Origin of the sequence: Pantoea sp. EKM21T (assembly GCF_011800405.1) — a bacterium.
GTDB lineage: Bacteria > Pseudomonadota > Gammaproteobacteria > Enterobacterales > Enterobacteriaceae > Pantoea > Pantoea agglomerans.
This window is the reverse complement of the sequence record NZ_JAALFV010000013.1, coordinates 1-56623: the sequence shown is the minus strand read 5'-3', so window position 1 is coordinate 56623 and position 56623 is coordinate 1. Positions and strand designations below refer to the sequence as shown.

59 protein-coding genes (1 of these 59 cut by a window edge) are annotated in these 56623 nt (G+C 53.8%); 9 read left to right on the top strand and 50 right to left on the bottom strand.

Annotated elements, in window-relative coordinates:
- The 5 genes from HFD87_RS20725 to HFD87_RS20705 all read right to left on the bottom strand — a co-directional run.
- On the bottom strand, positions 1-2291 hold the 5' portion of the coding sequence (locus tag HFD87_RS20725; RefSeq protein ID WP_167423881.1) for an MFS transporter. 829 nt of this gene lie to the left of the window's left edge; only the first 2291 of its 3120 coding nucleotides appear in the window; it begins with the start codon at positions 2289-2291; the stop codon falls past the left edge of the window.
- Between the two features lie 152 nt (positions 2292-2443).
- Positions 2444-2737 (bottom strand): DUF1493 family protein, encoded by a 294-nt coding sequence (locus HFD87_RS20720; protein ID WP_167423880.1) that lies wholly within the window; start codon positions 2735-2737, stop codon positions 2444-2446.
- Positions 2731-3189: an STM2901 family protein gene (locus HFD87_RS20715; protein ID WP_167423905.1), complete on the bottom strand. Its 459-nt coding sequence runs from the start codon at positions 3187-3189 to the stop codon at positions 2731-2733. Before HFD87_RS20715 ends, HFD87_RS20720 begins: the two co-directional genes overlap by 7 nt.
- A gap of 147 nt (positions 3190-3336) precedes the next feature.
- The gene (locus HFD87_RS20710) at positions 3337-4641 is read right to left on the bottom strand and encodes a DUF1173 family protein (RefSeq protein WP_167423879.1); all 1305 of its coding nucleotides are present in this window, start codon (positions 4639-4641) and stop codon (positions 3337-3339) included.
- Positions 4642-4678: 37 nt separating this feature from the next.
- Positions 4679-5191 (bottom strand): phospholipase D family protein, encoded by a 513-nt coding sequence (locus HFD87_RS20705; RefSeq protein WP_167423878.1) that lies wholly within the window; start codon positions 5189-5191, stop codon positions 4679-4681.
- 126 nt (positions 5192-5317) lie between these two features.
- On the opposite strand from HFD87_RS20705, the gene HFD87_RS20700 reads away from it, so the two are divergent.
- Both HFD87_RS20700 and HFD87_RS20695 read left to right on the top strand, forming a co-directional pair.
- On the top strand, positions 5318-5566 hold the full coding sequence (locus tag HFD87_RS20700) for an Hha/YmoA family nucleoid-associated regulatory protein (RefSeq protein WP_371742464.1): 249 nt from the start codon (positions 5318-5320) through the stop codon (positions 5564-5566).
- A gap of 323 nt (positions 5567-5889) precedes the next feature.
- Complete coding sequence (locus HFD87_RS20695) at positions 5890-6765, top strand: RepB family plasmid replication initiator protein (protein ID WP_243207494.1); 876 nt, start codon at positions 5890-5892, stop codon at positions 6763-6765.
- A gap of 63 nt (positions 6766-6828) precedes the next feature.
- Here HFD87_RS20695 and HFD87_RS20690 read toward each other — a convergent pair whose 3' ends face one another.
- The gene (locus HFD87_RS20690) at positions 6829-7071 is read right to left on the bottom strand and encodes a DNA polymerase III subunit theta (protein WP_167423876.1); all 243 of its coding nucleotides are present in this window, start codon (positions 7069-7071) and stop codon (positions 6829-6831) included.
- A gap of 283 nt (positions 7072-7354) precedes the next feature.
- Between HFD87_RS20690 and HFD87_RS20685 the strand changes: the two genes are divergently transcribed.
- Positions 7355-8425, top strand: coding sequence for a DUF262 domain-containing protein (locus HFD87_RS20685; protein WP_207712413.1), 1071 nt, complete (start codon positions 7355-7357; stop codon positions 8423-8425).
- Positions 8426-9373, top strand: coding sequence for a HEPN domain-containing protein (locus tag HFD87_RS20680; RefSeq protein WP_167423875.1), 948 nt, complete (start codon positions 8426-8428; stop codon positions 9371-9373).
- Between the two features lie 1480 nt (positions 9374-10853).
- Here HFD87_RS20680 and repA read toward each other — a convergent pair.
- The 38 genes from repA to HFD87_RS20490 form a co-directional block, all read right to left on the bottom strand.
- Positions 10854-11789 carry a plasmid replication initiator RepA gene (gene repA, locus HFD87_RS20675; protein ID WP_061704448.1) on the bottom strand — a complete coding sequence of 312 codons (936 nt, stop codon included), beginning with the start codon at positions 11787-11789 and terminating at the stop codon, positions 10854-10856.
- A gap of 691 nt (positions 11790-12480) precedes the next feature.
- A complete protein-coding gene (locus HFD87_RS20670; protein ID WP_167423874.1) occupies positions 12481-13278 on the bottom strand; it encodes a thioredoxin domain-containing protein in 798 nt (265 codons plus the stop codon).
- Between the two features lie 72 nt (positions 13279-13350).
- Complete coding sequence (gene mobF / locus HFD87_RS20665) at positions 13351-18984, bottom strand: MobF family relaxase (RefSeq protein ID WP_167423873.1); 5634 nt, start codon at positions 18982-18984, stop codon at positions 13351-13353.
- Entirely contained in the window at positions 18981-21512 is a 2532-nt protein-coding gene (traD, locus tag HFD87_RS20660) for a type IV conjugative transfer system coupling protein TraD (protein ID WP_167423872.1), read from the bottom strand. The genes mobF and traD overlap by 4 nt, the downstream gene beginning before the upstream one ends.
- Before the next feature lie 168 nt (positions 21513-21680).
- On the bottom strand, positions 21681-21980 hold the full coding sequence (locus tag HFD87_RS20655) for a hypothetical protein (RefSeq protein ID WP_243207493.1): 300 nt from the start codon (positions 21978-21980) through the stop codon (positions 21681-21683).
- Positions 21981-22324: 344 nt separating this feature from the next.
- Positions 22325-22576 (bottom strand): hypothetical protein, encoded by a 252-nt coding sequence (locus HFD87_RS20650; RefSeq protein ID WP_167423871.1) that lies wholly within the window; start codon positions 22574-22576, stop codon positions 22325-22327.
- A gap of 79 nt (positions 22577-22655) precedes the next feature.
- Entirely contained in the window at positions 22656-23387 is a 732-nt protein-coding gene (gene traT, locus HFD87_RS20645) for a complement resistance protein TraT (RefSeq protein WP_167423870.1), read from the bottom strand.
- A gap of 131 nt (positions 23388-23518) precedes the next feature.
- Positions 23519-24088: a hypothetical protein gene (locus tag HFD87_RS20640; protein WP_137230252.1), complete on the bottom strand. Its 570-nt coding sequence runs from the start codon at positions 24086-24088 to the stop codon at positions 23519-23521.
- Positions 24089-24110: 22 nt separating this feature from the next.
- A complete protein-coding gene (gene traG, locus HFD87_RS20635) occupies positions 24111-27170 on the bottom strand; it encodes a conjugal transfer mating-pair stabilization protein TraG (RefSeq protein WP_167423869.1) in 3060 nt (1019 codons plus the stop codon).
- Positions 27163-28530: a conjugal transfer pilus assembly protein TraH gene (traH, locus tag HFD87_RS20630; RefSeq protein ID WP_033774268.1), complete on the bottom strand. Its 1368-nt coding sequence runs from the start codon at positions 28528-28530 to the stop codon at positions 27163-27165. Before traH ends, traG begins: the two co-directional genes overlap by 8 nt.
- Before the next feature lie 34 nt (positions 28531-28564).
- Positions 28565-28843: a hypothetical protein gene (locus tag HFD87_RS20625; RefSeq protein ID WP_033781222.1), complete on the bottom strand. Its 279-nt coding sequence runs from the start codon at positions 28841-28843 to the stop codon at positions 28565-28567.
- Between the two features lie 31 nt (positions 28844-28874).
- The gene (gene trbB, locus HFD87_RS20620) at positions 28875-29498 is read right to left on the bottom strand and encodes an F-type conjugal transfer protein TrbB (protein ID WP_033774272.1); all 624 of its coding nucleotides are present in this window, start codon (positions 29496-29498) and stop codon (positions 28875-28877) included.
- On the bottom strand, positions 29488-29700 hold the full coding sequence (locus tag HFD87_RS20615) for a hypothetical protein (RefSeq protein WP_033774274.1): 213 nt from the start codon (positions 29698-29700) through the stop codon (positions 29488-29490). The genes trbB and HFD87_RS20615 overlap by 11 nt, the downstream gene beginning before the upstream one ends.
- Positions 29697-30164, bottom strand: coding sequence for a hypothetical protein (locus HFD87_RS20610; protein WP_167423868.1), 468 nt, complete (start codon positions 30162-30164; stop codon positions 29697-29699). The genes HFD87_RS20615 and HFD87_RS20610 overlap by 4 nt, the downstream gene beginning before the upstream one ends.
- Before the next feature lie 10 nt (positions 30165-30174).
- Complete coding sequence (gene traF, locus HFD87_RS20605) at positions 30175-30972, bottom strand: type-F conjugative transfer system pilin assembly protein TraF (protein WP_167423867.1); 798 nt, start codon at positions 30970-30972, stop codon at positions 30175-30177.
- The gene (gene traN, locus HFD87_RS20600) at positions 30969-32816 is read right to left on the bottom strand and encodes a type-F conjugative transfer system mating-pair stabilization protein TraN (protein WP_167423866.1); all 1848 of its coding nucleotides are present in this window, start codon (positions 32814-32816) and stop codon (positions 30969-30971) included. Before traN ends, traF begins: the two co-directional genes overlap by 4 nt.
- Positions 32813-33442 carry a type-F conjugative transfer system pilin assembly protein TrbC gene (gene trbC, locus HFD87_RS20595; protein ID WP_167423865.1) on the bottom strand — a complete coding sequence of 210 codons (630 nt, stop codon included), beginning with the start codon at positions 33440-33442 and terminating at the stop codon, positions 32813-32815. Before trbC ends, traN begins: the two co-directional genes overlap by 4 nt.
- Before the next feature lie 9 nt (positions 33443-33451).
- Positions 33452-34444, bottom strand: a complete 993-nt coding sequence (gene traU, locus HFD87_RS20590; protein ID WP_109654180.1) for a conjugal transfer pilus assembly protein TraU — start codon at positions 34442-34444, stop codon at positions 33452-33454.
- Positions 34444-34782, bottom strand: a complete 339-nt coding sequence (locus HFD87_RS20585) for a hypothetical protein (RefSeq protein WP_132500206.1) — start codon at positions 34780-34782, stop codon at positions 34444-34446. The genes traU and HFD87_RS20585 overlap by 1 nt, the downstream gene beginning before the upstream one ends.
- Positions 34783-34948: 166 nt before the next feature.
- Positions 34949-35329, bottom strand: a complete 381-nt coding sequence (locus tag HFD87_RS20580; RefSeq protein ID WP_167423864.1) for a hypothetical protein — start codon at positions 35327-35329, stop codon at positions 34949-34951.
- Positions 35330-35387: 58 nt separating this feature from the next.
- Positions 35388-35813, bottom strand: coding sequence for a hypothetical protein (locus tag HFD87_RS20575; RefSeq protein ID WP_167423863.1), 426 nt, complete (start codon positions 35811-35813; stop codon positions 35388-35390).
- 263 nt (positions 35814-36076) lie between these two features.
- Positions 36077-36700, bottom strand: coding sequence for a type-F conjugative transfer system protein TraW (gene traW / locus HFD87_RS20570; protein ID WP_167423862.1), 624 nt, complete (start codon positions 36698-36700; stop codon positions 36077-36079).
- Entirely contained in the window at positions 36697-37143 is a 447-nt protein-coding gene (trbI, locus tag HFD87_RS20565) for a type-F conjugative transfer system protein TrbI (RefSeq protein WP_132500202.1), read from the bottom strand. Before trbI ends, traW begins: the two co-directional genes overlap by 4 nt.
- 14 nt (positions 37144-37157) lie before the next feature.
- Positions 37158-39803: a type IV secretion system protein TraC gene (traC, locus tag HFD87_RS20560; RefSeq protein ID WP_167423861.1), complete on the bottom strand. Its 2646-nt coding sequence runs from the start codon at positions 39801-39803 to the stop codon at positions 37158-37160.
- Positions 39804-40019: 216 nt separating this feature from the next.
- Positions 40020-40562 carry a type IV conjugative transfer system lipoprotein TraV gene (gene traV / locus HFD87_RS20555; RefSeq protein WP_167423860.1) on the bottom strand — a complete coding sequence of 181 codons (543 nt, stop codon included), beginning with the start codon at positions 40560-40562 and terminating at the stop codon, positions 40020-40022.
- Between the two features lie 107 nt (positions 40563-40669).
- Entirely contained in the window at positions 40670-41050 is a 381-nt protein-coding gene (locus HFD87_RS20550; RefSeq protein WP_033774287.1) for a hypothetical protein, read from the bottom strand.
- A gap of 180 nt (positions 41051-41230) precedes the next feature.
- Entirely contained in the window at positions 41231-41959 is a 729-nt protein-coding gene (locus tag HFD87_RS20545) for a hypothetical protein (protein WP_167423859.1), read from the bottom strand.
- Positions 41956-42651 carry a hypothetical protein gene (locus HFD87_RS20540; RefSeq protein WP_167423858.1) on the bottom strand — a complete coding sequence of 232 codons (696 nt, stop codon included), beginning with the start codon at positions 42649-42651 and terminating at the stop codon, positions 41956-41958. The genes HFD87_RS20545 and HFD87_RS20540 overlap by 4 nt, the downstream gene beginning before the upstream one ends.
- A gap of 98 nt (positions 42652-42749) precedes the next feature.
- The gene (locus HFD87_RS20535; protein WP_033774290.1) at positions 42750-42929 is read right to left on the bottom strand and encodes a hypothetical protein; all 180 of its coding nucleotides are present in this window, start codon (positions 42927-42929) and stop codon (positions 42750-42752) included.
- Positions 42922-43386, bottom strand: a complete 465-nt coding sequence (locus HFD87_RS20530) for a hypothetical protein (protein ID WP_167423857.1) — start codon at positions 43384-43386, stop codon at positions 42922-42924. The genes HFD87_RS20535 and HFD87_RS20530 overlap by 8 nt, the downstream gene beginning before the upstream one ends.
- A 15-nt stretch (positions 43387-43401) precedes the next feature.
- The gene (locus tag HFD87_RS20525; protein WP_033774294.1) at positions 43402-43809 is read right to left on the bottom strand and encodes a hypothetical protein; all 408 of its coding nucleotides are present in this window, start codon (positions 43807-43809) and stop codon (positions 43402-43404) included.
- Entirely contained in the window at positions 43806-44339 is a 534-nt protein-coding gene (rfaH, locus tag HFD87_RS20520; RefSeq protein ID WP_033774296.1) for a transcription/translation regulatory transformer protein RfaH, read from the bottom strand. Before rfaH ends, HFD87_RS20525 begins: the two co-directional genes overlap by 4 nt.
- A gap of 11 nt (positions 44340-44350) precedes the next feature.
- Positions 44351-45736 (bottom strand): F-type conjugal transfer pilus assembly protein TraB, encoded by a 1386-nt coding sequence (gene traB / locus HFD87_RS20515; protein ID WP_167423856.1) that lies wholly within the window; start codon positions 45734-45736, stop codon positions 44351-44353.
- Positions 45733-46470, bottom strand: coding sequence for an F-type conjugal transfer protein TraK (traK, locus tag HFD87_RS20510; protein WP_167423855.1), 738 nt, complete (start codon positions 46468-46470; stop codon positions 45733-45735). The genes traB and traK overlap by 4 nt, the downstream gene beginning before the upstream one ends.
- A gap of 4 nt (positions 46471-46474) precedes the next feature.
- A complete protein-coding gene (locus HFD87_RS20505; RefSeq protein ID WP_167423854.1) occupies positions 46475-47074 on the bottom strand; it encodes a TraE/TraK family type IV conjugative transfer system protein in 600 nt (199 codons plus the stop codon).
- A gap of 44 nt (positions 47075-47118) precedes the next feature.
- A complete protein-coding gene (gene traL / locus HFD87_RS20500; RefSeq protein WP_167423853.1) occupies positions 47119-47421 on the bottom strand; it encodes a type IV conjugative transfer system protein TraL in 303 nt (100 codons plus the stop codon).
- A gap of 6 nt (positions 47422-47427) precedes the next feature.
- Positions 47428-47847: a type IV conjugative transfer system pilin TraA gene (locus HFD87_RS20495; protein ID WP_235765175.1), complete on the bottom strand. Its 420-nt coding sequence runs from the start codon at positions 47845-47847 to the stop codon at positions 47428-47430.
- Positions 47848-48079: 232 nt separating this feature from the next.
- Positions 48080-48283 carry a TraY domain-containing protein gene (locus HFD87_RS20490; RefSeq protein ID WP_072008799.1) on the bottom strand — a complete coding sequence of 68 codons (204 nt, stop codon included), beginning with the start codon at positions 48281-48283 and terminating at the stop codon, positions 48080-48082.
- Positions 48284-48636: 353 nt separating this feature from the next.
- On the opposite strand from HFD87_RS20490, the gene HFD87_RS20485 reads away from it, so the two are divergent.
- Genes HFD87_RS20485 through HFD87_RS20470 form a run of 4 tightly spaced genes read left to right on the top strand, consistent with a single transcriptional unit; the run spans position 48637 to position 51576 of the window.
- On the top strand, positions 48637-49407 hold the full coding sequence (locus HFD87_RS20485; protein ID WP_167423852.1) for a helix-turn-helix domain-containing protein: 771 nt from the start codon (positions 48637-48639) through the stop codon (positions 49405-49407).
- A gap of 11 nt (positions 49408-49418) precedes the next feature.
- Positions 49419-49853, top strand: coding sequence for an N-acetyltransferase (locus HFD87_RS20480; protein WP_137230278.1), 435 nt, complete (start codon positions 49419-49421; stop codon positions 49851-49853).
- Entirely contained in the window at positions 49850-50302 is a 453-nt protein-coding gene (locus HFD87_RS20475; protein ID WP_137230280.1) for a molybdopterin-dependent oxidoreductase, read from the top strand. The genes HFD87_RS20480 and HFD87_RS20475 overlap by 4 nt, the downstream gene beginning before the upstream one ends.
- Complete coding sequence (locus tag HFD87_RS20470) at positions 50299-51576, top strand: sensor histidine kinase KdpD (RefSeq protein WP_167423851.1); 1278 nt, start codon at positions 50299-50301, stop codon at positions 51574-51576. Before HFD87_RS20475 ends, HFD87_RS20470 begins: the two co-directional genes overlap by 4 nt.
- A gap of 41 nt (positions 51577-51617) precedes the next feature.
- Here the strand turns inward: HFD87_RS20470 and HFD87_RS20465 are convergent, their stop codons facing one another.
- Positions 51618-52016, bottom strand: coding sequence for a relaxosome protein TraM (locus tag HFD87_RS20465; RefSeq protein WP_137230284.1), 399 nt, complete (start codon positions 52014-52016; stop codon positions 51618-51620).
- A 613-nt stretch (positions 52017-52629) separates the two neighbouring features.
- On the opposite strand from HFD87_RS20465, the gene HFD87_RS20460 reads away from it, so the two are divergent.
- On the top strand, positions 52630-53163 hold the full coding sequence (locus HFD87_RS20460) for a lytic transglycosylase domain-containing protein (protein ID WP_167423850.1): 534 nt from the start codon (positions 52630-52632) through the stop codon (positions 53161-53163).
- A gap of 22 nt (positions 53164-53185) precedes the next feature.
- On the opposite strand, the gene HFD87_RS20455 is transcribed toward HFD87_RS20460, so the two are convergent.
- From HFD87_RS20455 to HFD87_RS20435, 5 genes are all read right to left on the bottom strand, one after another.
- Positions 53186-54007, bottom strand: a complete 822-nt coding sequence (locus tag HFD87_RS20455; protein ID WP_167423849.1) for a DUF932 domain-containing protein — start codon at positions 54005-54007, stop codon at positions 53186-53188.
- Between the two features lie 121 nt (positions 54008-54128).
- Positions 54129-54707, bottom strand: coding sequence for a hypothetical protein (locus HFD87_RS20450; protein ID WP_167423848.1), 579 nt, complete (start codon positions 54705-54707; stop codon positions 54129-54131).
- Positions 54708-55397: 690 nt separating this feature from the next.
- On the bottom strand, positions 55398-55967 hold the full coding sequence (locus HFD87_RS20445) for a hypothetical protein (RefSeq protein ID WP_167423847.1): 570 nt from the start codon (positions 55965-55967) through the stop codon (positions 55398-55400).
- Positions 55964-56101: a succinate dehydrogenase flavoprotein subunit gene (locus HFD87_RS20440; protein WP_167423846.1), complete on the bottom strand. Its 138-nt coding sequence runs from the start codon at positions 56099-56101 to the stop codon at positions 55964-55966. Before HFD87_RS20440 ends, HFD87_RS20445 begins: the two co-directional genes overlap by 4 nt.
- 103 nt (positions 56102-56204) lie before the next feature.
- Positions 56205-56594: a hypothetical protein gene (locus tag HFD87_RS20435; protein ID WP_167423845.1), complete on the bottom strand. Its 390-nt coding sequence runs from the start codon at positions 56592-56594 to the stop codon at positions 56205-56207.
- Between the last annotated feature and the right edge of the window lie 29 nt (positions 56595-56623).

Below are 56623 nucleotides of genomic sequence, written 5' to 3'. Positions count from 1 at the left end.
AAGTGGTATATACATTCTTCCTTATCAATCTGGTCTTTTATTCGTGATAAAACACCTATCAGCCTTTGTTTTTCTCGGTAGGATATATAATCCTCAGCAATGGCTTGTTCTAAGTACTGAACATTGCCGCTTTTTTCTGCCGACACCGTTAATAACAACTGCACCCAGGGACTGGTCATTTCAGTGAATCCACTGTCGTAAACCCCTCCATAAATGCGACCGGAAACCATATCCGGTTTGTCATAATCACTTAACCTGCGTGCAAGCCCGTTAAGCCATGCGTCATATGCCATCCTTTCTGACCACGTCCATAGACAAATCCTTACGAGAGCAGTTAAAAGCTGTCCTGGATGGGATATTTCCTCTGACAATGTCTCAAAGCCACCCGTATGATCGGTCAGGCTTCCATTCAACAGCAGCCTGACATAATGTGTTATGAATTCATCAGGTCCGTTCATACGGGATGTCAGATAAAGGCTTACGCAGATACGCATATCAGTCAGTCCGTTCATCATTGCAGTGTTAAACCACATGCTGTCCGTAACACTGTTAAGCTTTCTTTCTTTGAATATTCCCGGACTAAACAACAACCCGTCATAACGGTAATTTTCAGGGGCGTGACTTTCAATTTTCATAGAGTGCTGCCAGCGGTTAAGCAGGTCAACTGCCGCGTCAGCAGTAACTGGATCGCGTGTTTGCATCGCATCAAGGACCATTGCGGGGAGATCCTGAAGTTGCTTAGAACAAAAGTGTTCATACAGGGCAGCATTTTCTGAATCAGCGAACCGATGTCTGACTTTGTCTTGATAACTCTCCCATACAGTTGCGAACGTCCTCGTTAAACGGTCATAACGTGACCGTAGTGTTGCTGTTGACAATGGATAGTTATTAATGCACCAGCCAGTTAATACTGACCAGTGTGAACGGACAATTTCCATAGATATGTCCAGCTCTTCTGAACTCATATATCCGCGACTATTAAAAAGGCGGACATTAGCCCACAGACATAATTCAAAAAATCTTTCTGACTCAGCTATCTTCTCAATAGAAATATTGGATATTTTATATGCTTCGCCTGAAAACGAGTTCTGCAAGCTACGCTCAAGAAAACCAATTTTCAATAAAAGAAAATTATTCACTTTGCCATCATCAGCAAAACTAAAAATATTACACAACGTGGAAAAATCATCATGCAATATAAGCATTGCGTCTTCAAACCCTTTTACATCACCCTGTAAAAGCGAAAGATAGGTATCTGCTGTCATGGCCTCTAAGGTCAGGCTAACACTGTCAGATTCCCGTCTGTCTGTCGTTTTGAAGAAACAAAGCTTTAATGCTCTGGCTGGTATGCTTTTTTCACTGATATTCCTTAACCCAAACAGCACTTTTCCTTCGCTCCGTTCAGGAGCCATCCCGCCGTCCCCTATGATAAGTGAACCCTGAACACCACTTTTTATCAGGTTCCTGTTAATCCGACCAAGTAAAAATGTAAATGGCCGGTGAAAAACGTTTAACTGTTCCAGACGCGGATGCGCACTCGTAACCCAGATGTATTGATCAGAGTGGTCTACCTGAAGAACATTAAGGTTAGAAAACCCTCTAGCTGGATAAACAGGATAAGCCCTGAGTCGCTCTGACATTTTTTCTATTACGTAAGGTTCCACTATTACAAGAGATATATATCGTTTAAGGACATGTTGTCGCTTAGTGTCATCCAGCATTTCCAGACTGACAATAAAAAACCATATTGATAATACAATGTTGATGAATAGCCAGGTCAGACTTATCAGACAGACCAGCCCATAGGCATAATCGCCAGAAACCATTTTTATAATAACACCGAGAAGAATAAAGCCTGACAGAAAAAGGCCGCTCAGCCCCGCGAGCATAAATCCTGAATAGTGCTGATAGGCTTTCTGAGCTATTTTCCTGTCTGCTTTCCTCTGAAATACTACGCTTACCAGCCCGACAACTAGCGGATAAACGATACCAATTATGGTCAGCTGACCGCTTAAGATAGTTGTCTGCCATTCAGTAATGCTGTGGCGGTAAGGAAAGTACTGGGAAACATATTTTTTTATTGGTAATTCTAATGCTAACCCTGCATATAAAAAAATAAATGCAGCAGCGAAAATTATCACAACGGACAGAACCGGATACGTAGCAGCTGTTAGGATGCACCTTTCAGGAATGCTCCATTTTATTTCCTTATAAGAAGGTGTTTTGACCACTCTGCTTCTGACAAACCTTTCAGCCAGTGAAGTCGTTGTATTCAGAATCCTTCCAATCATAAAAATACCTTTCTTAATGAAGTTTGATACCGAAATAATAAATGAAGAAATAGCTGCTACTTACTCCTTATCAGCAGCATATCTTTTATACGTGTTGTTTCACTGTGTGACGGTATTCTTAACGCGGATAACTGACTCTGCCGTCTTATGTATCAGTCATAGCGCCATTGCCCGGCACGGGCTGACTGAATCAGCATCCCGATAGTCAGAGGGATGGCCTCGCGCGGGTTTTCTGGATAGTAGAGGCTGAAAGTCACCTCGTCAGAATCCATTCTAAACGCATCGAAGACATTCTGAAGGCATTCCGCAGCATCCTCCGGGTCCAGCTTCATGTCCAGATTGAGCGACATCTCTGGTGTGAGTGTTTTTTTCCGGAACGTAAGCAGGGAGCGGCCGTTCCACGGCTCAATGAGTGCCATTACGCGTGCCTGGATGTCATCTACCATATCTTATCCTCCCCACGGGCGATGGAATTGTACAGTCTGACCGAATTGAAACTGATATCGGCAACGTCTCTGGCCAGAATCACCCAGCCCACGACGGGTATCGCCCGTCCGACAAAGGTGCTTAGCTTATGCGTAAAAAGAATACGCGCGGTCCGGGGCGGGTATCCCCCTACGATGGTGGGGAGCTTTATGCCGAAGGGAAATTTGGCTTTAGGAAATACTTTGCGTGCAGCCCGTGAGGCATATGAGGTTCCCTTCAGAGCATCGCGCGGTTTAGCGCGGGTAGTCAGGACATTACGTCCGGACAGGATGGCAACGATCGCGCCGAAGTCATCAATCCCCAGCTGTTCGGCGACTTCTTCACAGAAGATCATGAAAAAGAGCTCGCCAGCGGTGAGGTTGGGTCTGCCTGCGTAGAAATAGGTGTTATTGAGTTCTTCCGTCGTGTCCACTGCCAGCTCCTGCAGGTTCAGCTTCATTTATCGTCCTGACGCTTCTTAAACAATACCTTCCGCGTTCAGGCCTGACAACCTGTCAGGCACAGGATAAACAGATACGTTACTTCAGCCATATCTCCCTGCAGTTAAAAGACACCTGTGTCAGACGCAGGGAAATGCAGGCATGTCTGTCTTCGCAGCAGCATTCCAGTACCACCAACGCCCGGGCCCATATTCCGCCTCATAGTGAGAGGTTTTTACCTGCTTGCGCTGCAGGTAGTCTGGTGAGTTCATGCCGAACACTTCCATCGGCAGCGCATCCACGCCAGGAACGTCTTTGAGCACAAAATCCGGAAACACATCTTCCTCACCGTCGTAGCGCAGAGGCTTGATAAAAGCCCGTTTTTCCTGCCACAGTTTTTCTTCCACAGCACACTCATAGCCGGAATCCAGCGGAATAAAGCGTGGGCTGACCGTCATCAGTGCCACATCGATCACGGTACCGCAGCTGGACGGTCGGTTGCGCCCGTCTATGTGTCTGAACGATGTTTCAGGCGGCTCAGTTTCAGCGATAACCATCACTTTCATTCCTCTGCGCCAGTCGCTAAGCTCGCGGCTAAAGCTTCGCTCCAGGCGGTGACGAACGTCTTCAGGCATAACCAGATCAGGAAAGCCAGAAAACAGCCCCAGCGGCAGTATTGCCTGGAGCCGTGCTTCACCGGCTTCACTCCAGCCAGCCAGTATGGAAACCACAATGAGTCGCCTTTTGCTTTTTTCGGCTGCTCTCAGATGCTCCCGGTTGGCAATAACCTGCTGAGTACCTTTCAGGGCCATGAGCAGGAGGGATTCTTCCAGTGGCACGCGACCAATACGAATCCGGGCCGCAGTCTGCTGCAGGTGCCAGCTCACCCAGCCAGGGGTACGTTTCTTTTTATCGAAAGCGGGGTGCCAGACATTAATACCAGACTGCTCCCACAACAGGTGCAGAAGCCCCAGCAGGCTCATCGATGGCCGTCGTTTTCGTTTGACCGGTTCGTCATCAGAGACGTTTTGAGCCGGTTTTACATCAGAAGGTGCCTTTTTCTGGAGGCCCGTGGGCAGTCTGACCACAATGGTGCCATCCGCTGCAGCACGGACCGCTTCTCCCTGATAAATCTCTGCCTGACGTTCATCAGACCACACTGAATAAAACCGGCAGTCAGGTTTATGCTCATTACCCGTAAACGCGTATGAAGATAGCCAGCAGCGTTCGGTATCCCGGGAGTAGTGAACCTTCAGCCGTCTCCTGACAGGATCGTTTTCTGCCGGCAGACATCTGCAGGTCACCACTGTAGTTTTTTTATTATCCCGGGAGTGTTTGAGCCAGCGCTGCCAGGTGGATGTTTCATTCTGCTGGAAAGCCTCAGACGCCTCCTGCTGGCCCCGCTGACCAGTGAAGTGAACCGGATAAACTTTTTTCTTTTTCATATACAGTCCGCTCAGCAGATTATATTTCGCCTGTCGATCATGAATAGTTGCACTGTACGGGCGATGACTCGGTCCAGAGGCGGTTAAATTCATTCTGATATTGCTGAACCAGTTTTGGATTGTCTCTTATAACCAGCGCATTCTCGGCATTACGTTTCTCTGCAGATGAGGTGTAATTAAATGATCCCGTCTGCACGCCATTGTTACCTGTCACAATAAACTTGTTATGCATAATGCTGTACTGTGCATCTGTTCTTACCTGAACACCCGAACAGGCCAGTTTGTTAACCAGTGACCAGCGGTCATGGCTTTTCTTTTCATCTGCAACGATCCTTACGGGCACGCCACTTCGTGCCAGCTGACTGAGCGATTCAGCAATGGGAACGCTGGTAAAGTCGTAGGCGGCTACGTCGGCAGAACCGGCAACTGAGTGGATGAAACTGAGGATCAAAGCCTGGGCTGTCCCCTCTGGTGAAAATCCAACACTGATCTCAGAATCAGCCTGAGAAAAAAAAGGTAAAACAAAAAGAAACAGACAGCATTTTTTCAAAGTTTGTAACCTTTTATAGAGATAACCATAATTTATATTGATTATAATAACTCTACACTATGAAGTGTTGTCATTTTTTTGCATCACTCATAAAAAGTAAATAGTTAATCAATCGGATAACAAAAAATGGAAATTAAAAATTCACTTAATTCAAAAAATAACTGGAATGATATGACTAAAACAGACTGGCTAATGAAGTTCAGGCGTTGCCATACGCTTGAAACCCTCGAGACTGTTTATGAGAATCTAAGCTACAAAATTCCCGACGAAGAAGGATTTTCCATGACACAGGCTTATGATCATCGAAAAGCTGAGTTTGCAGCAGGTAAACTTTTTGATCGTGTACCTATGTATGTATGGAGGTTTGTTAAATAGATATGTGCTTTGGATTAGCTTGTTGGCACTTCACTTGAGGACTCGACAGAGGTTCTTACCATCCAATTTATCCACTGGATAGCCTAAATAAAAGGATCATTAGAGGATCAATAGTAGATCAATAAGGAATAAGATCGCTCTGATACCTTTGATAGCAACGATTTCAGCCTGATTCAATACACTGCACCGGGTAAGTCCATCCACTGTGAAGGGTAAGTTATCCACTATACAGGGTCCAAACTACACTATAGCGGGTAGATTTGATCCACTGCACCGGGTACTATACCATTCTTATACACTCACTTTGATATTTGGAATTGTTAATGGAAAACAATAAGTTATCGCTCTTTATCGAGGAAACATCCAAAGAATCAGGTGAAGTTATTCACCTTCTTCCCACTCTCCGTCAGACAATACAACCTAAAGTTCTGCTGCGACTGGGGGTGTTTGTGCCCACGCTGAAATCAACGGATAAGGGCGGCAGAAAAAGTCATAGTATCGACGCAACAGAGTCACTGTCACGACTGTCCATTGTAGAGGGTGAGGGTTATAACCAGATTCAGATTTACGGCCCGCGTCTCGACATGGATACCGATTTCAAGGTCTGGGTAGGTATTATTTATGCGTTATCGAATAAAAAGCTCGATAACGACGATCAGCTGGAACTCAACTTTGCTGACTTCGCAAAGTACTGCGGTTTCGAAACAAAGCGCATCGACAGGCAGCTGAAGGACAGGTTTGATGCTTCTCTTACCCGAATTGCCCGGACTAACATAAGCTTCGTAAAGAGCGTACCCGGTACAGACGATCGTATCACCATTAACATGCACCTGGTTGAATCGACTTATTACGACAGCCACACAGGCAAAATCATCATCAAGCCTAACTCTAAGCTCAATACACTGTACCGGGTAGATGGTAAAACCAGGTTGTATCTTAAAGCACTCCAGAAGCTTTCCCGTAAGGAGTCTGCGCAGGCACTCTATCTCTACTTGGCTGAGTTACCTCCAACCTTTTATCGGATTGGTTTTGACCGGCTGCGTGAGCGGCTTCAGCTGACATCACACCTGGGCAATCAGAATGCCACTGTGAAGAAGGCTCTTCAGCAGCTGAAAGATATCGGTTTTCTCGAATATTCCGTTGATAAAGAGGGGAGCGACTATGTGCTCAATATCCTCAAACGCAATAACAAACTCTGAATCCCCCGGTACAGTGGATAATCCGAAATGCAGGGCTGACACCCGTCATAGTGGATCTCAGCACTACTCTTTGGCTTCTTTTTGATAAACAGCATCAGTGCCTTTAGGCAGTTGCTGTGACTGCTGCCGGTAATGAACAACTCTTTCACGAAAATATTCACGCAGTGCAGTCGGCTGATGAATTTCGACCTCATGCGGGATCACCGGCATGTTAAGCCGTTCTTTGTAAGCTACGCCAGCAGCTGCAAGGTCAACGCTGACCCTTTCTCTTTCACTCTTATCTTTACTGGCCAAGTTGTGAGACATATAGCTTCCTTCTGAGCTGAGTATAACGTCTTGTATACCTCAATAACGCCTGTAATAATGGATTACATTAGATGTTTTTCGGTCGACTTAAGTATATAGAATTAATCAAAAAGGCAGGGGGATGCGATGAGTAAGGTTAACACGAAAGGAAAATATTTAAGCTTACCTTTTTTAGTTTGGTTAGGTTGATATGAACTTAGTTACTTCTACGCTTGCGATATATTTTTTCGACAATTTGTGATGCTATACTCCAATAGCTTTTTTATCTTTCCATAGGCAGCTCATGACGAACCTAAAAAAAATTGTCCAGAAATTCGAAGCGTCACAGAACGCCCTGGTTCTTCAGACTTCGGACTTGTCGCTGCAGACGATTGCGCAAATGGTGGATAGCGGTGCAATAGACGTTTCTCCCAAATATCAACGGCGGGAGCGATGGAGTCCGCAGGCCCAATCGGAGCTGATGGAGTCGTTTCTGATAAACGTTCCAATTCCACCTGTCTACTTATCCGAGGATGATTTTGGTACTTATTCAGTAATTGACGGTAAGCAACGAATTACAACAATCTATGGATTTCTCTTTGATCAGTTCGCTCTAAACGGTCTTAAAAAGTTTCCAGAAGTCGACGGGTTAAAATTTTCGGGGTTGCCGCCAGAGCTTGCGAATGCCCTTAAAATCCGTCCATATTTGCGTGTTGTTACACTACTGAAGCAGACTGATCCTGAGCTAAAATACGAAGTTTTCACGCGACTGAATACAGGTGGTGAACCGCTCCTGCCTCAAGAGATCCGCAATGCTTTATACCGAGGGCCATTCAATGACTTGCTATTCGAGCTCGGCGAAACTCCGTTTTTACTTCAACAACTTAAAATTGTAAAAAAGACAGAAACGTCCTATAAAGAGATGCAAGATGTAGAAGTGGTGCTGCGCTTCTTTAGTCTTAGTTCGAATTGGGAAAACTTTGACGGCAACATGCGACAGTCTCTCGATACGTTTGCAGCTGCTAATTGCGGTATCAATAAACAAAAAGTTGTGACAGCCAAAAAGAAGTTTGAAACAGCTCTTGCTCGCTGCGAGACTCTATGGGGGGTCGACGCATTTAAACGTTATCAAGGCTCTGCATATCGCGACCAATTCATGTCGGCAATGTTTGACGCGCAGATGATAAGTGCTTCTGAATTAGATGACGCTAGGTATGATGAGCTAACACATAAGGTAGCGACTGTACGAAAGGAGACTCTAAAACTTTTCACAGATGAGCGCTTCGTCGACGCGATCCGAGTATCTACCAACACGCCTAGCAAAATACGTTATCGTATTGCTGAGGTTAAAAATATTTTGAAGAATGTGCGCTAAATGAGTGCCAAGGATTCACTACTCGCTACATTGCAAGTTCTAGAAGATTGCGTTAAGCACAGCGCACTCATTGACACGGCTTTAAAGGTAGAGCACAACCAAAGAGCGAGCATGCTACGCCAAGGGTTAGCCGTATTGGTTTTTGCTACCATGGAGTCCTTCATTAGAGAGCGTACCGCAGAGTTACTTAGCTCCTTTTCCAATCCTCAGCTAACGTTTTCTGATTTACTTCCTGCTTTGCAAAAGGCGGTAACGATCGGGGCGCTGGAGGGCATCCGTTTCCGGCTGAAGTTGCAGTTACCACAAGATAAGATCAGCTGGCTCGTTGGGGCTCTCACTCCGGTTTCGTCAGCGACGGTAAATCTCTTTCAGCTTTCAGAGCACTCGTTTGGACAGGCAGCTTCAAATCTTACAGAGGACGACATTTCGGAAATTTTGAAAGCTTTCGGTATTGATCAACCTTGGCTACAAATTACAGCACTTAGCAGACGTCTTGGCGTTGGAACACTCGACTGCAAAACTGAGTTCGTTACGATCAAGGAGCGCAGACACAATTCAGCACATGCCCTTACCGCTAATGTCTTGCACCCAGAGCTGGAAGGTTCGTTACGTTCCGCACTGGCAATTTGTATAGGATTTGACTTATTGCTTTCCCATGCGCAGCAGCTAACTAATAGCAAGCTCGGTCCTAATAAGGACAATCGTCCCGGGATGAAGCACACAGATGTAAGTTTAGTATTCGTGTTACCGAGGTCCACAACGCCGGGTCATTTCGCGGTTCGTAAGGAACAACTAGCTCCGCCTGCGCCATTGATAAAACGGTCTATCCGAAACTTTCCAGATATTTCTAGCGCGTTGACTTTTGCCAATAGTTTTGCCAGCTCCAAAAAAATTCAAGTGGTTGTGTTAGATAACTCCTCGACGCCCCGCAATTGGACATGTTGGTAATATTCGCAATTGCAATTTAAAGCTGGCAGCTTCTGCTGTTCGACCTTCGCTCATTATTTGAGGTCGGCGATGAAGCCGCTTCTGACTTTGCTCGGGACTATTTGCACATGTTTGGCTCTCAGCTCAAGTAGGAGCGGGAGTCGAGGGAAAACCATGCCAAGAGCTGACTGCTGGCGTAGTTATAAACTGCGGTCGGGGGGCGGGGGCAGCCTTCAGCCAATGACTGCTTCTGGCCGGGAGTTCAAGTCGGCTACATTTTCAGAACTGGATTTGATTCTGCCGCACCGCCAAAGCGGCTTGCCTGCTAACGACAGCGCACAAAGTCGAGCTTTGCACGCTGCCGTCCAGCTTAGAGGAAGTGGTATGAGCACCTCCCACTACTTGAAGCCGAAAATTGTGCAACGGTCAGTTTTGTGCCCAGGCTGTGTGAAAACTGTTTTGGTCGCTTAATCTGCGTAAAGCAGGGTTGAAAACAACGCTCACACGTAAAATTTGGCTCAGGCTAACCTGTCGATTAACTCCAGATTTTGCGTAGATGCGCGCACTTCAGTTCTAGGTCAGAGTTTTCACACACCCTGGGCACATAGCAGACACTCAGGCTGGCCAATCTCTTCTTTCTTAAAGCGGACAAAATGGCGAGTAATGTGCAGCTAGGCCCTGAATGCCGCTTAGCGGCATGGAGGCGCCAGGCGATGTCAGAACAGGGTACAGTGGTCTGATGGCGCCGTACGCCCGGCGCAGCCGGTTACGGCCTGATATATTGCGCTAACCAACCCCTTCCTGCTAAGCCAGACGGCCTCAAAGCGACGATAACGTTTATCTAACCCGAAGCCCCGGTGAGCGGGCTGTACGGCGCAGAGCGACGTACAGGGCGAGATTTCCGGGGTCTTAGTTTTACTGTTCACTATGGACAGTAAAACTTAGAGGATTAGTTACACCATCCATTACAGCCACTCCTGTTCCGGCCCTTCGGGCCGGGGCGGGGGCGGCCTGTCAATGGGCACTCGGAGTTTCAGGACGGCTCGGGTTCTGGATGGGACGGGCTCGGGGTTTCAGGTCTGCTCGGATGCAGTTTTATGAAGTCTTTATGAGTGTTGTAACTATTAGTCTCTGCCATGCCCGCCGAAGGCGGGAGCTACTCCAGATTCTGAGCGGCGCGGACGCCTGCGGCCGCTGCAAGCGAAGGCCTCATTATTTATCCTCTGAACGGTCGGACTGAAAACCTTATTTTCTTTTTGATTATTTTTTTACTGACCGAAGGTCAGGAATGTCTTGCGGGTAACCTCAGACTCACTTGCAGGTAAGGTCAATTTTCCAATTGCGGGTAACTGTGAGTAAAAAAAGACAGCCCCCGAAAAGCTGTATTTATGTCAGTTGCGGGGTCGGAATGGCGCGGCTGCGGGGAGAAAAACAGAGCGTCAGTTACGCGGCACAAACGACTTTACCGCCAGTCAAGGCGGTTAAAATCGTGCGGGAAACGTCAGTGAACGACGTCGGGAGGTGCAGGCTCGTAGCCGAGGCCCAGCTCCAGCTGGTTAAGATGCTGCCACACCAGGCGATCAAAACTGTCTGCGTCGAGATTGATCAGTTCGTGGTTCGGCCGTGTGCGAATGAGCCAGCTGGCCATCGTACTGCGCCGTTCATCGAGGGGGAGCTTGCCCAGCTTATTGCGCCTTTTCCCCCGCACTGCCTTCTCGCGCCGACTCAGCAGCGTCGCTATACGGGCTTTTTCATACCAGCGCCGACGGGCGGCCCTGACGGAGTCACGCGTACCGGGTTCGAGAATACCTTCCTCTTCAGCCTCGATGCGCTGATTTCGCTGCAGAAGCAGCTTATCCATGTTAACGCCGCACAGCTGCCAGAAACGTTCCGTGAGAATGATATGCCGGGGCATCCAGTACTGTTCAATCGGGTCCCATTCCAGATCAGGCATTTCGATAAGACCAAATCGGGCCAGCTCCGGAAACAGACGCGACAGCCGGCAGGGTTCTACCCGGGTTTCGGGGATGACATTGCCTTCACTGTCTTTCGGGCTGAGTTCACTGGCCAGCCGGTTAACATTGGCGGTCACAACCCAGGTGGCCATGTCGGCACGCTGAACAAGCAGAGGGAATAATGCATCAATAAGCGCACGCCGTTCCGGACGGAAATGCCGATCGCGACCTGCAGCTTTACGGTACTGCGTGAAGTAAGGATGAAGTGACGGCCGGAAACGCAGCTTCCATTTACCGCTGCTCTTCTCTTTGACGACCAGACGACGCATGGCGTGGCCAAACTCACCCGGAAGCGGGCGATAGTCATCAGGCGCGAACCACCGGGGTTCAGGGCATTTGCAGGTGACATCATGATCGCCGCGGCGACGTCTGTCATTTTCTGAAGTCGGGCTGTTTATCCCGATTAAAATGCGGTCATTCACCCTGTCCCAAACTTATGGCGGGCAGGGGTTGTCTTATGAATAGCATGCGTTATAATCCTTTACAGGCGCTGCGCCTGCTTTTGGACCCCCTGATTCTGATTCTTCCGCCAAGTTGATCTCAGATTCGGGGGGTTTTTGCATTCAGAGTACGGTAAACCGTAGACTCTATACCCTGGACGTTTTAACGGATACGTCCTATCCGGTTAATTTATTTCCGTGCCGCGCATGACCGGCCACAGGTTTACTGCAAATCCTCATCGTCAACCACCACAGTATTCGATAAGGATCTAAAAAGGATCGCCGCCCGGCGAATTCTGAAAAGAATACCCATCTCACCCGTTTAAATCCAGCACAGTTTGCGCATAGCTCGAATCGTATGGATAAAAAAAGTTCACTAATAAACTTTATTTTGAACGTCTTCGCATCTGCGGCCTGACTTAATCCAAATTACGCGTCTGGCGGGACGGTGTAACCCGGAGGAATATCTGGGAGAGGTATTTCCTGATTTTCAGTAGCAGGCTGTGCCGCAATCATGAACTTTCACTTAATAATACGATGGGCAGGGCGGTCAGGCTGAGGCGTACCGCAGCATCGCGAGGAACGAACAGCCTGAGTGGCGTGGCCGTCATGGGGTAGAGTTTTTGACAGACTGGCAGTTGCTGACTGGTTCTTTTTCACCCGGACCAGGGTTTTATCCCTTCGCTGCCCTGGCGATGGCCTGCTGCATAACCTGTTCGCTGACCACGCCCGGGATAACCGTGGTGTTATCCGGTGTGGCGTTCTCAGCAGGCATCACGATAATGCCCGGCGTCCCCGTAAGGCCCAGCATCTCAGCCAGGTCAGCATTGTTCTCAATAATCTGGTCGGAGGCAGCATTACTATCCTCTGAAGCGTTACCTGCACTGGCAGCAACAGCGGCTTTCTCAATATCTTCTGCCGTCAGTTTCCCTTCGTTATGCCCTGTCTGGTAAATGCCGTTGTGAAACGCCATATACGTGTCTGCGCCGTGTTTCCTGTAAATGCTAAGGCCGCGGCGTGATGCCTGCTCTGATTCCGGATAACGGGCGGCAAAAATGGTCCAGTCCCGTAATGCAAAGCGCACGTCGGCATTTGCAGCCATCACCTTTTCCATCACCGGCGCCATCATGCTGCAGGCGATACATTCATAGTCAAAGAACTCAGTCACGATAACCTTTGAGTCAGCCGGCCCTTTCACGGGAACGCCATCAAGCTGCATCAGCAGCCGGTGTGTTTTCAGCGCTGACTGCACGTAAGTTTGCTGCTGCATTGCCTGTTGCCGCGCCTGTAGCTTTTTGCTCACCTCTATGAGCACGTCCGGGTGCGCGACCAGATAGTCCGCCGCAATTTCGCCGATGCGGGCCTGTTGTTCGGGGCTAAAAGTTTCCGCGCCGGTCGCGCCGGACTGTACTGAAAACAACGAGGTGCTCATGGCCAGCGCAAAGGTGGCCATCTTAAGGGTCTGTTTCATGATTTATCTCATATGCCTGCCCGGAGCAGACTGAAGGTGAGGCGGCCGCAATGAGTGCGGCCACGCTGATTTTTAACGTTCTTTCTGAATGTTCCTTGAGGGTGCATGTGACAGTTCGGGTGGCATTCGTTCCGGAGCATCATGCTGAACCGGCCTGCTGAGACCTGCCGCAATCTCTCTTTCCGTCCGGGCGGCGGCTGAAAGCTCAGTAGCCAGTTCTGTATCGCCCTTGCCCGAATGTACTGGCTGCTCCCGGCTCTCCTCCGGCATCCTGATAATTCCCGGAGAATCCTGCCGGGTATCTTCCAGAACCCGGCCGGCAAGTTTCACCTCGTCCGTTACAGACCTGGCATCTGGGATCTCAGATTTCTCACTGTCTGTCATCTCCTGTGGAACAGCCCGACTGAGGTCTTTGGCAAGCTTTTCCTCTCCTGCCACATCTGCCCGACTGTCACTGGCCATAATCTGCGCCTCCGGGACGACAGGAACGTCAGGCTGATGACTGTCTCTCCTGACAAGGTCTCTGACAGCAGCGTCGCCAATGTCGGCAGGTACCGCTGTTGACACCGTATCTTCCGGAACGGGCGGTCTGTTCTGCACACTATTAACGGCTGCTCTTACCACCGTTTCAGCTACGGGCTCCAGGCCTCCTGAAATCTTTAGCAGCTGTTGTGACGGCGAGTCGTTTCCGGTTTTAAGCAGAATGCCGGACGTGGGATGCTTTCTCGCCGTGCTGAGCGCCTCGTCCAGTGTGTTCACCACCAGGGTTTCACCGTTCCGGCTTTTCTGCAATAGCGCCGCCTGTCCGCCGGTAGTGATAATCCGCCTTTCGGTACCCCGACTTACTTCACCACTGCCGGGACGAAGCGGCACCATCGTCAGGCCCGCCCCTTTACCGTTACCGTCGTACACCGGCAAGGCCAGATGAGGCTCAGGGAATTTTCGCGTCGGTGGGATAATACGGGCAGTAACCGGGCTGCCGCTCAGGCCGTTTGACCGCAGAAACGCGCGACCGATGGCCGTTTTTGACGCGGCCTGCCCCATCGCCCAGATTTGCCTGGCCTGAACGCGCTCCGGCTCCGGCATCAGCGCGTCATGCGCCGTGGACGGCTCGTTTTTTCTGCCCCCGAGCGTCTTTGTCCAGCCATCTCTGTCATCGGTAATTATCTGAACGTGGTCCTTTGCACGCGAGACGTTGATATAAAACGCACGTGCGCCACTCATTTGCTTGCGGGCACCCTCAACGCCTTCGAGCGCAAGTGAGTACCGGGCGCTGGCACCCTGTGCGCCATAGCCGGTGACAGCCCAGCTGTAGTCCACGTGTCGATCTGCAATCGTAGTCGCCGGATCGATGACTTTAACCCCACTGCCGTTACGCAGGACAATTTCACCCGTGTCACGCAGTTCCTCCACGCGATACTGTTCGTGTGCAGCGTGACCGGCCTGCTTCTGTGTTTTACTCAGGCGGACGCTGTCACCCGTGCGCAGCTCGATAGAGCGGGTTTCAAAAACCTCGATTTCAGTAGCGTTAAGTTCCTGTGGGGACCAGAAGTGCGTGCGCCCTGCTTCATCCTTCAGGATGACGTTGCCATTGTCCTGATCAACACCAGTAACGTGCAGATACCGCTGATTTGCCATAACCACCTGCCCGGCTTCCCAGTCGTCAATACGGTTAAAATCGTGCCGCCCGCCATTAATACGGTCCAGGACAGGGACGATGCGATGCGCCTCGCCCAGCTCTTTTGTTATCACCATCGCCTCATGAATACCCTCATTGATGGCTTTGCGGTCTGCGTGCAGCTGTACCATGATCATGGTCTGCTCCCTTGCCTCATCAGTGCGGCTCATAAAGTCAGCCACGATAGTAGAGACCGGGTCTGCTGACTGCACAATTGATCCGGAGGGAAGCACTGTACCCGGCCGCCGGGGAACGACGTCCGGAGAAACTTTTTCAATATTTCTGAGCGCGCCCGCGAAATCATTGCCGATGATGCTGTACACCGCAGACTTCAGATCCGTATCGCGCTGGCGCACGATTTCTTTCATCACCGCCACGTCAATCGGGCTCCGCTCCTGCATCAGCTGGAACGGCGCACCGCTCTCGGGCGACTGCAGCTGCGCGACGTCACCTACTGGTACGGCGCGGCCGTTGCCGGCAGCGATCGCGCGGTAAGCTGCAGCGGTATCCTGGTTACCAATCATGGAGGACTCATCGATAAGGAACAGCATATTGTCATAGCGGACGTCCTCACCGGCCGCGCTACGCATCTGCCAGTCCAGCACAAACGACTTTAGCGTCTGCGCATCAATGCCCGTGCCCGCCATCTCTTTGACCGCCCGGTGAGTCGGCCCCAGGCCCACAATGACCGGGCGCGCGTCGGCCGGCAGGGTATCGATTGCCGCCTTTACCGCATTGAACTGGGTGGTTTTACCGACGCCCGCATACCCCTGCACGGCCGTAAAGCGGTCCGGACTCTGCAGAATAAGTGAGGTAGCCTCTTTCTGGCCCTGAGTCAGGCCTGAAAGCAGAACGGGATCTACCTGTGCCATCAGCGGCACCTGCGTGTTTTTACCCCGTTCGATTTCACCGAGAATGGCTTTTTCCATCTCCCACGTGGAGCGCGCAACGAAGTGAGGCCCGGAACCGGTCTGCACCTCAATGAGATCGCCTTCCTTAACCTGCCGGCCAATTTCAGTTTCAATGAGCTTCAGATTGCCGCTGAACGTCAGCGCCTCCTCCAGCAGCTTCGTCCACGGGAAAGCAACGTCCCGCATCTGCGCCACGCTTCGCGTCACGGCTTTACGGGCATCAGAGAGTAGCTGCCTGTTAAGCGTGTCCACGGCCTCGCTGGCATCCTCTTTTCCGCTGGCCTGCCGGACCAGTGATAACGGCGAGCGCGTTGATCGTATGCGTCCCAGCTTCTCTTCCGCCCGGCTCAGGTCCTCACCCGTGAAAATCTCCGCCTCATGGCCTGACTGCGCCAGCGCATTAATCATGTTCACCGACAGGTCCTGCGCACCCAGGCTTGCCAGCACCGTACCCCGGTCGTTGTCGCGGCTGCCCGGAGCGCTGACGTATCCGTAACTCACATAAAGCGGCCGGGACGCATCCAGCTGCAGCGGCTTTTTCTGCCCTTCGCGCTGCACGACGAGCGTTCCGTTTTCAATAGCCGTAACCGTGAGGCGGTCGCGCGCCTTCAGGCCCGTATGTTTATCGCCGGCGAGCGCAAACAGGCGCTCCCCGGTGGCAACCCCGACGTCATTCTGTGTAAACAGCCGCCAGTCGCCTGAAAGTGCGCTGAGCTTCACCCGTGACAGCACACCGTCCCCGTCAATCAGGGAGAGCATGCGGGTCTCATCATGCACGCGATCAATCACGTAGTGACGCGTCTCGTTTTTCTCCGACCTGTCTTCCAGCACCATACCGGCGCGGTAGGTCTGAGGGAGACGGCGCTCTTTGGCCGTCATAAATACCGGCGTACGCGCCACAATACTGACCGGCTCCTGCCCCAGCCTGCCGGCATTCTGCAGCGCATTCCGGATGACACCGGTCAGCTGAGCCTGCTCGCGCGGGCCCGTCACCACTGCCGTAACGGGTCCGTCCGCCGGGTCCATTCCGGCAAAACGCTCTGCCAGCGCCTGATAGCGATCGCGCTTGTCCTGAATACTGGTCACGCGGACCTCAATTGCGTCAGGCGATGCGCTGAGGCTCTGACGTTTTACGCCTGCCGCGGTCAGTACGGACAGTGCGTTCGCATTTGACTGCCGCCCGGCGCTGTCCAGAAAAAGCAGCTGCGCATTCTGCAACTGCGCCTCACCGGTAAGTACCAGCATTTCTTTCAGGCTGAGCTTTTCTGCGCTTTCCACGATGACCGTACTCTGTGGCGTCAGGCTGAAGGTACCATCGAGCATCCGGCTGCGGTGGAGAAGCCGGTCTTTGAGCTCAGGTGATTTGGCAAAGCTGAGGGCGCGCTCGGCAGAACTGGTCAGCACGCTGACCTCGCGCCCCTGTTCGCGTGACATTGTCACCAGTTCCTCCGTGACTTCACGCAGCCGCCCGACTGAAGCGGGTGCACTGATGATGACGGCAGGCTCCCGGACAATGTTTTTAAGGTGTCCGGGGGGAGGATTGCCGTTGAGTCTGAAATCGACCACCCTGTTCTCTTTGAGAATATCTGCAACCAATGCCTGTACCGACAACTCATCCAGCAGGTGAATGTGCGAGGTAAATACGCCTTTATCGCCGTCAAGAGGCACGAGCAGGTTGTCACGAATTGCCTGGTCCAGCCCTTTGCGCAGGTCCGGAATGCTGTTCTGCAGTTCACCGGCGTTATGAGCGGTCAGCAGTAGATCCCCATAGGTAAATCGCGTTTTACTGTCGCTCAGTACAGAAATAGCGGTGCGGACAGCCTCCATCGCCTGCACGGGCGTTTCCTGCGCTTCGCCGGCTTCAGGCCGTGACTTTTCACGTTCGCGGGCCTCATTCATGACGCCCTGAATATCAAAGCCGGTATCCTCCATCTGTCGCTGCCAGCGCGCCTGAAGCCGTGCGCGGCCATCGGCGGTTTCGGGCTTTGCGATCGGCTCATCTTTCATCTGATCTGACGGCGCTGAGGGTTCCTTATCCGCAGTTGCAGAGGCTTTTCCGGTGTCAGCCACCACATGTTCCGGCACGGGATCAGTCTGCTCGTGCACAGGGGATGGTCCGGGCCGGACAATCGCCACATTTTTATCCTGTGCTGAAGGCGTTGCCGGTTCTTTATCCGCTGTTGCAGCCGCTTTTCCCGTTGCAGCGACCACGTGTTCCGGCACAGGCGTAGCCGGCACGGATACGGCGGAGGGTTCTGTCCGGGTACGTACCGGTACGGTTTCGTCTTCGCCATAGCGGCTGATATCCTGCTTGCGCTGGCGGGTATCAAGTGCGGCCACGTCGCGGCTTTTCAGCGAGGCATCCTCGCCGGCGCGCGCGTGGATTTCCCGGTGACGTGAGGAAAATTCTTCCAGCACATCTTCCGTAAAGCCCTTTATTTCCCACAAATCGTGACGGCCGCCGGTGGGGAGGGTTTCATAACCCATCGCCTCAGCCTTGCCCTTCAGCACGTTGCGGTAGATTTTGCCGTACGTTATCTGGTTGCGGTACGCCGTCTCGATGAAGCCGGCACCGTGAATGATGTCGGTGGCCAGCGCCTTCCACTTGCCGTCCAGCTCCGTAACGTTAGCCATCACCGCGTGGGTATGGATCTGCGGATCGAGGTTGCGCGAAGTGTCGTGCGTGAACAGCGCGGCGACCATTTTACCGCTGGTAACGATGCGCGTGACGCCCTCCTTCGTGTCACGGGCACTTACCGTCTGCTCCATGACAGCCAGCGTCTCTTTTACCGCTTCATGGTGCGCCTCCAGCAGGCGTTTGTCGCCGCCGGCAAGGATCAGCATTGAGACGCTTTTAGGTGCTGAAAAGGTAAAATCATGTCCAGGCCGGTGCACGTGCGCGCCCTGCATTTCCTTACCCAGCGTCACGCCATTGGGCAGATTGCCATGCAGAATGCCCGTGAACGTATCAAGGTCAACCGGCCCCTCAAGGCCGAGCTCGCGCGCGCCCTCGCCCAGCCACTGCGTGGGCATATCGTCCAGAAAATAGTAGTTATCCTTGCTGCTGTAGTAGCCGGCAGCATCGGCGGCCGAAGCCACCGGAGCAACGGTCATCATCGTTCATACCCTCCCGGGTCCAGGCTGTCACTCATCTCCTGATACGCCTCGTAGTCGTCGCGGTGTCGCAGGATGTTCTTTTCGTCGTCGGCCATGCGCGCATTGGCATCCCCATACTTTTTGGCTTCTGCTTCCTCGCGCTTTTCCTGATCCGTTTTTCGCGGGCTGATGTGCCGGACAATGAGGCGCCCGCCGTCATCTTTTTCCATCTGCACGTTTAGCTCTGGAGCCTCCCCACCCGATGTGTCGCTGTCGGTTTCAGTCGTGCCTGCCGTATTGCCGGTCTGCAGCCTCCTGATTCGGTCCAGCGGAGAAAGCCTCGGGGCGGTATCAGGCTGTGGAATTACTGGTGCCGATGGGCCCGGCGTTGTCTCTGTTGTTTGGTCCGATGTGGCTTGCCTGGCAGGCAGCGGCCTGACCTGAGACGCACTCAAGGGTTCAACCGTGGCGCGGCGAGCGAACGGATGGACGTTAGAGGTGGTCAACATTTCGCTGGCAGAAGCGGGGGTTTCTTCTGTCGCTTGCACTTGAGTGGAAACTTCGACGGCAGGATCAGCTTTGCATTCAGCTGACGCTGCTGATCCCTCTGTGAGGTTTTGAGGTATCACCGGGGCTACAGTCGGCGAGGCAGCTGCAGATTCAGGCACAGCAGTGACGGTGGTGTGGCCACCGTCTTCAAGTATTTCTTCGCCGGTCGGAAACGAAATGTTCGCTGCGCGGGAAATCCGTTCGTTGCTCTCGATGATGCGTTCGAGTTCTGGACTCAGCCGGTCACGAAAGTCGCGCTCTATCAGTGCCGGGTGGTATTTTTTCTGTTGGCGGTACTTCAGGTTCAGCTTCACCACCGGGTATTCGCCCGGCAGGCGGATATAAAACTGCAGGTTAGGCATCTTCATTATCTGGTCGTAGTCCACGATGGGCTCGTTGACCTTGTCCTTACTGATGGAGATACCGTCGCGCACCTGGTCAAGGCCGTAGCTGTTCTGTTCGCGCGCCTCGCGCCGGCGCTGATGCCCCAGCTCCTCCTCCACGATTTTTGCCACCTCAGCGCTCGGCGATCGGCCATAGGCGCGGGTGTTAAGCAGGTCAAAGATGGCTTTGGCCATCTCGCGGCCGTAAATGTGGATCAGCTGCGGCATGTTCTGAATGCCAATCACAAAGCAGGCCCCGAACTTTCGCCCCTCGGCCAGCGTTTCGTTGAGCTCCGGTATCTTCTGCAGGCCGGCAATCTCATCGCCGACGACCCATACGCGGCGCTCACTGTCCTCTCCCATGCTCTGCAGCAGCAGCGTGGCCATCGACAGCCACATGGTGATCAGCGGGCGCACCGCCTTGCGGTGGCGGGCCGTGGTGGAGATAAACAGCCAACTGCTGTCGTACTGTGCGTCGGTCATCCACTCGCGGATGCTAAACTCTGGCTTTCCCTCCTTATCCAGTCCCTGCAGGTAGCGCAGGGACTTGGCATAGTTGGTCAGCACCGAGCGGATGGAGATGGCGGTCTTCTCAATTTTCTCCTCGACCAGGTTGGCCGACGGGGTGTTTTTCAGAAACTCGCGCAGGCTTTTCAGATCGATGGACAGGCAGGTCTTCAGGAATGCCTCAATACTGCGGTCCGGACGGGACGCGAACTGCATGGCCGTGTCGCTGAAGATGGTGCGCGATGAAGATACCCAGAACGGGTCGGAGTCACCTTCAACCGGCATCAGCGCGGCCGTCATATTCTCGTAGTCCACCACGTCCTGCGCTTCGCGCCACAACACCCAGTTCTCACAGCGCTTATCATGCGCGCAGAGGATTTTGTCGATGCGCTCGTCGTAGTGGGTCTCAATAAAGGTACCGCCGGAGTCATAAATGATCGCACGGTCGCCGCGCCGGCGGATGTAGTCCAGCAGCCAGCGAATGAGCGTGGACTTGCCCACGTTAACGGTGCCGTGAATGAGGAAGTTCATGATCTCGGCGTTCTTCACCATGTTCAGTCCAGCTATCTGCAGATCGGACTTCTGGCCGGCTTTTTTAAGCAGCCGGTTTACCTCTTTGGGCTTGTCGGTGAGGGTCATGCCAGAGATAAACTCGTCCTCACTCTCCTTTTTACCGATGCGACCCACGTACCAGGCGATGAGGCACCAGAGCAGGCTGGCGGTGATACCACAGGCGCTGGCGATAAAGCGCAGGTTCGCCAGAAACTGGCGGCCCATGTCCTGCATCCACGGATTGGCCAGCAGCTGCGCCGGCGTCAGCTTAATGGTGCATAACTGCGCACCTTCGCCGCAGTGCCAGATAACGTCCCAGGTGGCTTCGGCCGCGCGCGGTGAGAGGCCAAGCAGTGAGTGGCTGGGCCACGCTGCCCAGTACCAGAAGCCGTTGCGCAGCACGTCGTCGGGCGTCGTCAGCCAGAACAGCACGCCGGTGGCCACAACGAAAAGCAGCAGCATCCAGTGGAATATCCAGTTGCTGACCTGAACAAACATGCGCAGTCGGTAGGCCGTCATCTGGCCGCCCTGCGTCAGGTATTTGGGTGTAAAACTCATGGGGAACTCCGGAAAGCACGCAGGCGCAGCCCGCCCGGAAAACCGGGCAGGCTGACGGCAGAAAGAAAAGTGGCAGAGAGGGCCGCTCAGGCCCCTGAGATTATTTCAGCGTGACGGACGTGGGGGTGCGGATAAGCCCCGTACGGCGCAGCAGCCAGAAGCCAGCTATCACAGGGATACCACAGGTGAAGATGGCCAGATTCCAGCAGGCCAGCAGGCCAGCGTGAGCGCTGACAGCACGCAGCCGGCCGTCAGCACCAGCAAAACCAGCAGCAGCGTAATAATGCCCGGGGGCATCATGTCGCCCTGCACCATACGGGTGGTGAGGTCCCAGGCAAACAACTGGCTGTGCGACATGATGGTTTTTACGATATCCGGCCCGAACTGCCACAGCACGATGGCACTCCAGGCGAAAAACAGGGTTAACCAGACAATAAAGGTGCGAGCCGCACCGCTGAGAGTGAGCATAGGTTTTTCCTTAAGAAAGTTAAGAAAGGAGGGTCAGTACAGGTACAGCACATTCCCGGACGTGCGCCACCCGCGCAGAAGCCTGCCAGTGCAGCATGCGGGGGGATATCCGGCGAATCTGAGCCACGCTTCCGCTACCCTGTGCATCAGGGAGACGCGTGTAAATATGAGGTCCCGTAAGGGAGGAGGGCAGCACCCGTGGTGTTGATGCTGCCCTGGTGTCAGCTGCCTGGGGGCGCAGACGGGGGATCGGCAGGCGCCTCGTTGTCAGGAGAGATTTCTTATTTCCCCTTAAGGCGCATGCCGCCGGTTTTGCAACCGGTCATTATTTAATACCAGGAATTTCAGCGGCCTGCAAGTCTCCAGATAAGGCGTAAGATATTCCAGAGCGCCAGTGCAATGGTTATTCCGCAGGATGCTATCGACAAAACATAAAGAAGCACGGCTGCGACGACAAACCGGAAGAAACCATCAGAATTAACCGCAACTGATGTGCCGCTGTATTCATGCATTGCGCTGATAAACCGCCCCGGGAGCCAGTTCTCTGTAACCTTCGCTAACAACAGTGTGCAGATGCCACCGAGCAGTGTGATCATTACATGTGCTGGTAGCCAGGCTGCAACATCCTCGATTCGTCTTCGCACTGTTCGCTCCCGTGATCAGTGACTTTATCCGTTACATGATGCCTGCAACGGATTTGGCCAGCTGCGCTTCAAGCACCGGCTTTGCCTCTTCGAACTTCAGGTTTACTTTGTTGGCATTTGAGACAACGCGGGTCTGGTACTTCATACGATTGCCATCTTCGCTGCTGGTCTGCAGCTTGATGCCCGAGGAGCCCTGACGCAGTGCTGCTACGTTGTCAGTTGTCACTGACGCCTTGCTGCGCTCAGAAATTTGCAGATCGGTCACCATCGTATAGTTTGTGTCTTCAACCAGAGCATCCGCCGCCATTCCGGCAAGGCCCGCCGCCAGACCTACCCCAAGGATTGCCCCGCCGGATGTGCTGTTATAGGCAGTAATGCCTGCACCCAGCGCGGCGCCGGTAGCGGCACCTTCATATCCGGTCGACAGAAATCCCTGTGCCTGACGTAAGTCCATCTTTTCTGCCTTCAGGACATTGGCCTGAATCCAGTAGTAGGCAGAGTCAGGATTTGAAGTCACGGTGTAGCCTTTGGCCCGCAGGTCCTGTGCCAGCATCGGCTCCAGATCGCTCATGTCCTTGTCAGATGTGTTACGCACCTGCAGGTACACGGTTTTCTGGCTGGAAGGCTCCAGCCACACTGTCTGGCTCATCTGCGTTTTGACGTCGAGATTGCGTTTTTTGATGGCAGTGCTCATAGCACTACAGCCGGAAAGCATCAGAGAGGCAGCAGCAATCGCTGCCACGAAGGCATTGCGGTTTTTCATTGACGTATCCTTGTTAAACGGAAAAAACGGGACTGGCGCGCCCCGGGGCACGCTGTATTAATAAGGGGGGTTATTAAGAAAACCCCTTCCGTCAGAGTGCCGGAAGGGGTATCGGCAGACGCCGTGAGAACTTAAATCTTTTTGATAAGATTGCTGATTTTCTCAAGAGCCAGACCGGCTCCGAGTCGGTTAATTTCAGCGGAGACTAATATGCTTGTAATCACAAACAACATTAATAATAAAGCTGGAACTGCTAAGGCAAACCAAACAGAAACCCCGGAAAGTAAGCTACTCAAAATCATTAGTGAACAAAAAATTATGACCGATTTTCTTACTATCTTGCCGATATGACTAATTATCAACGACTCATTTCTAAGGTTTGATGGTAAAGATAGGTAGGTGAGTTGGTTGTTATATGTCATAAGAAAAACAAACAATCCTATACCTGCAGTAATGGCCACTAAGTACCAACCTTCCGAAGCAAAAAAGTTCAAAAAGCCTGCAATAGATGCATCATCTTTATAATAAGAAACATAAAAGATAATGGTACTTAAGACGCTTAACACAGCAGCAAAAAGTGGCAATATTGAACTTCTTTTCGACAAGGAAGCCGCCGAAGGAATTTCTCGATGATTAGCCCCTAAGCAGCCCATCAAAAGATCGACGTCCGCTTCAACTTGTGCTGCAGTTAAGTTTGCCATCTGCGTTCTCCCTTCACATTCATCAAGAGGCTTTTTTCTGCTGCTCCCTAAGCTCTTTTAATTTCTTCTCAAAGGCGTCGGTTTCCGCATGATCAAAGCCTGGTTTAGTTTGCCTAATATCCTCTTCAGTACGGCCTATCTGCTGACTCCTGACCGCACCCTGATGCTCATTTCTGAGTATATCACTGGACGTCTGAACAGTGGTTTTATTTTCGGCGATTTTCCCGTCATTTTCCCTGAGAGTTTCCATAAGGCCAGATCTTTGTGCTGCGACCTGATTAGCAACGTTACTCTGGATGCCGGCCCCTGCGGCCTGCTCGCTCACACGTCTGGACCCGCTGCGGAAATCATCTCTCATTTCCTGTGAAGGTGCACCGGCCTGAGCGCTGAGGTTTCGTTCTCCCTGATGCGCGCTGACTTCAGTTGTGCGGCCATTTGTGATGACAGATTCCGGCGACGCTCCGCGGACTCGTTCATGGCCATGAGCCGAAGGTGAACCCGACAGAGCGTCTCCGGACGACTGCGTCCCGGCATGAAGCGGTGCTCCCCCGCCCGAAGATGTCCCGGCGGCATCCAGCGAACGGGCAGGCTGCAGCGGCTCGCTGTTAACCTGGTCTGTCCTTGCGCCATAGTTACGCATGATTTCCGGCTCAAGCCGCTCGTGCATAAATTCGGTGGCCGCACCCTGAGCGCTTCTGACGTTGGTCAGGATGTTCTGCGCATCACTGCCATATTTCGCCGTCGTCCAGTCCACAAACTCCTGATTGTAGTTAGCATCCAGGCTGGCGCTCTGCGTCTGTGACAGCGTGGCCATGCGGCTGAACTCCTGACTGCGCGTGCTGCTCTCGGTGTACTGATGGTACTGACTCTTCGCATCATTAAGCGTCGCTGCGAACTGCTGAGCATTCGAGCTGGACTGATTATCAGTATGACTCCCCGAATCGCTCAGGCGGGTTGAGGTGACCATGTCCACACCCTCGCGGAAGTCACGGGCTTCCTGACTGCTCTGATCCTTACGGTTATCGCGGCCCTCAGCGTGGCTGTCCTGCGTCCCGTGCGAGCTGCCAGACGTATGGCGCCAGTCCGTATTGACGTTTGCTTCGCCCCCGGCACTGAGGCCGGTCGCCCACTTGCCCAGTTTGCCGGCAAGTTGGTCACCTGAGTCAAATTTCACATAGCCTCTGGCACCCGCACCCACACCACCCTGATTAGTAATGTCCATTAGCTGGTTATACGCCTGCTGTTCAGAAACATTATGCGACTTCGCATAGCTCTCAACAGCCGACTGCATTTTGCTCGCGCCTCTGGAGAAGTTCGTTGCCACGCTGTTGTCGCTGCCCTGCGTCACGCTGTCGCTGTTGCCACTCTGCTGCGTCAGCTGGTTCATCTGCTGGAAACCACTGGTCACGCTGTGGTTATAGCCATCAAGAGAGCTCTGCGCCTGCTGCTGTGCCTGCCGCGCCTGCTCGGAGAACCCGCTGCTGGCAAGGGAGCTGAGGCGCATGCTGACCGGCAGGTTAGATATCGCCTGGCTGGTATCCACTACGGTATGGCCGTCCGCCGTCTGCGTCATCATCGCGTTATTACCGGTTTGGAAGCCCTGAGACCCCGAGCGGCGCAGCATGTTGGTGTCAAACTTGTTGGCGCTGACGTTATCCATCGACATGTTGTTAAACGACCAGTTGCCGTCAGCTGTCGTGGAAGCTTGTCCGCCGGTCGCAAACGCCGCCGAACTCATTACCCCACCTACGGCCTGTGAAGCTACCGATGCCGCGCCTTTAGTCAGGAAAAAGGCCAGCACCGGTATCGACATGCTCAGATAGCCAGCGATGTTGGCCGCGTCCGAGTGCTGCAGGGCGACCAGATCCTGATTTGCCAGCACAAGTGGGGTGGCACCGGTCTTAGTCTGCAGGTAGAAGTTGGCCAGCGAGTTAAGGATGGCAAACATAACCGGCCACATCGTGAAGTAAACGAAACCGCCAGCGTACAACTTCAGCGTTTTAAGCCCGAAGATGTCGTGGTTCACCAGTGCCAGCGCAATCACCAGCGGGAACAGCGCAATCAGTACCAGCATCATCAGTGACTGGAACATCGGCAGTGTCCGCGAGGCTATCACGCCGCCTGCACCCCAGCTGATGCGTTGCTTGGTCATACTGGACTCGGTGGCAAGATTCAGCAGGTTGGCCGTATCCGAAGAGCGGGCAGCAAAACCTTTCCAGCCGTCCCGGATGGCCGCATTAGTGATGTTGTTACGCATGATTTGCGATGCACTCAGGCCGCCTGCATAGAAGAAGTTGTAGCTATCATCCATTGCGTTGCCGAGCAGTGTATCCCCGCTGACGCGGCTGCCGAATACGCGCGTTGCCAGCGCATGCCAGGTCGTACCGCCAATGCGTACGTCAGCTCCGATCAGGTTTTTGACGACGGCAGCCGCCTGCTGGCAGGTGATGAACTGCCGGCCGCTGCCAGTATCCTGGTACAGACCGCGCAGCGGACTCGGGTTATTCGTAATCAGCGTCAGCGGATCGGTGCTGTTCAGCAACTGCGACACGGTGTACTTGTTATTCAGCAGGATATCGCCCACCACGCAATTTTCCACGTAGTCGGTAAGCATTCCGGCCAGTTGCGGATTCTGTGACCGGAAGTCCGTAGACTGCGCAACAATTTGTGAACCGAAAAGCATGCCAGACTTCGTATAGGTCAGCGAGTCCGGCCGCGAGAAGCTGTACTCATAAAGCTGCGCCACCCCGAACTGCACGGACGTGGTCAGGCCGGCGATGAAGGCCAGGCCGGCCGGCACGTTATCGACCTGATAAACTGCCGCCGGGTCTGTAACATCAAGTATCTGTATGCTGCGCTTCGGAACGAGCAGCACCGAGGTGATGACAAAAAAGATGGCCAGCCAGCTGGCAAACACCATCGGATTACGCGATTTGATAAAACTGAAGATCACGCCCAGTACGCCGAAGAGTCCGGCGATACGTTTTAATGTGTCATAAGTGTCGCTGCCGATGACGGTGACGACGCCGTTAAACACCTGCCGCCACATATCACCGCCGTAGATGGTCCAGACCTCAGTCATTGCCCGTTCCCCACTGATAGTTGCCCTGATAGGACGTCGAGATAATGGTCGATACCTGCTGCTGCAGGTACTGCATATTGCGATCGATGCCGTCCAGTGCGTTCTGGTCGGCGGTGCTCTGCAACTTCATCTGTGCCAGCAGCGAGGTAGCAGCCAGCACGTTGTTACGAAGTTCGCCGGCCGCCTGCTCGGGGAAGTTTTTACCAGCCAGTGACTGGCTCGCCTGCTTTACCAGCTCCTGCAGGTACTGAATCATCATGTCCTGCGCAATAAAGTCGGCGACTTGTATCAGGTAGGTAGGGCTCATTCCCATGCTGCGTGAGTTAGTCAGGTATTTCAGCACCGGCACAGAGGTGGTATTAATGAAGCCCTTCTCTCTGTCAGACAGGCCAGTGTCAGCGGTGAGCTTGCTGTCGATGGAAATCATCAGGTTTCTTACCTGCGTTACCAGTGCCACATCACTGCTGATCGTGACGCTGGCCACTGTCGGCCCGAGGCACAGGTCCTGTTCGTCACAGCCGTACATTTTCGCGGTGCCGCCGCGCATCAGCACGGTAATAATGTCGCGATTATCAACGAGAGGAGTCAGAACGGTGACCTGCCCTGCTTTGTTAAAAATGATGGAACCCACCACGCTCATCACCAGTTCCTTCAGCTGGCGGTTACCATCAAACAGATGGTTACGGCCCAGTGCGTCCCAGATGAGGTTCTTATTTTTCAGCACCTGGTCCTTCATGTTGTCGGAAGCCCGGCCAGTGACGCTGTCACCCTGACCGCCCACGGTGCAACCCTGACGCGACGCGGCCCAGTCGGAAAAGATGTTGCTCTCACCCGCAATGTCCTGACAAATTTTCTGGTTCGAAACCTGAGACACCGGCCATAGGCCGCCGATGATACCCTGCGCTGCCTGACAGGAGCTCATGTTGGCGGAGTTCACGTCCGAGGCGAGTTTCTGCAAAAAGTCTTTGGCCTGCTTGAGTTCCGGCACCATCGTCTGCAGTGCTAGATCAAAGGCGTAGCCCGCCGCATTACTCATGATCTGCTTCACGAATCGCTGCAGTTCCGCGCCGTTGATATAGGAAAAAGCCCCCAGATAGGAGTCAATGCCGCCGCAGCCAGCGTTGAGTGACGGTACCTGCATCGAGATTAGCTGCACCTGTTTGACCGGGTTACGCAGATAGATGGAGCCGCCGGTAACGTAGCCTGCAGCCTGACCTTGCCATGCCTGCGCCTTTGAGACGTTGCCGTCAAAGCCGAGGCTGCCAAAGTAGCCGTTCAGGTCGCCCTGCACATCGGCAAAAGCCGGCACGTTCAGTGTAAGGGCAGCCAGAGCGCCTGTGAGGAACTGACGCAGATTCATGGTGTTTTCCCCGTCTGTAAATGTGAACGTTCTGTCATTGAAAACTCCGGTCAGCCATAAATCCGTGCCGACGCAGTGTGATGCTGGTTAGTACGCCGCAACCTAAGCCACCGGCAAGGGAAAGCAGGAACAGCAGCGGATAAAGCTGAAGACCGCTGAGGACCAGCGCATCAGAACCGTAAGTCATGCCGATTATCGGGCCAGCAAGGTCGCAGGCGAGCCAGGCATAAATTCCGGCAGCAGCCAGCAGCGAGGCGCAGACAAGCAGCAGCGCAGTCTCAAGTCGCGAGAGCGTTAAAGGTTTTTCAGTCATGGGTATTCCGTGAGCGGCACAGCCGCCTGAATTATTGTGGGGTCAGTGAGGCGCTGCTGGGTACCGGACCCAGCGTATCCGGCGGGAGGTTGTCGATATCGGCTTCGATCATCTGCGCCAGGCGCTGGCTCATCGTTCCCATATCCGTTTCCCCCTGAAACAGCGGGTAGGCCACGTTGGTGTTCACGTTGACCATAAAGGTGGTCGGCGTGGCGATGGGCAGGCCGTTACCGAAGAACGTCAGAATTTCACCGGCAATGGGCTCATTCGGTCCCGCCTTACGCGGGATAAGCGCCACCGGAAAAGCCGCATCCCCGTAGCCGTCAAGGCTGTAGGGATACACCTTTATTCCCGCCTCATCCGCCCAGGCCTTCAGCAGCGGGTCGAACTTCGCGCTGTACTGACAGCCGCGCTGCATAAAAACCACCACCGCATAGTCGTTCAGGTTTACCTGACGCCCGTCGGTAAGGGTCATCATTCTGGGCGGCTTTGCAGGTGCCGCACGCACCATGCGCGTTCCGGGCAGTCCGAAATCCGGCAGCTGCGCACCGCGCTGCCCCTTCGCCTGCTCCAGCGCAGCAATGTCCGAGGCCACAGACGCCTGTGCGAATACAGGCAGCGTCAGCAGTATCGTCACCAGCACATTAAGCCTCATGATGGCCTCCCCGGCTGCGGCGCGACCTTCGCCAGGCTACCAGCTCCGCGATGAGGCCCAGCGTAACCAGAATCAGACAGGCTACTGAAACGCCGGCAAGCACGTCATAGGTGAAGCTGACTGACCATGCCAGCAGCTGGCGCAGGCAGTTAAAAATGATGCCTGCCATAAACAGGAGGATGATAAGAGGTAAGCGGTTCATAAACGGACTCCCTGAGCGTGGCGGCGCAGGGCCCGCACCGCCACGCCGGCAATAATGGAAAATAGTACGCCGCTAAAGTAAAGGCCGCGCAGCGTACTGTTGGTCTCTGTTGCCCATGCCTCACGGCTCTCTGCCGCCTTCACACACGCGACGGGCGGGGGTGCAGGCTTAATTTCTCTGCTGACCGATGCGGTCTTATCCCGCGACGTATCAGGAACCGACTGCCCGGCCTCCCTCAAAACCCGTGAGGTGCAACTCCACACCTGCCCCGCCGGGGCATCGCGCATCAGCCTTTCGGCCTCGTTCACAAGCATCTGCCCGGCACCACCGGCACCGCGTGCACTGAGCAGGAACAGCAGAAAGAACAGCAGCGCCGGATGGATAACGAGCGTCTGCAGCAGGAGGTTTTGTACCAGCCGCGCAGCGCGCAGCCGCCCGTGCCAGACAGGTGAGAGTGTCAGCATAATCAGGTCCTCAGAAGTTAGGCTTAAAGCCGGTTGCCACGTTAAGAAAGCGCTTCGCCAGGTCGTCCTGCGTCATAAAACCGTAGGCGAGCGGACGGAAGCTTTTTGACTTCGGGTCAACCAGGAACAGCGCCGGATAGTGGCTGATGCCCATGCGCGCGCTCTGACCGGCGTCCGGCCGGCTGTCGGGCACCTGCGGGGACACCGTGCCGTCCACGCTCACCGGTATCAGCGAAATGTGACGCAGGCGGGCGAAGTCCGCCACCACGCCTGCCATCTGCGCATCAATCGGGTCACTGCCGCGGTAGAAGTAGAAAAGGCCGTACTCACCTGAGAGCTTACTTATCGCCGCGGTCTGCTCGGCCTGATCCCGGGCCTGCTGCAGCGGCGCAGTGCTGTTGTAGTGCGGGTGATCAAGGTTGTAGTCGAGGTCCGGATGATCGAGCTGCGCCACGGCGAACGACTGGCTGAACATCGAGGCGCGGTCGGTCCAGAACTTCTGCCAGCGCAGAAAGGTGGCGGTGTTCTCGGCTGACGGATGAAGGATGGCGTTATTCAGCGCCTCCTTTGTATAGCCTTTCAGAACGTCCGCCTGCTCTGACGGTGACAGCCTGCTGAAGTCCGGTACCTGCGGCGCAGGCTGCGGTTTCGGCGCGGGCGTGTCCGGCTTTTTCTTCGGCTCGTTGTACCAGTGCCAGCCGGTAAACGGGTCGGCCGGCGTCACCACCGCGTCAGCGGGCGGCGCATCGTCCGCCACGGCCAGGCCCGTGCACGCCACCATCAGCAGGGCAATCAGCAGTGGTTTCATTTTTTACCTCCTGTCTGCGCGTTAACCTGCGCGGCAATGCGGTCCTTAGCCTGCTGAACCATCGTCGCTGAGTCAGGGATTTTCTGGTTGGCCATCAGGTCGCTGTAGAAATCCTGGAAGTTAATCAGATCAAAATTTATGGCCTGCAGTTCAGGAACCGTGATGCCACGACAGTTCGGTGAGTCTCCGCTGCCAAAGCTGACGTGCAGCTGATCGCGTCGGCCCTGCTCCTGAATGATGCGGGCGAGCTTCCCGCCGAACACGCAGTAAGCCTGCTTCTTCTGCACGCACACCCCGAGCACGGCCTTATTGCAGGCTTCGCCGACCAGTACGGTGACCTTTTTAGCCTTCGCCTTGCCGATGGCCATTTCGTCACTGTTGCAGTTGGCCAGCCCCGAGCTGTTCCCCCATCCGGTATCAACGCAGCAGTTCGAAAAGCCAGCCATCGCCTTGCGGCAGTAGAGCGCCTGTCCGGTAAAGGCCTTGATGTCGATCTGGTCGCCGTTCTTGACGTCATCACCGGCGGAGGCCAGACCGGCAAGTTTGGCCACGGCGGTATCAAAGCCGCTGTCGCCGGCACCGTCTGTCCCGTTGCAGTCGCCGCTCTGACAGAGGTACTCGCCGCCGCACAGCAGGCCCTGAGAGCTGTAGGTGGTCTGGCACTGGTAAGTATCCTGCTCATGTATGCACGTTCCTACCTCCGCTTCGGTACAGCCGCGGGCAGCAATCGTGCAGTTCCTGTCAGACATTAGCTGAGCGCAGTTACCGGTGGAGTTCACCGGCACGATATAGCTGTCCTGGTATTGCCAGCAGCCCTGCGTCTGGGTGTAGGTCTGGCCGTCGGAGGTAACCGAGCGGGAGCCGCCCGGGTCGGTGCAGACGCTGCCGGTGCTGGCGGTGGCCTGTGATTTATCAAAGCTGCAGCTTTCGGACCAGGTCGTGTCGGCCTTTTTATCCGATACGGTTACGTTAAATGTTACGTCGAGGTGGAACAGCGTGGTGCCGTCGTTGATGTATTTAATAAGCGTATTAATGGTGGCATCGAGACGTGACCCTTTAGGTGTAATCACCGCAGAGTAAACCTGACCCGCGTTAACCTGCAGCCCCGCGATACCCAGGCTGTCGGCTCCCTTGCCGTACCGGAGCGTGACGCTGTTGTTCAGTATCGAGGTGACGTAATCGGCTCCCGAGTTGTAGGACGGGGCCGGGGTATAAACCAGTTGCGTGCTGCCGCTGATGAGCGTGGCCGTTTCAGAAAATGTGAAATCCACTATTACCTGGTTGCCCGTTCGGCGCGCGTTTTTAAGCAGCATATTCATTGTCCGGGTTTCCGTATGGCTTGAGCCCGTGACGATAACGCTGCCGGTGCGGGCACAGGTCTGGACCTGCGCCACGTCCCTGTCGCACGTGAAGTTTTCGAATACCGACTTTGAAACAACTTTCGTGGTGCACTGGCTGTTAGTACCGTCCACGATGGAGCCGCTGTTGGCTTCTGCGTTCTTGCCGTTCTGGATAAAGTCAGCGTTGGGATCGATGGTTACAGGTGGGTTCTTCGTTGAAGAATCCGTGACCGCCTGTCCCGCTTCGTTACTTCCGATCTGTGTCTGCCCTTTATCCGCAATGCCACCGTCACCACCCTGCACGCCGCCGTAATAGCCGCCCTGTGGGGGATTGGCTGTGTAGCCCGGAATGACTGACGCCGGGTCAGTCCCTTTAGCGGCAGAGGTTCCCTGTCCCTTATTTGAGCCAGCATACCCTGCACCCGCGTTGTAAGCGTCGCTTACCGCATCTGCGAATGCGCCGGACGCCATCAGACATAAAGAAAGCAGCAGGACTCGCTTCATTTTGCACCTTCCGCATCCTGCAGCAGCTGCGCGGCCGTACTGCCACAGTCGCCGCGCTGCTTAATCTCTTCGAGCGCCTGCTTAACCGGCAGGCTGCCGTAGAGCACGTCAGACTGACTGCCGCAGGTGACGACCAGCGCCGGCACGGCCCTGATGTTGTATTTCTCATACAGGGTCGGGTCGATTTGCACCCCGGCCTGCTTATCTTTTTTAGACAGTTCAAACATCGTCTCCGCGGTCTGACGGAAGTCGTTGTTCAGCAGGCCGCGCAGCGTAGCCGGTATGCCGAAGCGGCGCGCATCCGCCAGCATCGGCAGCAGCCCCTCCTCCGGGATACCCAGACTGACGAAGTAAACGGCTCGCGGCGTGGGGCGCGCAGCGCTATTCTGATCCGCTTGCGCGGCGGCAATTTCGTTCTGCAGCTGCGAGACCCGTCCCTGCTGCGCATCCGGCAGCGTGATATTCATGCCCTTCAGCTGGCTTTTGAACAGTTCCAGGTCGCGCTGCTGCTGTTTCATGTACGCCATGTCATTGCCTGACACGACCGGCTGCTCAGCGGCATTCGCCATTTCTGTGCACAGCAGCGCGGCGCCCGCGAGCAGCGCCGTAATCAGAGGTTGTTTCATGGTGAGTCCTTACAGATAAACGCAGTTACGCTTTCGCCACATGAGGTAGCCGAAGTTCTTTTTCGTAGCCGGTGAGTTGTGTACAGAGCCCCAGAGCTGGGTCGTTGTGCCGAACGGATGACAGTCGTTTGGTTCGGGGTACATATTCACCATCTGATAACGCCAGCGTGATTTCGGGATGATCGGGGACGGATACTGATAGCAGACCGCCACGTCCGCCCCGACCGTCTCCATCACCAGTCCCTCCCGGTGCAGCTTGAAGGCCATGCGCTCGCTGACCAGCAGGGAGGCCTCAAGCGGCGAAAACTCATTACTGGTAAAGCCCGTAAACGGATACATCGACCCCTGTGCGCCGGCGCACCAGAACAGCGGGTCCAGCGGCACGCCCGCCGTGGAGGCAATCGAGTCAGCCGCACAGGCGCCCTGCGCCAGCAGGTTGTTGAAAAGCGCCACTTCCGGATTCAGGATCATGGCCAGCGTGCTGTCGTTCCACAGCGGGTCGACCTCAGACAGATACGCGATGTCCATGTCACCGGTCTGCATGCAACCCGTACTGGTGATGATGTTGAGCCAGTAAATCAGCGGATATTTGTACCAGTGCACGTGATAGAAGCTGCCGGGTGTGGGTGAGTCGCTCTGCCCGCCGCGTCCGGCACCGGTGCGGCCGAGGTTAATTTTGAAGCCGCCCATGTTCACCATGACGCCGGGCTCGCGCGTCACGTCGGTCAGCGCCAGCGGCTCCCAGAAGCCAATGGCCAGACCCAGCCGGTAAAAAATACCGTACGGGCACATCTGAATCGGCGAGGCAGGGTTCGGAGTATCCGGGTGCGCGCCTGATGCCAGCTGGATGCTGCCCAGCGACATCGGGAACAGACACTTCCAGCAAACGTCGCTGATCGGGTTCACCCAGCGTCCGTCGCCGGCGTTACTGGTCGCTGCCATGACAGGCTTCGCCATGACCGCTGCCGTGAGCAGGCACATTATGAGAAGGAAACGTTTCATTAATCTTTGACCTGCATTTTGTTACGGAGCCAGACGCACACCGGACCGTCATCTGTGTCGTGAATGCTGCCAACAAACCATCCCCCGCCTGCGGGCCCGGACGGCTGCCACTGGCTGCAATTACCTGTTTTCCAGAATGTCTTCATCAACCAGCCAGGTACGTCGTTTTCCATCCAGATGAAGGAGGCAGCGAGATTATGTGCGGAAAGCCAGGCCTCAAACTCGCCGGGCTGCGGATATTCATTGCCGTCAGCGGGCACAAAAAATTCAGGATGCGTCCAGCCGCCCCAGCGATCGCGCACGACCGGCTGAGCCGATATTTCAGCAGGGTGTGTCATAGGGTGAGATTCCATAAAGACGGCAGCGGAACTGCCGGGGTCAGACGTTAAACGGGCCTGCCTGCGGGGTGCAGGCTGAGGCGTACCGCAGCAGCGCGAGGAACGAACAGCCTGCGCACTGCGGGCAGAAAAGGCATTCAGGTGGCCGCAGCCACCCGGGGAGGATTTACTTCACCGCGCGGCACAGTCTGCCGGCAACATCGTCGAGTTCGCGGTCATAACTGGCACGTTCAGCCGCACTCAGAAAGCCCTGTTGCTTTACGTAGCCGTCAGCATCTTTTCTGACGCGGCCAGCCTGTTGCCATAGCTGTTCAGACTGCGCTTCCGTAAGGTGACGCGCTTTGCGGGCATTACCGATATCGGCCTGCAGCACGTTAATGCGTACCGATATGTGCGCCTGAAGCGGGTCTTTAATACTGCCGCCGTTTTCCCCCTTCACGTCATGCTGAGCCTTTATATCGCATGACGGCCACTCCTGCGTAAATGACGAAGCGGCTGTGGCATGGCCGGCAGCCAGCAGCAGAAATCCTAACGTCAGCGTTCTCATTGCCTGTGTCCCTTAAAGTGATTATTCACGCGCAGAATTATAGACCAGCCGCTGTCAGCTACAGATCCGTACCATTATCCGCGGTATGACCGCTACGCCTGACAACGTACCAGCCAGCTGCCTCGGCTCCCCGCTGACAGCAATCTGTCCAGCTGCCGGTGTAGTCATCCTCTTCGGCATCCCACAGCATCGCCTCTGCAGCTTCGTCGCTCTGGCGCGGGTTCAGGTAGCGGGAACGCGCTTTTACGATGGCGATACCCACGCGGGTCCGGACTGCATAGGGCAGCAGAACCTTTGACTGCGGCTCAGCACGAAGCGCAAACCCTTCAGCCTCCAGCGCGCCGCCAAATGCCGCCAGCATGAATTGCCAGTAATGGCAGTTCGCCTCAGCAGCTGCAAGTTCGGCCATCTCGCGACTGCCAAACGGTGCCGGAGATGATAAGCCGAAAGCCACGTGCATCGGGTCCGGACTCTCGGGAGTCATTCTCCTGCCAGCCCTGACCATAACGATGGCCAGCGCTATGAGAACAATGAAACCACCCACGGCCGGCAAGCCTGCCGTAAACGCGCTTATGCTCTCGGGTGCCAGTGAGATTTCGGCACGACAGGCAGGCGGGACAGGATCAGTCCATACCGGTTGCATCACCGGCTCCGCGTGCAGCTGAACGGGTGCGGCCTCGGATGACGACGCAGAATGCTGCCAGTCATTTACCAGTCTCTGCACAAGATCATACGGCGTGTTATCACTCATTTCAGTGCCACCTCCTCTACCTGGAGCATCCTGTCCGCGCGCGTGATGCGCACCGGCGTATGCTCAAAGCCGAATTTCGTTGTTAACGTGCCGTACTGGTCGAAGTACACCGGCTCATCCAGCGCGATGCTGCTGTCGTGCACGTTGCCCTTAACCAGGATGACCTTAAAGTTCTGCTGGCCCGTGATCTGCAGCTTCAGCCACGCCATCTGCTGCGGATTGTCACCGTCAACGAAGTAGAGCGTCTCGCTGAAGGCGACCCTGTCCAGCGGATTAACCTTATCGCCCGCCCGGGCGATGACGTTGCCGCGCATGTCGCGGATGGTTTCCCGCACCGTAAAGGTCGGGTCATACAGGAACGCACGGTCCGTCCTCGCCGGCGTCAGCCCGGCCACCGGCGCGGGACGCACGGCGTGGGCTTTCACACGGGCTTCGGCCTCACGCTGCAGGCGGTCCATCTCGCCGCTGTCCTCAATGCCCTTAAGGCGCTGCCCGATAAAGGTCAGCAGGTCCGGCTCGGCGATGGGAAACAGATGCCCGATGGTGCCGAGATCTTTAGCCCGCGCAGAACCGGAAACCACTGTGGCGAGCAGAACAACCACTGTGGCGAGCAGCCTCATTGCGCCCCCTGCATCTGACGGGCAATGTCAGCCTGAATGACCGGGGTAATGTCTGTGACGCCGGCAACCACCGCCCCCTTCACCAGGATGACGCCACCGTGTGCGGCCTGCCAGTCAGAGAGGCTGGCGTCCAGCGCGGCGCCAAACCGCTTTGTCAGTGTCTCCAGCGCCCCCTTTTCCACCGGCTGCTGCGCCGTCTGCTGCCGAAACGTATCGATAGTACCTTTCATATCAAACACCACGTAATCGGGCTGTACGGCCTTAGCAACCAGCGCACTGACGCCAGCGCTGAGCGCAATGACCAGCGCGGCGAACGCCGCCAGCCGGGCACCTCGGCTGCGCATCAGCCGCGCTGACGCGGTCACGCGAGCGCCGTCACTCATCCCTGCGTTATCCTCGTTTTCTATGGCCACCTGCTGAGACGGCTGTCTTTCTTCCTGCATCGTTTAATCCTCTTTTAAGCAGTGGTCAGGCCTGCCCAGCGCTCCAGTTCCTGCATCTCGGCCTGGTACATGTGAGGCTCGCAGGCCAGCAGGTATGCAGCCTCTTCGCTGGTCGCCCCGGCCTTCTGCGCCTCCGTCATGTACTGGTAGTCTTCGCCGCGGGTGCTGAACATGGCGCGCGTGACCGGGTCAACAAAGACGCGATGGAACGAACTGTTTTCACCCGTTGAGATCATCACCGAGCTGAAGCCGGTATCGCGCGCGGGCTGGAAGCCGCGGATAACCTGCGTTTCAACCTCACTGAACTGATCCGGGTTGGAATTGAGGTAGGTTTTGAACGCTTTCGCATCCTGCAGCAGGGTCACTTTGGTGCCCGAACAGTCCCATGCCGCAGCGGCAGCCGGCGGTGCTGCCTGGTCTTTGGTGCCGGTAAAGTCCTTGATGCCCTGCGTAATGGTGATGAATGCCCCGCGGTGGCGGCGCACCGTACGGTACCCGGTTTCGATAAAACGGGCCGCGTGCGGATTAGAGCCGCTGAACAGGCGCCAGGCCTCATCAATAATGGCGACCTTTTTGAGGCTGCGCGGCGAGTGATACATCTTTTCCTGAATTGCCAGGATCAGCGAGTACAGGATTGCAGAGAGCAGGTGAGGCTGGTTCTCCAGGCTCAGCAGCTCCAGTACGGCAAAGCGCGTGTCGCCGTCGAGCGTCGGCTTATCCGAGTTGAAGTAGTCGCCGTTAGCTCCCCACGTACACCAGCGGTCCAGCAGCAGCACCAGTTCGTTGATGCGGTTCATGATGGTCGGCTGCTGGCCATATTCCTCTTTCACCGCCGCCGACTTCATGTACAGCACTACGTCATCAATACGTGCTGTGTTTTGCTTCGCCTCATAAGCCGCCACCACACCTTTGAGCAGGATGGTTTCGCTGACCTTATCCAGCGCTTCATTAGGGCTCGCCAGAACGGTCAGCAGGCCCTGAATACCCTCGGCGGACTCTTTAATGTCCCGCACGTTGGCGAACGGGTTAAAACGCAGCGTCGCACCGTCCAGGTAAGCGCCGCCCGCCTGCCGGCAGAAGTTCTTATAGCTGCCTCCCATGTCGATAACCCAGCCGAAGCCGCCGGCGTTCAGCACCTGTCGCAGGATTTCCTGTATAAAGAAGCTCTTTCCCGCCCCGGTGGTGCCGGTCACCGCGATGTTAAAGTTGGTGGACCCGTTGCTTTCGCTGAACATGTCAAAAAAGGCCAGCGCGTTGCGATAGGTCGGCAGCGGGCTGCCCGATGCTGCCATCTGACGCTCGGCCACGACCGGCATCAGGTTGACGGCGTTAAAACTCTTGCAGCGCAGGGTGGCGTTCATGTGCTTCATGTCGTCCCACAGCCCCTCCTGCATCACGAACGGCAGCGAGGTCATCCAGTTGCGCAGCTGCTGATAGCGGGGTGCGGACATTTCGAGGTCATTTTTTCGGAACACGTTAATAGCGGAGAGTTCACAGCGCTGCTGTTCGCTGTCACTGTCGGGCGTGAACAGCGTCAGGTTGAGGTTAAAGCTGCACATGGCGATTTCGTTGCTGGCAAGCCCCATGCGCAGGTCGCGCCACTCCTCATAGGTGCGCTGCGTGTTGGGGAACAGCTTGCCGTAGGAGGAGTTGGCCTTCTTGCCCATATCCTGCTCTTTGCGGAACGCCTCATTCTGGCTGCTTACCTGATCCTCAACGCAGATGGTCCAGCTCAGCAGGAACGGACAGGGAATGCCCAGGTCAGGAAAGCGCATGTTCTGCAGGTTGTCAGCTGCCTGCCAGAGTGCGAACCGTTTCGGCACCTTAGTCAGCTGCATGTTCACGATGCGCGTGCTGACCACCGCGTTGTCGCTGCTGTCGCTGACCGCCCGGTCACTGTGCTGACGGGCTGTGGTCAGCTTCAGGTGATCCGGATGAACCTCCATTTCGGTACTGGTGTCCACGCACTGGCGGTGCAGCTCCTGCTCCGGGTTCCAGTGCTCGCTGCCGACACTAACCTGCCCCGGCCGGTAGTTCAGCTGCTCGCGGATGACGGACAAAAACTCCGTCGGTCCCACGCGGCGCGTGTCCATGTGGGCGGCCAGCATTGAGACGCGAAGCGTTTCGCGCACCTGCGTCACCGCGTCCATCGACCTGATGCCGCCGGTGCCGGGGTGTGCATACACCAGGAAAACGCGGTAGTTACGCAGATAGAGCGGGTACTCACGCTCGTTGGCCAGCCCTTTCAGCGCCGAGCGCTCCCAGAAGGCTTTGGTAATGGCGTTCAGGCGCGGTGCCATGTCACCCTTCCACATGTCGCGGCTCAGCCCGTTTTCCAGCATGTCGCCCACGCACTTGCTGGCCACCATCAGCACCGTGACCGGCGTTTTACGGGGCAGCTTTTTACGCAGCAGGTCGTCGAGCGCCTGTACCACCTGCTGATTCGCGCCGGCGAGCGGTGCCACCTCCAGAATAAAGCCGACCGAGCGGCTGTTAATGAAGAGTTCGGACTTTTCATCAAACTCACGCCACGGCAGCAGGCTGGTCAGCGACGGGTAGCTGAAGCTCTCCTGCAGCGTCTGGCGCGCCATCCTGGCACCGCCCTCATCCCGGCTGCTGCTGAAGATGCCGGTGAGGTGATCGATAACGTTATTGATCATGCAGACCTCCGGCGCGCTCTCTTTTAAGCGCGGCCTTTATCAGGGTATGGAAGTGCGCGGATTTTCCGGCGCCAGGCGTACTGTGCGTAAAGACGTGTCCATAAGGGGGCACATCCACGAACATCAGTCCGGGCCTGACCCGGTGATGCAGCGCAGCTGCAGACGATGCGGGCGCCCGCTGTTCACAGGCACTGCTGAATGAAAAACGCTTTTTCATTACTCCCCCTCGCTGATTACGCGGAAATCTTCGTCCCAGCGGGACTTCTGCTTCACGAACTCCACCACGGCGGGCTGATGAAAGCTGTCCTGCTCGTCCACCCAGGGCGCAATCCACAGGCGCTGTGTAGCGTCCGGGATGCGGCGGGCATCCACCTGTCCCGGTCCGCTGTAGTCACCCGGGACCACAGGACCTGTGGCACCGGTACGGACCGGTAACGTGGATGCCCGCAGGTTGTCTGTGGTCGCGCTCTGCCCTTTAACCAGACGCACGGTAGTCGTTGCCGTGCTTAACGGGCGGTAAGGGCTGACAGCGGGCTTCGTGTTGCCAGGCGTCGCCAACGCCTCAGCGACAGGCTTTGGGCCGGCCTCCTTAGCTGCCGTCAGGTCGTCCAGGCTCTGATGCTTCGATGCAAGCCTGCTGGCATCGGACATCGACAGGCACTGGTCGGTCGCGGTCTTGTTACAGTCAAAATCAGAGTTCATGCCGGCGCAGCCGGTCAGCGCCGCGCATAGCAGTGCGCACGCAAAGAGTTTCTGCATGGTGGGGTCCTCAGTGGCGGCCGGGCCGCGATAAGTCAGGGAGATAAAAGGTGCGAGCTAATCGGGTGGTGCGGGTTGCCTTGGTGAAGGCACTAAAACAGGTTGGTTCAGCTAGTATGTTTACCTTTCATAAAGGTGTTAACCATCTGCCAGTCCTTAAACTCATCTTCGCTCATGACGCGATCGCGGCAGGCTGCGGTTATGTTTTTTACCGGCGCTTTTGTTTGCGACCAGATATCAGCATGTAGCATGCCGGGTGAAACCTGACGAATGACGTCAGCGATGTATGTCGCAAGCTGCTCAATTGTGATGTCTGTGAATGCGGGTATGTATCCGAAATTCTCTGCCAGCGGGCGTATTGCCGCATCCGGAATCGGTCGGGTGTTAAACCTTTCAAGCCGGAACAGCATATTGCCGCTGGATTGCCGCCCGTCTTTAATCCGGATTAGCAGCGAGTCCGGAACAGGAGTGGTTTCATCGTGGACCATTATTATCCTCGTTAAAAATCAGGTTTTGTTTAGAAAGGTGCGCATGGAGCCGCAGGGTGCCCTGGTGAAGGCGAAAGTATTGTTTGTAGTGTTGTGCGATAGCAGTCCCAGCCGGCAGCATAGGCTCCGAACTGTCTTCTTATTAAAGGTGGACTGTCAGCGGGATACGTGGAAGCTGATTTACCGGGTTTCCACACGCGGCTGGCTGACGGCTAGCAGACGCTGATCCACCCATCCATCTGCCTTGCAGGTCGCTACTGCCGAAACCGTGTGTTCCGGAGTCCAGTTAAGTACGGCAGCGTTATTTTCATGCACACTTTTTATGTCACCAAGTTCACAGTCGGGTAGCAGCACTTTGCCGTGACGAACGGCCGCAATCACAATCTTCGCAGACTGGCCATTTGTAAAGGTTGCCGGAACTGACCACTGAAAACTGACGTCAGACTGCTCAGTAACAGGTTGTGGGTTTTCACTGTTTTCCTCGCGGAGCCTATTGTTAATCCATTCACGATCACTGGATGACAGGTCATGCTGACTCAGTAACCAGATCAGTCCTGCCGTACCCAGCCAGCCTGGTCCGCTGGCTTCCTTTTCCCTGATGATGGTCTGAAGCTGAGGAGAAGGTTGTGGGCCGCTGCGGTTTTGCAAAGACTGAGGTGCTGAAGGTGAAAGTTTTGCTCCAGGTGACCTGCTGTCAGTTCTGCCCGTTGCCGTACTGCTTCCGGCTGCGGGCGTGAAGCTCTTATAAACAGGTGTACTGCCTGTGAAGGAGTTCCGGTAAGCCGGGCTGCGAGCGGCATAACCTGCTGACGATTTAAACGATGATCGGGAAGAGGAACTGCCCGCCATAACCGGCAATGACTGCAAAAAGCAAAGCGCAATAAGCGCTCCTTTCAGAAGATATTTCATTTCGCCTCCCAGCTGGCCTGCCCGTTCACGGTGATAATGCTTCGGTCCTGCGCGAGAGACTGAATGCGTAATATCTGCCTCGGACTTAGTGAAGCAGAATCATCATATGGCGCCTGGCTGCTGTCACAGTCTCCGGTACAGCGAAGCCGCCACAGCAGTGCGCTGGCCTCATCATGCTGCTCACTGTAAAGACGGCTCAGACTGGCTGGCGCCTGTGTGTCATCTGCAAGCCACGCCCGGGCAAAAAAAGCGGCCGCGCGGACACTATCTCTTTGCACCCACTTACCGCGTTCCAGTACATGAGCCGCGGTTGCAAGTATCTCTGCTGATGCGCGGTCACCCGATGAATGATCGGCAACGGTAATGAGCTCTGCAGCAAATGCTGGCATCCGGGATCTTAGTTCGGCCGGTGGCTCATCCCGCATAAACAGATCGGTTAAAGCCGCATAAGAGTGCTGGTCTAACGCTTTGCGATAGAGCGAAAACGAGAGGTTGCGGTAGTCAGTTTTAAGTTTTCCAGAACAGGATGGTAAAACCTGTTTTTCCGGACAGGCCTTTTCGCCTTCAGCATTCAGTTGCTGCCAGGCCTGCCACGGATCAGGATTCTGCAGGGCTTTGGTCCGTGTGGCGTCGAACTCTGCTTTTTGATTGTCACAGGCCGACAGCAGCATGACTGACAGCAGCATAATCATCTTTTTAACTTTATCTGTTACCACAACTCTTCTCCTGATGATGTGTGGGCTGACAGGAATACCGGAGAGCAGGCTGAATATGGTCAGGCGCAGTCCTCTCATCTGTTTAAATCTTCAGGCCCGGGACTATCAGAAGCCAGACGCTGACGAACCGACTCGATTTCGGTCAGCATTGCGGCCAGATGGCAGCTGCTCGCCTGTGCCTGCCAGGCGCGCCGGTAACGAAGCCGCAGCGCACAGAGCCGGATATGCTGCTCACGCTGTCTGTGTTTAGTCATCTTCACTTACCCCTTCTTCAGGCTGACGTTCAGTAAAGGCAAAATCACGCCGGGCGGGTTTAAACACGGCCCCGGTCTCTTTTTTAAGCCAGAGCTCGAGTACGGGTACCTCAATAAAACCGGCCTCCTTAACTGCCAGCTGCAGCTCGTGCCAGGCAGGAAGGTCAAGAGGCGTGTACGCCTCAAGCCTGATGGCAAGCAGGTCCTGCCAGTTAAGCGGCTCCCGCAGGCGTCTGATAACCGCCGCTGCAGCAACGAATACGGGTATAACCAGTGCCGCGCCCGCCCACTCTGAGCCTGCTGCGTATTCACGCCAGAGCAAAGCAAACGCCAGACCGGCAAGCACGCAGGTCGCCAGCGTGCCGCCATACGGCAGATGGCGCCCCTTCCAGCAGGCCACCAGGTATCGTATCTGCGCCAGTTTCCGGCGACGTTTCTTCCGGGCTGTTAGCATCATGCGACTGGCCCCTTTTCAGAATCTGAGGTTAAGCAGGGTTAAGAGCAGCGTAAAAAAGTACGCGATACCGGTGGTTAAGCCTGCAAAGAATAAGATGTCTTTTGGGCTGGGGACTGGCATCGCCCAGAACCATACCCCCCAGACAAGATAAAATGCCGCCAGTATCAGCCAGCACGCTGCCATCACCCAAAAGGTCACGCCCGCTAAATCCCTGAAAAGGTACGCCAGCAGAATAATAACGGGAGACGTTAACAGGGCCAGCCGCCAGACCTGCCAGCCCGGAAAGCCCGGGAAACCGGTCAGTCCCTCACGCATCGTCAGACCGGACAGGATGAAGTTAGTCGCCAGCATGACTGCAATCAGAACCACATAAAGGTGAACTCTGCTATCCGGATGACGACAGCGTTTAATCAGTGCCTTCATGCTGCCACCGGCCCGTGAGTTGACGTCCTACGAAACTGAATGTTTTGAGACCTGACCTTTTTGAGATCGAGCTCAACCAGTCTTCCCATAAGGTTCAGGAGAAGCATTGCGCGCTTTGCGCCCTGCGGCTCATGCCAGATAGCTTGCATGTTTTCAAACGTGCCATTTGTTATCAGAACTGTATCGCCATGCTCAGGGGCCTGCATGTCCGCCTGCGCGGCCGAATCAGCTCCGCGCTTCATGCGCTCCATTTCCGCATCACCCAAGATTGCTATGCGATTGCCAAAGCTGACTATGGTTGAGACTCCGCGCGTTGCTTTAATCGTCGTTGTATGAATTTCTTCAGGATCGAATCGTGCAAACAGATAGCCAGGAAAAAGTGGCTGGGGTTTAACCGGTTTAACACTTCCCCCGGCAACAAGCTGACAGGTGAAAAGCGGAAGGTAACATTCCACCCCCTGGTTGAGCAGATGGGCTTCGGCGCGTTTTTCCTGATTAAATAACGACTTGAGTACATACCACTGTTTCATCTGTCATCTCCTTAATTAATAGTGTCGCCGAGGCGCAGCTGGCTGGCCTGACGCAGAACTTCGTCAGGATTCAGAACAGGCGCACTGCCATTACTGTTGCTGACTGCCGGTGCAGTTGCTGAGGCCTGCTGCACGGCGGCCTGCGGGGCCTCCTGCTTCGCCTTTTCAGCTTCGGCATCCTCAATCGTTTCCAGACGGAAGCCATCCTGGAACACAACTGTGACCGCGTTGCCGGCGCCGATATCAATGACCGGGTGATACTGTTCGGCGCGCTTAATCCAGTACTGGCTCAGCGTGTCAGCCGCCTTGCTGGCACCGCCACCGAAGCCCTGTTTAAAGATGTCACCGGCGCCCACCGAGGCGCTGCCACCCAGCCCGACCGTAGGTGTGGCGGCGGATTGTATTCCCTCACCGAAGCCTGACATCAGCCCGGCAGCACCGGCGTATCCGACAATTACACCATTACGCATTACCGGTTTGCCGCGAATCCCCTGTTTGCCCTGGTAAGCAACATGCCCTTTAAACGGCATATCAATGTGCTTACCGTTCTTCAGGATGCAGCTGATGTTTCTTGTACGGACTTCGCCACGTTCACTGGAGATGTCACCCCAGATTTCTCCGGTAACGCGGCACTGGTCCATGCTGTACGTTTTACCGTTTGGCATAGAGACATCTCCAACAAGCGTAATAACAACTGCGGCGGTGTTCTGTTGACCAGTCACGCTGGCATTGGCGTCAGCCCCCTCAATCATGACCGCCTCAGAAAAGGAGCCGGAGGGTATCCAGGGAAGCTTTGTTTTTTTCTCAGTAAGCGCAGCGTAGGTGAAGGTATCGCGGCTCAGACCGCCCGGACGCACCGTGCCAGCGCCGGGATAGAAGGCCTGACCCTGCGACGGGTAAAATTTCCCGCCCTGTCCGGCGGCCGGTCCGCTACCGGGATTGTTGATGCTCCACTGTGCCGGACCAGACTGCCCGGTGGAGACCGGTGCATTAACGGGAGTAGTGCCTGTCGCCGGCGAGGTGGCTGCAGGGCCATTTGCCGGCCGGCCCGCCTGCTGCATCTGCAGCTGACTAATTGCGTCTGCCATCGTGTTCAGCTTCTTCTGCAGCTCTTCATTCTGGCTTTTCAGCGTGCCGGTAAGCATTCCGAGGTCGCGCTCAAGGCCGGCGGTCTTGTTCTGCTGCTGCTGCAGCGCGGAGGTGGCCACCCCTTCGGTAAAGGACGTGTTCACCAGGCTGCCGGTCAGGTTCGGTGCCGCTTTCGGCGCGGGCCGGTTCAGTTCGGCCTGATGGTGTGAGTACGCCCAGATGCCCCCGCCAACGGCCAACATGACCGCGGCGGCCACGCCGGCAATCACCCACTGGCGCCGGCGCGTGGCGGTATTGATGTTGCTCATGCCCCGCCCTCCGCGTCAGTCGAGAAAATCACCCACACAAAGCCTTCACCGCTAGCGTAGAGCGTGCGGGTTGAAAGCATCACCGCGCGCACGCCCTTCTGCCAGAACTGCTTTTCGCTCAGCGGCCGCGTCACGTAGCCGGTGTTTTTCATGCGATAGCGCATAACCCGCAGGTGAGAGCCGGCAAGCTGACGCTCCGGAGTCAGCAGCACGCCCGCAGGCGGGTTATACGCGGGACCGCGCGAGGCCTTTACCTCGGTATAACTGTCCGGCACCTCGCCGCTGACCACGCTGCGCGCAACACTTACCAGCGTTTTCTGGAAAGGCTGACTCTCCTCCCATACCTTCGCGTCCGGGTTAGGCTTAAGTGGCACATCTGCCGGTATCAGGTGCAGCGTGCGGCCGTTGCCGGGTTTGGGTGACACGTCGATCGACACGCCCACGCCACAGGCCGTTTCCAGGAAGATGGTGAAGTCCTGACCGGTCTGTGGCGTAATCAGCAGCGCGCCGTCGGCGGTGTTGCTTTTGAGGTAGGCATTGTCCGGACCGGTGATACCGGTAATCAGTTCGCCGTCGATGATGATTTTGTTAGGACTGGTGTTACTCATCTGCGCCTTAAGGTGCGCATTATTTTCAAACGGGGTCCCGGCCGGGCCGGGTACGGCTGCCTGCGCGGCGGCAGGCAGCAGCGCCAGCGCGCCGGCAACGGCCAGGGCGGAAAGGGTCTTTTTCATCGGTTCAGTCCTGTTGCGGGCGGCGTTCAGGTTGAGTCCAGGGCACCTCGGGGAAGGCCGTCAGGCGGATAAGGCCGTCCACGTAGTGCACGCTGAGCCGGTAGGCTTTACTGGCATCCGGAAGTGAAATATTCAGGTTGCCGTTAGTGGTGCTTGCGCTCAGCGTGCCCTGCACGGTGATGTCACCGGTGGTGGAGTCGGTGATTTCGTCATCGATGCGGAACACGGAAGAGACGCCGTTGTTTTTGATGTACTCAGCTTCGGCGGCGAGCTGCTTTTTCATGTCGTCACGGTACTCAGCGGGAACGAAGCGCAGCAGGGCAGCGTGCTGGCTGTCCACGGTTTCAGGTGTGACGGAAAGGCGGAGATTGACGAAAGAGCGCACCAGCATGCCGTTTAAGGCCGGGTCTCCGGAGGCGGAATCGGAGATGAACGGGCGGTCAAACATCATCGGGGTGGTTAGGGTCTTCTGCTTTTTTGCAAAGTGCCACGCCAGCGCGCCGGTGACGACGTTGCTGACGGCGAGAATAAACACGAGCAGCGAAAGTGCGCACAGGGCCAGAATGATTACCCGGTTGCGCCCCTCCCGGACCTGATACTTCATAGCGTTATCCTTTTAATAAGCGCCATCCGAAGATGGCGCGCGGGTTACTGCATCCAGTGCCGGTTGCCCGAGTCGGGCACGCGGCGGAACTGCAGCCGGAGCAGCGCGGTCGGCAGGTACCAGTAAAGAAGGTTCATGAGCCACCAGGTGCCCTGCCCCTTCTTCAGGTGACGGACTAACAGCCAGAGCGTGCCTGCCACAATCAGCATTACAATGAACATGTCGCAGAGCAGACCGATGCCCGCGCACGCAAGGATGAGCACGGCCTCCTCTGTGGGGAGTCCGCCAAGGCGTTTCTGCTGATTGAGGGTTTCCGGGAACTGGTACTTAAGCGATTCCCCGTCCATGCGGGATTAACCGGCCAGGGCGAAGAAGGTGCGGGTGATAACGATGAGGAAAGCCAGACCGCCGACGAACAGCATCGGGTTGCGCGTTTTGATGTATCCGCCAATCGAGATGATGATTTCGCCGATGTAAAACCCCCATTCAACAGTACTGCCATGACCGAACGTGTCTTTGGCATCCTGCTTCTGAGCGGCCAGCAGGTCAGTAGCTCCTGCAAGATGTGGCAACGCAAAGCACAGCATTGCGAGGGCTACCAGGGTTACATTTGCGCGATGCTGATAACCTTTTTTACAGGCAGTACGGACAAAACCTTTCACCATTTTTTTAGTAGATAAATATTTACCAGAGATGGGTTTCTGGCAGACATCAGACAATGCTACCGCCACGCTATCCGTTTTAACGGAAGCGAAAGTCGAAGTTTGCATCATTTAATCCTTAATCAGAATTAGGTTATAAAAAACGACTCACCATTTTTAAAATGGCGAGCAGTATCCTGCACCAGTAATATCTGATGCAGTCTGAAAAAACATTTTTAAGCGAATATGATTTTCGGTTTCAGAATGGGCTATGTATATCCACCTCCTTATATGCAGTAAGTTTACAGCAGCGTTTCATATACAGATTTAAATGAGAGGCATAGGCGGCGAAAAGACTCAAAAACTACTCAAGATCAGTGGCAGATTCGAATCTCCGACCGGTGGCGGCTAGGTCGGAAAATGATCTGAGTGAGTCTTCAAGTCTGATTTTTGCCTCTCGTGTTTTACTTCTTCCTGAACGCTTCGATGATTCCACTAGGAGCTGGTTAGTCTCCTCTGACAGGTGGACTAAAACTGAACCTCCCCTGATGGATTTTGCATTGGCCATAAGGCGTCTCTTATGTGGCTAAAAATTAGTAAACTCAGCAACTTAGCTGCTAAAACTTACTTATAATCGCTTCGCTTACTGATTAAAAATCACAACCAAACAACTCAAAAGCAACTCAGTAGTGATGTGTTTCTGTAAAGAATTATGCATGTATTGAAAACTATTTCGAGTTGTTTTTGAGTATTTTCCTATATAGAAACTGAGTTTATTGAAAAAACCCTTAATAAACATAACGTTACCGGATCAAAAAACCCTTCAAAAGATACTCATTCGTGTATCATCTTTTGTTTAACCCAAATTCTTGAGTCACGGCGTTAGCTGGGTAAAACGTAACCGATGGACGGGAGTAGACTTTGGATACATCTAATAAAAACCTCAAAAAGGTATTAGAACTTTTTGAGCGGAAAGGAATCGATAAGAGGAAACAGGCGTCAACAATGGCTGAGATCCTCGGTATTAAATATCAGAGCGCCAAACAAAAACTCGATGGTAAGAGAGGATTTTTTTATAGCGAGCTAAAATCGATTTATGATTATTTCCACGAATCCCTTGATGAAGCAAAACCATATAACGGCATATTCATTGTTAATGATATGCATGTTAGATGTAATATTGTTGTCAGTGAGGAAAAGGTTGATATTAAAGAACCAGGCATTAACTATGCATACTTTCATAAAAATTATTATGTAGTAAATCCAACAAGCGTGAAATTCAGTAAAGACATGAAGCAGGTAATAAGAATGGATTTTTTACCTGCGCCGAAACTGGCAATACTCGATAATGATAAAGAACTACTCGAACTATTAAAGTCAGTATCTAACAGATACGGTATTGATGCGTCGGTTTACGAGACTGCACAAGAAATGATGCAGGCGGTCGACAGTGAAGATTATGATGGATATGTTGTTGACTGGTTACTGGACTACAGCGAAAACTCTGAGGCAGTCATCAAGAAGATCCGCTCTAAAAGCGAGACAGTGCCGATAATCCTGCTCACCGGACAACTGAATCAGCATGAGCGAGAGATAGGAGAAATCATTATGGAATACGGAGTTGAACTGGTTGAAAAGCCAACTCGTGTTTTTATACTTTCTTCCATATTGCTGGCAAACCTCTTTTTTTAAATGGCACTGAAATGGAATTAATAAAATTAACAGCTGAACATATAAAAGAAATGTACGACATAAGGTTTTCTGTTACCGAAAACTTTGTCCATGCCCATCAGATTGAGTATCTGCAGAGAGAAGTAATTCTGGCTGACGTTGCTCAGGGTGGTGGATGGATCTGCAAGATTGACGATAGCTATGTGGGTTATGGCCTCGGCATTCATATACCCCATGCACTGATAGGTGGTCTGTTTGTACGGCCAGAGTACCAGGGGCAGGGAGTTGGGGGAGCGATACTGGAAAAAATCACTGAGTGGTTTTTTGAACAGGGAGACACTGAGATTGAACTGACCACTGATGAACACTCATCAGCTGCTCGCTTCTATCAAGCGAGAGGCTGGCATAGTTGCGGTCACGATGAATATGGACAGTTGATTATGAAGAAAAGGAAAATGACCAAATGAAGTTACTCACAGCTCTTCTGTTCTCTGCGATCTCGGCCAAAGCAGCGTATGCTGACTCCTTTGTTCTGGCAGACGGCAGTAAAGAAATTACTGTCTCTACTGAGGATCTGGTCAAGCTACCAGTCACTTCAATAACTACAGCTACGAATTTCACGCCCAAAGCTACTTTCGAGGGCGTGACCTTCACAGAGCTGCTATCAAAGTACTCGATTAAGGCATCATCTCTGAGAGTATATGCCCTTGATGACTACAGCTACACCCTGCCAGTGGGAGAGCTTATAAAATATCACGTTATCCTGGCATACCGGAAAAATGGCCAACTGATCCCGGTTTCTGATCTGGGGCCTTTTGCCATAATCTACCCCAGAGATGAGCATCCAGAACTGAACAAACTGGAAGTGAATGCCAAAACTGTCTGGCAGATAAACAGGATTGAGGTTATCAAATGAAACGCAGGGTAGTTCCCGTCGTACTTGGCTTAGTACTGACACTTTTTTTTTCAGGTTCAGTTTTTTTAACTGTTCAGAAATTCAACGAAATTAAAAATCAGTATAAAAGTATTGAGCCAAACCTTGATAACTACTCGACGGCTGAAATCCTCTTCCTGGCATTTGAAAGAACCCGAACATCTGTTTACCAGACAGAAACCCCGGACAATTTCAAAACAAAGAAGTCTGTTTTTGACTCTAAAGTCAGAATTCTTAAAAACAAATCATTACGCATAAACTCATTTTATTATGAGCCGGATTTCCTTAGTGCACTTAACCTCCTTGAGAAGCAAAGCGCTGAACTAAGCAGGCTTAATGAATCCACACCGTCCTCAAAAAGGAAGGATGTACTCTTAGAGCAAATGAATAAGATGCAGCCTACGCTCATTAACCTGCAAGAAATTATTTATAAAATCCAAATCAGAAACTTCAACACAATAAAGTCATTGATACTGGATAACTCCTCCTACACAGAGCTTGCAGCACTTTTTTGCATTTTCCTTCTTTTTACTTTAATCATTTTACTCTGGGTGCATATCGTAAAACTAAACTCAGCGATTAAAGGAAAAAATATCTTCATCTCAGCCATATATCATGAGCTATCAGGCTCTATTCAGAAAATCCAGTTATCTTCTGATATGATCAATGTGAGGGGGGATGTTTTAAATTCTGAAAAATACCTTGCTAAAATCACTTATCATTCTAATAAGCTTTATCAGCAGACAAAAGAAATACTTGAGTTTTCTAAAATCGAGATCGGTAATGTTGGTGTTAATAACCTAAGCTTTTATATTGAAGATGCTTTAAATGCTGGCTTATCTCTCTACAATGAAAGCAATGCCAATAAAATAGAATGTAACATATATCCGCAGAAGATTCTCATCAATGCTGATAAACAAAAAATCATATCAATAATCCATAACATTATTGACAACGCGAATAAAAACACTCATTCCGGGTTGATTAAAGTGCGACTTAGAGTGGCTAAGTCGTACTTATTTTTAAGAGTCAGTGACACAGGATGCGGGTTTGATACTAAAAAACTCAATCTGCTTTTCCAACCATTCAATCAGGGCGCTGAGAGTCAAACCCGACAAGGTCTGGGCCTGGGACTGTCAATTGTTAAAAGTTATCTCAAAACAATGAAGGGGGATATCAGTGCACGTTCGCAAATCAATGAAGGCTCAACCTTTATGATCAGAGTACCGGTAACTGTAATTGATAAAGAGTCTTAATTATCCTGAAAGAAGTCCGCCGTGCCCGGACTTCTTTTCCATTACTCACTCTCGTCTGGTTTAACGAAGTGCCTGTTATCTGCATCGCTTTCTGAGTTGTCTATTTCAGTAAGGTACTGGCTCAACAGGGAATCAATACGCTCCGTCCCCCCGCCTCCCGTTGAGTTGACATAAAGCTCAGTCATCATCGTCAGTAATATCATTATGCCTTCTTTACTGCCGCTGACTTTACGAAGCAGTTCACGATTAAACTCTCGCTGATTAAACGTATCTTCTGTGTTTTTAGCTTTGTGCATAATCAGGCCTAACCTGAGAAGTTCATTACATGTGGAGGAAAGACTGACCTCAGCAGGACTTGCTCCATTCTGTATGTCCAGAAGATAAATATCCCTGATTTCCTTTTCAATTTTATCTTTGACGTAGATACCCATTCTTCCCATTAATTCTTCTCCTGAACGTATTATTTAGGTTTTTATAATAACTTTACCAATTTGTGTCATGCTCTCCTGTCCGACTCTTCATCGCTTTCAGCTCTATGAAGCACTAATGTGCATGCAATTTGAGTCTTATACAGGTAGTCGTAAGCGACACCACCATGTCGTAGGGTGTGACACTGTACGATATGCAACACTATGATTGAACTAATTATCAACACTCCTACGATATAACATCGTAGCAAGCTATGACAACAGGTAGTAGAAACCTACGATATCATGTCGTAGGGCATGACACTATCTTGTCGTAGTAACCTACGATAAAACAGGGACATACGAGCTAAACCCAATAACGCATTTCCAGTAACGCTCTGATTTTAAATAAAAAAACTGCAAGATGAAATCTTGCGTGGGGTGTGATGAAATCTTACCCCCGAAGAGCGGCTTGGTAAATAACGCTATCCAGCTGAATTCTTTATATCCCTGACGGGGTTCGTCACCTACCCGCCAGCGCAACGTGCGCGTCTGTAACGAATTATCTTGCAAGCGATGATCTGAGCGGGTATTTTCCACTCGAACCCGCCTGGCGCTTTACGCGCACGTACGTGAGATTATCAGAATGAAATTATTGGCTGCTCTCGCGCTTGCCGCTGTATTCAGCGCGCAGGCTGCGCCGGAAATGTGTTTCACAAAAGCCGGTCAGGATTTCGGTATTGATCCGCGTCTCCTGATGGCACATTCCATTCAGGAATCACGCATGCGTAATAATGCGCTGAATACGAAAAGCAGCGGCGGCACGCATGATGTCTGTAATATGCAGATAAACAGCTCTCACTTTAATCAGCTGAGAAAGTTTGATATTACGCGGGAAAGGCTGCTGAAAGATCCGTGCATCTGCATTTATACCGGTGCGTGGATCGAGGCGCGAAATTTCAGACAGTATGGCAGAAACTGGGACAGCGTCGGGATGTACAACACCGGCCCGAGTCCGAAGCTGATCAAACAGCGTCGTGAATATGCTGCAATCATCAAGAGTATTTACCGCGTGCTCATTGCACGGGATGAGGTTTACACCGCAATGGCGAAGCAGAATAAGAAAACGCCCGCGCCTGAAAATTTCTTAGCTGCGGACGTAATGCGTGACAAAAAATAACCCCGGCATGCCGGGGTTATTTTCATGATTTGAGTTTTGCGAACTCCTCCGCCATCTTCCACAGCGCCTGATTCAGCTTTATATCGCCGTCGATGCCCGTTACCGGTCGGGTCGTGGTTCTTTTTCCCTTCGCCGTTCTGCCGGTTAAGCCGCCCTTAATCAGGTTCTCCTGCACGATGTTAAACGCGGTCCATAGGTCGGTGCCTTTGTCATACCAGGCGCGCGGATTAATAATACGCTCGGCTGATACCGGCGGCTCTTTGCCGTCATATTTATATTCCAGCGCCAGCTGGCCCAGCAGGCGTCGTTCTTCACTGTTAACCTGAATGGATTTCATCATGCTGATATTATTTTCCACCTTATCGAATACGCCCAGCACCTCATAAGCACCTTCAATAACCTGCGATACAATATCCCCCTTGTGTGGCACGCTGATTTCACCAAACGATTTCCAGCACACCAGGCCATTCGTGCAGACCTGCCGGAAAATACCGGGGATCATTTTATAACTGCTGGAGCCGTCATGGCTGTTCAGTAATACGATTTCCGGCACCTCTTCGCCGCTGTTATTATTTCCCCGGCGCAGTCGGATCATGTGTTTGGTAAATTCGCGTCTTTCCGGGTCGCGGACGCGCGACTGGCTGGCATAAAAAGGTTCGAACCCTTCTTCACGCAGTTTATCCAGCAGTGTAATGGTCGGAATATAGGTATAACGCTCAGAGCGTGAATCATGCTTTTCGGCTGAAAATGCGCTCGGAACAATGCGCATCAGCTCATCATTATTCAGCGGGCTGTTTTTACGGATAGCAGTGGGGGCTGCATAGCGGGAAGAAAAACGGACCATAATTAATTACCTCATAAAGAAATAGTGTCAGCTTTCAAACAGAAAGCTTATATAGCGGCCAGCGATTAGCTGAATATCAGATATCTCACTCCCCTGCAGAGCGCTGCAGGGGAGTGTGTTTTCATCCTCTCAGGTGCGAAAATTGCCAGTGGCAGAATGGGCTGTATTCGTTAGTCCGGGGCAGGTTTTGCTTCGCATATTTAATCAGCCCTTCATGCTCAGACCAGAACAGATCAAGCGCCGCAACATTCAGCTCACCTGCGGCTTTGTAAACGTTAGTAGTCTGGTATTCGGTATTTTCCGCATACTCTTCTTCACCAATCGGATTAGCTGAATGCACGATCCGGGTTTCATAGGTTTCCGGTGCAGAGCCTGCCGCTGGAGCATAAACAAAAACCGTGATCTGCAGTTTTTCATGCGCGTTAATCAGCAACATCTCGATTCCTGAGCGGAATTTTCCCGTATTAAAATCTGCCTCTTCGCGCGTAAAGGTTGCCGCCGTCAGATACTCCAGATTCATAGCAAAATCGCTACGCAGCGCCGCGGTGTTCACATTGAACTGCGGATGATCCTTGAAAAATAGACTGCGACGTAAGGCACGGCGGATAGCTTCATAGCTGATTTCTTCTGATGGTTTTGCCGTTAAAGAAGATGATTCTTTAGATTCTGAAGCCGGGGTGTTGACGTTCAGCTTTGACATGTTGTGTCTCCCGTGTGGTTATTCGATGTTTCTCTGAGTTCCTCGCCGTGAGGGCAGAACGGGCGCACGGGGATCAGGCTGAGCGCAGAGGGAAACGGCAAAGCCGCAGCCCGAAGGGACCGGGTGCAGCCGTTTAGCTTGCGTCCCTTGCGCGAAGGCGCCCGTGTGCCAGATTTCTGCACGGCGAGGGATTCAGGAAACGAAACAGAACGCGGGAGATGAACAGGGCACAGCACCGGACGGCGGCCCTTTGCCGGTCCGGTCTTCAGCGGCCCCGATTTCGGGGCCAGTGAACGCACCGGCGACAGCCGGTTGCAGCCGTTGACTTCAGCCATCAGGCCCTATGTCCGAAACCCGAAGGGGTTCGGCGGAGCTTACCGGCAAAGCCGGTTAGCGCAGTAGGACTGACGACCCGGCAACGCCGGGGAGCCGAAGGTGGCCATGTCCCGGCCCCTGAAGTTGATGTTTAGTCAGTAAAGGCAGCCATCGCACCAGAACCGGCATAACCGGTAACACCATCCGGACAGCAGTGAGACACCCGGCATCACTGGCAGACTACAGAGAGCGCGGAAGGGGAGAGCCGGTGCGTCAGCACCGGGTTTTGCCTGGCCTGTAAGGCCTGCTGGTTTTTTTCGCGGTTCAGCACCCCGCTCATGGACAGAATGGCCGGTGTAAACCGGCCTTAGCTCCCTAGATTATGACCTTCCTGTTATAGGTCGCTTTCCAGTCCATGTAATCTGGTCCGTCACGAAGCGGTGAAAGACTGGTGAGATTTTCGGCTAAACCGTTCATGATCAGAATCCGTTCCACAGCCGCAAACCAGTCTTCGTTGTTGCCAATTGGAAACCACAGATTCGAGTTGTCGCCGCTCAGCAGCGGATGATTGCAGAAGTGAACCCCCCTGCCCTGCGCTGTTACGCAGCCCGTCACGATGCAGGAGGCCCGTACCGTTTCACTCAGGGCACTGCGAGCCAGTGTTTCCGCTATATCACCCCAGCACCACTCTCCATCAGGCACCGGCAGCTCGATGCACCGTAACGAATGACCACCCGCCCGTGCGGTCAGCCTGGCAATGTCTGACACACCCGTTTCACCATATGCACCGTTTGCCTCGCAGACATAATGGCCATTGTGCCAGAAGGACTCTGCACCATTATCCAGGCGAATAAGGCAGTATTTGCCCATCACTCTGGTGATATCGTCCTGCTGGATCGGGCTGGTGAATGCTGTGGAATGTGGATGCTTAATAATCTGGCTCATGGCTGCTTCTCCACCTGACGCGCTACCTGCATCCACTGTGAAAACACTATTGCCGCTAAATGTGCCAGCTGGCCGCTGCGCATTGCGTTTACAACCGCGATGGCATGTGCGACGATTTGCATGTCAAAAATCATATATCTCTCCAGATTCTGGTTTTGATGTTGCCGGTATCTCGTAAATACCGGCGGTGAAGAAAGCAGAGGAAACTCTGCTTTTTTTACATCTGCACTTCGCTCATCAGGCAATATCCGCTTTATGCATGGCGTATCCGGCTTTGAGAATCAAAGCCAGTTCATTGCTTGCGTATCCCCATGCTGCATCGCCTATTCCGTCTGGATAGCCGTGCGCAATGTGTGCCGCCTCAATCCACGCTTTAAATGATGCCAGCGGGATCATCGGGCGCGGGCGCGACCAGTCAGTAACCGTCTTGCAAACCTCTTCAGCCATATTCATCAGAGTGCCTGTGAGAAGTTCAAAACGTTCTTCCTCGGTCATGCTCTCCGACTTCAATAACCTGAGATAATCCAGGCTCTGAACCAGTGCCGGATCCAAGCCGTTGATGTTTTGCCCTTCAGCCCCGGTTTCGGTGGTTTTGGTTGCGGCGGTTTTGACGTTCTGTGTGTTCATGCTGGTTCTCCTCTGATGGTTACTAAAAC

Excerpts from the sequence above, each read along its gene's own strand:
- HFD87_RS20720 (WP_167423880.1), bottom strand. The coding sequence starts at position 2,737 with ATGGTAGATGACATCCAGGCACGCGTAATGGCACTCATTGAGCCGTGG.
- HFD87_RS20710 (WP_167423879.1), bottom strand. The coding sequence starts at position 4,641 with ATGAAAAAGAAAAAAGTTTATCCGGTTCACTTCACTGGTCAGCGGGGC.
- HFD87_RS20700 (WP_371742464.1), top strand. The coding sequence starts at position 5,318 with ATGGAAATTAAAAATTCACTTAATTCAAAAAATAACTGGAATGATATG.
- HFD87_RS20695 (WP_243207494.1), top strand. The coding sequence starts at position 5,890 with ATGGAAAACAATAAGTTATCGCTCTTTATCGAGGAAACATCCAAAGAA.
- HFD87_RS20690 (WP_167423876.1), bottom strand. The coding sequence starts at position 7,071 with ATGTCTCACAACTTGGCCAGTAAAGATAAGAGTGAAAGAGAAAGGGTC.
- HFD87_RS20685 (WP_207712413.1), top strand. The coding sequence starts at position 7,355 with ATGACGAACCTAAAAAAAATTGTCCAGAAATTCGAAGCGTCACAGAAC.
- HFD87_RS20680 (WP_167423875.1), top strand. The coding sequence starts at position 8,426 with ATGAGTGCCAAGGATTCACTACTCGCTACATTGCAAGTTCTAGAAGAT.
- HFD87_RS20670 (WP_167423874.1), bottom strand. The coding sequence starts at position 13,278 with ATGAAACAGACCCTTAAGATGGCCACCTTTGCGCTGGCCATGAGCACC.
- mobF (WP_167423873.1), bottom strand. The coding sequence starts at position 18,984 with ATGATGACCGTTGCTCCGGTGGCTTCGGCCGCCGATGCTGCCGGCTAC.
- traD (WP_167423872.1), bottom strand. The coding sequence starts at position 21,512 with ATGAGTTTTACACCCAAATACCTGACGCAGGGCGGCCAGATGACGGCC.
- HFD87_RS20655 (WP_243207493.1), bottom strand. The coding sequence starts at position 21,980 with ATGCTCACTCTCAGCGGTGCGGCTCGCACCTTTATTGTCTGGTTAACC.
- HFD87_RS20650 (WP_167423871.1), bottom strand. The coding sequence starts at position 22,576 with ATGATCACACTGCTCGGTGGCATCTGCACACTGTTGTTAGCGAAGGTT.
- traT (WP_167423870.1), bottom strand. The coding sequence starts at position 23,387 with ATGAAAAACCGCAATGCCTTCGTGGCAGCGATTGCTGCTGCCTCTCTG.
- HFD87_RS20640 (WP_137230252.1), bottom strand. The coding sequence starts at position 24,088 with ATGGCAAACTTAACTGCAGCACAAGTTGAAGCGGACGTCGATCTTTTG.
- traG (WP_167423869.1), bottom strand. The coding sequence starts at position 27,170 with ATGACTGAGGTCTGGACCATCTACGGCGGTGATATGTGGCGGCAGGTG.
- traH (WP_033774268.1), bottom strand. The coding sequence starts at position 28,530 with ATGAATCTGCGTCAGTTCCTCACAGGCGCTCTGGCTGCCCTTACACTG.
- HFD87_RS20625 (WP_033781222.1), bottom strand. The coding sequence starts at position 28,843 with ATGACTGAAAAACCTTTAACGCTCTCGCGACTTGAGACTGCGCTGCTG.
- trbB (WP_033774272.1), bottom strand. The coding sequence starts at position 29,498 with ATGAGGCTTAATGTGCTGGTGACGATACTGCTGACGCTGCCTGTATTC.
- HFD87_RS20615 (WP_033774274.1), bottom strand. The coding sequence starts at position 29,700 with ATGAACCGCTTACCTCTTATCATCCTCCTGTTTATGGCAGGCATCATT.
- HFD87_RS20610 (WP_167423868.1), bottom strand. The coding sequence starts at position 30,164 with ATGCTGACACTCTCACCTGTCTGGCACGGGCGGCTGCGCGCTGCGCGG.
- traF (WP_167423867.1), bottom strand. The coding sequence starts at position 30,972 with ATGAAACCACTGCTGATTGCCCTGCTGATGGTGGCGTGCACGGGCCTG.
- traN (WP_167423866.1), bottom strand. The coding sequence starts at position 32,816 with ATGAAGCGAGTCCTGCTGCTTTCTTTATGTCTGATGGCGTCCGGCGCA.
- trbC (WP_167423865.1), bottom strand. The coding sequence starts at position 33,442 with ATGAAACAACCTCTGATTACGGCGCTGCTCGCGGGCGCCGCGCTGCTG.
- traU (WP_109654180.1), bottom strand. The coding sequence starts at position 34,444 with ATGAAACGTTTCCTTCTCATAATGTGCCTGCTCACGGCAGCGGTCATG.
- HFD87_RS20585 (WP_132500206.1), bottom strand. The coding sequence starts at position 34,782 with ATGACACACCCTGCTGAAATATCGGCTCAGCCGGTCGTGCGCGATCGC.
- HFD87_RS20580 (WP_167423864.1), bottom strand. The coding sequence starts at position 35,329 with ATGAGAACGCTGACGTTAGGATTTCTGCTGCTGGCTGCCGGCCATGCC.
- HFD87_RS20575 (WP_167423863.1), bottom strand. The coding sequence starts at position 35,813 with ATGACTCCCGAGAGTCCGGACCCGATGCACGTGGCTTTCGGCTTATCA.
- traW (WP_167423862.1), bottom strand. The coding sequence starts at position 36,700 with ATGAGGCTGCTCGCCACAGTGGTTGTTCTGCTCGCCACAGTGGTTTCC.
- trbI (WP_132500202.1), bottom strand. The coding sequence starts at position 37,143 with ATGCAGGAAGAAAGACAGCCGTCTCAGCAGGTGGCCATAGAAAACGAG.
- traC (WP_167423861.1), bottom strand. The coding sequence starts at position 39,803 with ATGATCAATAACGTTATCGATCACCTCACCGGCATCTTCAGCAGCAGC.
- traV (WP_167423860.1), bottom strand. The coding sequence starts at position 40,562 with ATGCAGAAACTCTTTGCGTGCGCACTGCTATGCGCGGCGCTGACCGGC.
- HFD87_RS20550 (WP_033774287.1), bottom strand. The coding sequence starts at position 41,050 with ATGGTCCACGATGAAACCACTCCTGTTCCGGACTCGCTGCTAATCCGG.
- HFD87_RS20545 (WP_167423859.1), bottom strand. The coding sequence starts at position 41,959 with ATGAAATATCTTCTGAAAGGAGCGCTTATTGCGCTTTGCTTTTTGCAG.
- HFD87_RS20540 (WP_167423858.1), bottom strand. The coding sequence starts at position 42,651 with ATGATTATGCTGCTGTCAGTCATGCTGCTGTCGGCCTGTGACAATCAA.
- HFD87_RS20535 (WP_033774290.1), bottom strand. The coding sequence starts at position 42,929 with ATGACTAAACACAGACAGCGTGAGCAGCATATCCGGCTCTGTGCGCTG.
- HFD87_RS20530 (WP_167423857.1), bottom strand. The coding sequence starts at position 43,386 with ATGATGCTAACAGCCCGGAAGAAACGTCGCCGGAAACTGGCGCAGATA.
- HFD87_RS20525 (WP_033774294.1), bottom strand. The coding sequence starts at position 43,809 with ATGAAGGCACTGATTAAACGCTGTCGTCATCCGGATAGCAGAGTTCAC.
- rfaH (WP_033774296.1), bottom strand. The coding sequence starts at position 44,339 with ATGAAACAGTGGTATGTACTCAAGTCGTTATTTAATCAGGAAAAACGC.
- traB (WP_167423856.1), bottom strand. The coding sequence starts at position 45,736 with ATGAGCAACATCAATACCGCCACGCGCCGGCGCCAGTGGGTGATTGCC.
- traK (WP_167423855.1), bottom strand. The coding sequence starts at position 46,470 with ATGAAAAAGACCCTTTCCGCCCTGGCCGTTGCCGGCGCGCTGGCGCTG.
- HFD87_RS20505 (WP_167423854.1), bottom strand. The coding sequence starts at position 47,074 with ATGAAGTATCAGGTCCGGGAGGGGCGCAACCGGGTAATCATTCTGGCC.
- traL (WP_167423853.1), bottom strand. The coding sequence starts at position 47,421 with ATGGACGGGGAATCGCTTAAGTACCAGTTCCCGGAAACCCTCAATCAG.
- HFD87_RS20495 (WP_235765175.1), bottom strand. The coding sequence starts at position 47,847 with ATGATGCAAACTTCGACTTTCGCTTCCGTTAAAACGGATAGCGTGGCG.
- HFD87_RS20490 (WP_072008799.1), bottom strand. The coding sequence starts at position 48,283 with ATGGCCAATGCAAAATCCATCAGGGGAGGTTCAGTTTTAGTCCACCTG.
- HFD87_RS20480 (WP_137230278.1), top strand. The coding sequence starts at position 49,419 with ATGGAATTAATAAAATTAACAGCTGAACATATAAAAGAAATGTACGAC.
- HFD87_RS20475 (WP_137230280.1), top strand. The coding sequence starts at position 49,850 with ATGAAGTTACTCACAGCTCTTCTGTTCTCTGCGATCTCGGCCAAAGCA.
- HFD87_RS20470 (WP_167423851.1), top strand. The coding sequence starts at position 50,299 with ATGAAACGCAGGGTAGTTCCCGTCGTACTTGGCTTAGTACTGACACTT.
- HFD87_RS20465 (WP_137230284.1), bottom strand. The coding sequence starts at position 52,016 with ATGGGAAGAATGGGTATCTACGTCAAAGATAAAATTGAAAAGGAAATC.
- HFD87_RS20460 (WP_167423850.1), top strand. The coding sequence starts at position 52,630 with ATGAAATTATTGGCTGCTCTCGCGCTTGCCGCTGTATTCAGCGCGCAG.
- HFD87_RS20455 (WP_167423849.1), bottom strand. The coding sequence starts at position 54,007 with ATGGTCCGTTTTTCTTCCCGCTATGCAGCCCCCACTGCTATCCGTAAA.
- HFD87_RS20450 (WP_167423848.1), bottom strand. The coding sequence starts at position 54,707 with ATGTCAAAGCTGAACGTCAACACCCCGGCTTCAGAATCTAAAGAATCA.
- HFD87_RS20445 (WP_167423847.1), bottom strand. The coding sequence starts at position 55,967 with ATGAGCCAGATTATTAAGCATCCACATTCCACAGCATTCACCAGCCCG.
- HFD87_RS20440 (WP_167423846.1), bottom strand. The coding sequence starts at position 56,101 with ATGATTTTTGACATGCAAATCGTCGCACATGCCATCGCGGTTGTAAAC.
- HFD87_RS20435 (WP_167423845.1), bottom strand. The coding sequence starts at position 56,594 with ATGAACACACAGAACGTCAAAACCGCCGCAACCAAAACCACCGAAACC.